Annotated in this window: 59 protein-coding genes (2 of these 59 cut by a window edge); 33 read left to right on the top strand and 26 right to left on the bottom strand. The window is 31.4% G+C overall.

Annotation, left to right across the window (positions count from 1 at the left end):
• The 7 genes in view from WNY60_RS00520 to WNY60_RS00490 are tightly spaced (at most 23 nt apart) and all read left to right on the top strand, a layout consistent with a single transcriptional unit that may run on beyond the window.
• A protein-coding gene (locus WNY60_RS00520) for a DUF1015 domain-containing protein (protein ID WP_342861134.1) crosses the window boundary here: on the top strand, nucleotides 1–908 show its 3' portion. Its footprint begins 331 nt before the window's first position; the window shows 908 of its 1,239 coding nt (coding positions 332–1,239); its start codon lies off the left edge, out of view; it ends in the stop codon at nucleotides 906–908.
• A 17-nt stretch (nucleotides 909–925) separates the two neighbouring features.
• Nucleotides 926–1,585 (top strand): YggS family pyridoxal phosphate-dependent enzyme, encoded by a 660-nt coding sequence (locus WNY60_RS00515; RefSeq protein WP_342861132.1) that lies wholly within the window; start codon nucleotides 926–928, stop codon nucleotides 1,583–1,585.
• Nucleotides 1,586–1,597: 12 nt separating this feature from the next.
• The gene (locus WNY60_RS00510) at nucleotides 1,598–2,959 is read left to right on the top strand and encodes an exonuclease domain-containing protein (protein WP_342861488.1); all 1,362 of its coding nucleotides are present in this window, start codon (nucleotides 1,598–1,600) and stop codon (nucleotides 2,957–2,959) included.
• Nucleotides 2,959–4,917 (top strand): DUF3857 domain-containing protein, encoded by a 1,959-nt coding sequence (locus tag WNY60_RS00505; protein WP_145001988.1) that lies wholly within the window; start codon nucleotides 2,959–2,961, stop codon nucleotides 4,915–4,917. The genes WNY60_RS00510 and WNY60_RS00505 overlap by 1 nt, the downstream gene beginning before the upstream one ends.
• A gap of 23 nt (nucleotides 4,918–4,940) precedes the next feature.
• Complete coding sequence (locus WNY60_RS00500) at nucleotides 4,941–5,801, top strand: ion transporter (protein ID WP_342861131.1); 861 nt, start codon at nucleotides 4,941–4,943, stop codon at nucleotides 5,799–5,801.
• Nucleotides 5,802–5,824: 23 nt separating this feature from the next.
• A complete protein-coding gene (gene miaA, locus WNY60_RS00495) occupies nucleotides 5,825–6,739 on the top strand; it encodes a tRNA (adenosine(37)-N6)-dimethylallyltransferase MiaA (RefSeq protein ID WP_342861130.1) in 915 nt (304 codons plus the stop codon).
• Nucleotides 6,736–7,731, top strand: a complete 996-nt coding sequence (locus tag WNY60_RS00490; protein WP_342861128.1) for a hypothetical protein — start codon at nucleotides 6,736–6,738, stop codon at nucleotides 7,729–7,731. The genes miaA and WNY60_RS00490 overlap by 4 nt, the downstream gene beginning before the upstream one ends.
• Nucleotides 7,732–7,780: 49 nt before the next feature.
• Here the strand turns inward: WNY60_RS00490 and WNY60_RS00485 are convergent, their stop codons facing one another.
• The 14 genes from WNY60_RS00485 to WNY60_RS00420 all read right to left on the bottom strand — a co-directional run bounded on the left by WNY60_RS00485 (nucleotide 7,781) and on the right by WNY60_RS00420 (nucleotide 23,012).
• Nucleotides 7,781–8,491: a response regulator transcription factor gene (locus WNY60_RS00485; RefSeq protein WP_028281877.1), complete on the bottom strand. Its 711-nt coding sequence runs from the start codon at nucleotides 8,489–8,491 to the stop codon at nucleotides 7,781–7,783.
• Nucleotides 8,492–8,495: 4 nt separating this feature from the next.
• Complete coding sequence (locus WNY60_RS00480) at nucleotides 8,496–10,067, bottom strand: HAMP domain-containing sensor histidine kinase (RefSeq protein ID WP_145006661.1); 1,572 nt, start codon at nucleotides 10,065–10,067, stop codon at nucleotides 8,496–8,498.
• A gap of 70 nt (nucleotides 10,068–10,137) precedes the next feature.
• Nucleotides 10,138–10,737: a dephospho-CoA kinase gene (coaE, locus tag WNY60_RS00475; RefSeq protein WP_292948577.1), complete on the bottom strand. Its 600-nt coding sequence runs from the start codon at nucleotides 10,735–10,737 to the stop codon at nucleotides 10,138–10,140.
• Complete coding sequence (locus WNY60_RS00470) at nucleotides 10,734–11,693, bottom strand: YbbR-like domain-containing protein (RefSeq protein WP_145001993.1); 960 nt, start codon at nucleotides 11,691–11,693, stop codon at nucleotides 10,734–10,736. The genes coaE and WNY60_RS00470 overlap by 4 nt, the downstream gene beginning before the upstream one ends.
• Nucleotides 11,694–11,696: 3 nt before the next feature.
• Complete coding sequence (locus WNY60_RS00465) at nucleotides 11,697–12,701, bottom strand: glycosyltransferase (protein WP_342861120.1); 1,005 nt, start codon at nucleotides 12,699–12,701, stop codon at nucleotides 11,697–11,699.
• A 73-nt stretch (nucleotides 12,702–12,774) separates the two neighbouring features.
• Nucleotides 12,775–15,366: a T9SS type A sorting domain-containing protein gene (locus tag WNY60_RS00460; protein WP_342861118.1), complete on the bottom strand. Its 2,592-nt coding sequence runs from the start codon at nucleotides 15,364–15,366 to the stop codon at nucleotides 12,775–12,777.
• Nucleotides 15,367–15,611: 245 nt separating this feature from the next.
• Nucleotides 15,612–16,436: an SDR family oxidoreductase gene (locus tag WNY60_RS00455; protein ID WP_145001996.1), complete on the bottom strand. Its 825-nt coding sequence runs from the start codon at nucleotides 16,434–16,436 to the stop codon at nucleotides 15,612–15,614.
• 97 nt (nucleotides 16,437–16,533) lie between these two features.
• Nucleotides 16,534–18,186 carry a DNA repair protein RecN gene (gene recN, locus WNY60_RS00450; RefSeq protein ID WP_342861115.1) on the bottom strand — a complete coding sequence of 551 codons (1,653 nt, stop codon included), beginning with the start codon at nucleotides 18,184–18,186 and terminating at the stop codon, nucleotides 16,534–16,536.
• 77 nt (nucleotides 18,187–18,263) lie between these two features.
• A complete protein-coding gene (locus tag WNY60_RS00445; RefSeq protein WP_292948566.1) occupies nucleotides 18,264–19,151 on the bottom strand; it encodes a DUF4835 family protein in 888 nt (295 codons plus the stop codon).
• Nucleotides 19,144–20,355 carry a bifunctional phosphopantothenoylcysteine decarboxylase/phosphopantothenate--cysteine ligase CoaBC gene (coaBC, locus tag WNY60_RS00440; RefSeq protein ID WP_342861113.1) on the bottom strand — a complete coding sequence of 404 codons (1,212 nt, stop codon included), beginning with the start codon at nucleotides 20,353–20,355 and terminating at the stop codon, nucleotides 19,144–19,146. The genes WNY60_RS00445 and coaBC overlap by 8 nt, the downstream gene beginning before the upstream one ends.
• Nucleotides 20,356–20,359: 4 nt before the next feature.
• Nucleotides 20,360–20,689, bottom strand: a complete 330-nt coding sequence (locus WNY60_RS00435) for a DNA-directed RNA polymerase subunit omega (RefSeq protein WP_145002000.1) — start codon at nucleotides 20,687–20,689, stop codon at nucleotides 20,360–20,362.
• 6 nt (nucleotides 20,690–20,695) lie between these two features.
• On the bottom strand, nucleotides 20,696–21,496 hold the full coding sequence (gene bamD / locus WNY60_RS00430) for an outer membrane protein assembly factor BamD (RefSeq protein WP_145002001.1): 801 nt from the start codon (nucleotides 21,494–21,496) through the stop codon (nucleotides 20,696–20,698).
• A gap of 108 nt (nucleotides 21,497–21,604) precedes the next feature.
• Nucleotides 21,605–22,492 carry a 4-hydroxy-tetrahydrodipicolinate synthase gene (gene dapA / locus WNY60_RS00425; protein WP_145002002.1) on the bottom strand — a complete coding sequence of 296 codons (888 nt, stop codon included), beginning with the start codon at nucleotides 22,490–22,492 and terminating at the stop codon, nucleotides 21,605–21,607.
• Nucleotides 22,485–23,012 carry a hypothetical protein gene (locus WNY60_RS00420; protein ID WP_145002003.1) on the bottom strand — a complete coding sequence of 176 codons (528 nt, stop codon included), beginning with the start codon at nucleotides 23,010–23,012 and terminating at the stop codon, nucleotides 22,485–22,487. Before WNY60_RS00420 ends, dapA begins: the two co-directional genes overlap by 8 nt.
• A gap of 70 nt (nucleotides 23,013–23,082) precedes the next feature.
• On the opposite strand from WNY60_RS00420, the gene WNY60_RS00415 reads away from it, so the two are divergent.
• Together WNY60_RS00415 and WNY60_RS00410 are read left to right on the top strand one after the other, a co-directional pair.
• A complete protein-coding gene (locus tag WNY60_RS00415; protein WP_342861111.1) occupies nucleotides 23,083–23,841 on the top strand; it encodes a 5'-nucleotidase in 759 nt (252 codons plus the stop codon).
• 7 nt (nucleotides 23,842–23,848) lie between these two features.
• Nucleotides 23,849–24,766: a metallophosphatase gene (locus WNY60_RS00410; RefSeq protein WP_292948553.1), complete on the top strand. Its 918-nt coding sequence runs from the start codon at nucleotides 23,849–23,851 to the stop codon at nucleotides 24,764–24,766.
• A 2-nt stretch (nucleotides 24,767–24,768) separates the two neighbouring features.
• Here WNY60_RS00410 and WNY60_RS00405 read toward each other — a convergent pair whose 3' ends face one another.
• The 5 genes from WNY60_RS00405 to WNY60_RS00385 all read right to left on the bottom strand — a co-directional run bounded on the left by WNY60_RS00405 (nucleotide 24,769) and on the right by WNY60_RS00385 (nucleotide 30,543).
• On the bottom strand, nucleotides 24,769–25,491 hold the full coding sequence (locus WNY60_RS00405; RefSeq protein ID WP_145002006.1) for a hypothetical protein: 723 nt from the start codon (nucleotides 25,489–25,491) through the stop codon (nucleotides 24,769–24,771).
• 81 nt (nucleotides 25,492–25,572) lie between these two features.
• Nucleotides 25,573–27,567: an NAD-dependent DNA ligase LigA gene (ligA, locus tag WNY60_RS00400; protein WP_339809080.1), complete on the bottom strand. Its 1,995-nt coding sequence runs from the start codon at nucleotides 27,565–27,567 to the stop codon at nucleotides 25,573–25,575.
• A gap of 1 nt (nucleotide 27,568) precedes the next feature.
• A complete protein-coding gene (locus tag WNY60_RS00395; RefSeq protein WP_342861108.1) occupies nucleotides 27,569–29,170 on the bottom strand; it encodes a hypothetical protein in 1,602 nt (533 codons plus the stop codon).
• Nucleotides 29,170–30,042 (bottom strand): peptide chain release factor N(5)-glutamine methyltransferase, encoded by an 873-nt coding sequence (gene prmC / locus WNY60_RS00390; RefSeq protein WP_342861106.1) that lies wholly within the window; start codon nucleotides 30,040–30,042, stop codon nucleotides 29,170–29,172. Before prmC ends, WNY60_RS00395 begins: the two co-directional genes overlap by 1 nt.
• A gap of 9 nt (nucleotides 30,043–30,051) precedes the next feature.
• Nucleotides 30,052–30,543, bottom strand: a complete 492-nt coding sequence (locus tag WNY60_RS00385) for a GNAT family N-acetyltransferase (protein ID WP_145002010.1) — start codon at nucleotides 30,541–30,543, stop codon at nucleotides 30,052–30,054.
• Between the two features lie 65 nt (nucleotides 30,544–30,608).
• On the opposite strand from WNY60_RS00385, the gene WNY60_RS00380 reads away from it, so the two are divergent.
• Genes WNY60_RS00380 through WNY60_RS00360 form a run of 5 tightly spaced genes read left to right on the top strand, consistent with a single transcriptional unit; the run spans nucleotide 30,609 to nucleotide 34,281 of the window.
• Nucleotides 30,609–31,064, top strand: coding sequence for a hypothetical protein (locus WNY60_RS00380; RefSeq protein ID WP_292948541.1), 456 nt, complete (start codon nucleotides 30,609–30,611; stop codon nucleotides 31,062–31,064).
• Nucleotides 31,064–32,161 carry a bifunctional diaminohydroxyphosphoribosylaminopyrimidine deaminase/5-amino-6-(5-phosphoribosylamino)uracil reductase RibD gene (ribD, locus tag WNY60_RS00375; protein ID WP_342861487.1) on the top strand — a complete coding sequence of 366 codons (1,098 nt, stop codon included), beginning with the start codon at nucleotides 31,064–31,066 and terminating at the stop codon, nucleotides 32,159–32,161. The genes WNY60_RS00380 and ribD overlap by 1 nt, the downstream gene beginning before the upstream one ends.
• A gap of 30 nt (nucleotides 32,162–32,191) precedes the next feature.
• Entirely contained in the window at nucleotides 32,192–32,803 is a 612-nt protein-coding gene (locus WNY60_RS00370; RefSeq protein ID WP_342861103.1) for an HAD-IA family hydrolase, read from the top strand.
• Nucleotides 32,803–33,666 carry a DMT family transporter gene (locus tag WNY60_RS00365; protein ID WP_342861101.1) on the top strand — a complete coding sequence of 288 codons (864 nt, stop codon included), beginning with the start codon at nucleotides 32,803–32,805 and terminating at the stop codon, nucleotides 33,664–33,666. Before WNY60_RS00370 ends, WNY60_RS00365 begins: the two co-directional genes overlap by 1 nt.
• A gap of 3 nt (nucleotides 33,667–33,669) precedes the next feature.
• Nucleotides 33,670–34,281: a YigZ family protein gene (locus WNY60_RS00360; RefSeq protein WP_342861099.1), complete on the top strand. Its 612-nt coding sequence runs from the start codon at nucleotides 33,670–33,672 to the stop codon at nucleotides 34,279–34,281.
• On the opposite strand, the gene WNY60_RS00355 is transcribed toward WNY60_RS00360, so the two are convergent.
• Nucleotides 34,270–34,674, bottom strand: coding sequence for a thioesterase family protein (locus WNY60_RS00355; protein ID WP_342861097.1), 405 nt, complete (start codon nucleotides 34,672–34,674; stop codon nucleotides 34,270–34,272). The two genes, WNY60_RS00360 and WNY60_RS00355, sit on opposite strands and share 12 nt — an antisense overlap.
• 185 nt (nucleotides 34,675–34,859) lie before the next feature.
• On the opposite strand from WNY60_RS00355, the gene dnaA reads away from it, so the two are divergent.
• The 3 genes from dnaA to WNY60_RS00340 are packed head-to-tail and all read left to right on the top strand — an operon-like array spanning nucleotide 34,860 to nucleotide 37,494.
• Nucleotides 34,860–36,287, top strand: coding sequence for a chromosomal replication initiator protein DnaA (dnaA, locus tag WNY60_RS00350; RefSeq protein ID WP_028281850.1), 1,428 nt, complete (start codon nucleotides 34,860–34,862; stop codon nucleotides 36,285–36,287).
• Between the two features lie 11 nt (nucleotides 36,288–36,298).
• Nucleotides 36,299–36,760, top strand: a complete 462-nt coding sequence (locus WNY60_RS00345; RefSeq protein ID WP_342861095.1) for a low molecular weight protein-tyrosine-phosphatase — start codon at nucleotides 36,299–36,301, stop codon at nucleotides 36,758–36,760.
• A 20-nt stretch (nucleotides 36,761–36,780) separates the two neighbouring features.
• Nucleotides 36,781–37,494, top strand: a complete 714-nt coding sequence (locus WNY60_RS00340; protein WP_342861093.1) for an SAM-dependent methyltransferase — start codon at nucleotides 36,781–36,783, stop codon at nucleotides 37,492–37,494.
• Here the strand turns inward: WNY60_RS00340 and WNY60_RS00335 are convergent.
• From WNY60_RS00335 to dapF, 5 genes are all read right to left on the bottom strand, one after another.
• Nucleotides 37,491–38,129, bottom strand: coding sequence for a peptidoglycan-binding protein LysM (locus WNY60_RS00335; protein WP_292948527.1), 639 nt, complete (start codon nucleotides 38,127–38,129; stop codon nucleotides 37,491–37,493). The two genes, WNY60_RS00340 and WNY60_RS00335, sit on opposite strands and share 4 nt — an antisense overlap.
• A gap of 106 nt (nucleotides 38,130–38,235) precedes the next feature.
• Complete coding sequence (locus WNY60_RS00330) at nucleotides 38,236–39,141, bottom strand: DUF2279 domain-containing protein (protein ID WP_342861091.1); 906 nt, start codon at nucleotides 39,139–39,141, stop codon at nucleotides 38,236–38,238.
• 5 nt (nucleotides 39,142–39,146) lie between these two features.
• Nucleotides 39,147–40,190, bottom strand: a complete 1,044-nt coding sequence (gene mltG, locus WNY60_RS00325) for an endolytic transglycosylase MltG (RefSeq protein ID WP_342861090.1) — start codon at nucleotides 40,188–40,190, stop codon at nucleotides 39,147–39,149.
• Nucleotides 40,180–40,713 (bottom strand): GNAT family protein, encoded by a 534-nt coding sequence (locus tag WNY60_RS00320; protein ID WP_342861088.1) that lies wholly within the window; start codon nucleotides 40,711–40,713, stop codon nucleotides 40,180–40,182. The genes mltG and WNY60_RS00320 overlap by 11 nt, the downstream gene beginning before the upstream one ends.
• Nucleotides 40,707–41,486: a diaminopimelate epimerase gene (gene dapF / locus WNY60_RS00315; RefSeq protein ID WP_342861086.1), complete on the bottom strand. Its 780-nt coding sequence runs from the start codon at nucleotides 41,484–41,486 to the stop codon at nucleotides 40,707–40,709. The genes WNY60_RS00320 and dapF overlap by 7 nt, the downstream gene beginning before the upstream one ends.
• Before the next feature lie 125 nt (nucleotides 41,487–41,611).
• Here dapF and WNY60_RS00310 point away from each other — a divergent pair, with 125 nt between their 5' ends.
• From WNY60_RS00310 to WNY60_RS00290, 5 genes are all read left to right on the top strand, one after another.
• Nucleotides 41,612–43,024: a trypsin-like peptidase domain-containing protein gene (locus tag WNY60_RS00310; RefSeq protein WP_339809093.1), complete on the top strand. Its 1,413-nt coding sequence runs from the start codon at nucleotides 41,612–41,614 to the stop codon at nucleotides 43,022–43,024.
• A 150-nt stretch (nucleotides 43,025–43,174) separates the two neighbouring features.
• The gene (locus WNY60_RS00305) at nucleotides 43,175–44,623 is read left to right on the top strand and encodes a glyceraldehyde-3-phosphate dehydrogenase (RefSeq protein ID WP_342861085.1); all 1,449 of its coding nucleotides are present in this window, start codon (nucleotides 43,175–43,177) and stop codon (nucleotides 44,621–44,623) included.
• 129 nt (nucleotides 44,624–44,752) lie between these two features.
• Nucleotides 44,753–45,382 (top strand): tRNA (guanine-N1)-methyltransferase, encoded by a 630-nt coding sequence (locus tag WNY60_RS00300; RefSeq protein WP_145002025.1) that lies wholly within the window; start codon nucleotides 44,753–44,755, stop codon nucleotides 45,380–45,382.
• A gap of 162 nt (nucleotides 45,383–45,544) precedes the next feature.
• Nucleotides 45,545–46,018: a hypothetical protein gene (locus WNY60_RS00295; RefSeq protein WP_342861084.1), complete on the top strand. Its 474-nt coding sequence runs from the start codon at nucleotides 45,545–45,547 to the stop codon at nucleotides 46,016–46,018.
• Entirely contained in the window at nucleotides 46,005–46,208 is a 204-nt protein-coding gene (locus WNY60_RS00290) for a helix-turn-helix transcriptional regulator (RefSeq protein WP_198017326.1), read from the top strand. The genes WNY60_RS00295 and WNY60_RS00290 overlap by 14 nt, the downstream gene beginning before the upstream one ends.
• Before the next feature lie 54 nt (nucleotides 46,209–46,262).
• On the opposite strand, the gene WNY60_RS00285 is transcribed toward WNY60_RS00290, so the two are convergent.
• Entirely contained in the window at nucleotides 46,263–47,111 is an 849-nt protein-coding gene (locus WNY60_RS00285; RefSeq protein ID WP_339809095.1) for a DUF2911 domain-containing protein, read from the bottom strand.
• 142 nt (nucleotides 47,112–47,253) lie between these two features.
• On the opposite strand from WNY60_RS00285, the gene WNY60_RS00280 reads away from it, so the two are divergent.
• From WNY60_RS00280 to WNY60_RS00230, 11 genes are all read left to right on the top strand, one after another.
• Nucleotides 47,254–47,583 (top strand): metalloregulator ArsR/SmtB family transcription factor, encoded by a 330-nt coding sequence (locus tag WNY60_RS00280; protein WP_342861083.1) that lies wholly within the window; start codon nucleotides 47,254–47,256, stop codon nucleotides 47,581–47,583.
• 34 nt (nucleotides 47,584–47,617) lie between these two features.
• A complete protein-coding gene (locus WNY60_RS00275) occupies nucleotides 47,618–48,088 on the top strand; it encodes a DUF6428 family protein (protein WP_342861082.1) in 471 nt (156 codons plus the stop codon).
• A 1-nt stretch (nucleotide 48,089) separates the two neighbouring features.
• Nucleotides 48,090–48,578, top strand: a complete 489-nt coding sequence (locus WNY60_RS00270) for an N-acetyltransferase family protein (protein WP_342861081.1) — start codon at nucleotides 48,090–48,092, stop codon at nucleotides 48,576–48,578.
• Nucleotides 48,579–48,679: 101 nt separating this feature from the next.
• Nucleotides 48,680–49,339, top strand: a complete 660-nt coding sequence (locus WNY60_RS00265) for a TetR family transcriptional regulator C-terminal domain-containing protein (RefSeq protein ID WP_342861079.1) — start codon at nucleotides 48,680–48,682, stop codon at nucleotides 49,337–49,339.
• Between the two features lie 109 nt (nucleotides 49,340–49,448).
• On the top strand, nucleotides 49,449–50,759 hold the full coding sequence (locus WNY60_RS00260; protein WP_342861077.1) for an AarF/UbiB family protein: 1,311 nt from the start codon (nucleotides 49,449–49,451) through the stop codon (nucleotides 50,757–50,759).
• The gene (locus WNY60_RS00255; protein WP_342861075.1) at nucleotides 50,760–51,377 is read left to right on the top strand and encodes a flavin reductase family protein; all 618 of its coding nucleotides are present in this window, start codon (nucleotides 50,760–50,762) and stop codon (nucleotides 51,375–51,377) included.
• Nucleotides 51,378–51,477: 100 nt separating this feature from the next.
• The gene (locus tag WNY60_RS00250; protein ID WP_342861074.1) at nucleotides 51,478–52,902 is read left to right on the top strand and encodes an SDR family oxidoreductase; all 1,425 of its coding nucleotides are present in this window, start codon (nucleotides 51,478–51,480) and stop codon (nucleotides 52,900–52,902) included.
• The gene (locus tag WNY60_RS00245) at nucleotides 52,895–53,047 is read left to right on the top strand and encodes a DUF2256 domain-containing protein (protein ID WP_342861073.1); all 153 of its coding nucleotides are present in this window, start codon (nucleotides 52,895–52,897) and stop codon (nucleotides 53,045–53,047) included. Before WNY60_RS00250 ends, WNY60_RS00245 begins: the two co-directional genes overlap by 8 nt.
• A complete protein-coding gene (locus WNY60_RS00240) occupies nucleotides 53,017–54,330 on the top strand; it encodes a DASH family cryptochrome (protein WP_342861072.1) in 1,314 nt (437 codons plus the stop codon). Before WNY60_RS00245 ends, WNY60_RS00240 begins: the two co-directional genes overlap by 31 nt.
• Before the next feature lie 184 nt (nucleotides 54,331–54,514).
• Nucleotides 54,515–56,047, top strand: a complete 1,533-nt coding sequence (locus WNY60_RS00235) for a cryptochrome/photolyase family protein (RefSeq protein WP_342861071.1) — start codon at nucleotides 54,515–54,517, stop codon at nucleotides 56,045–56,047.
• 176 nt (nucleotides 56,048–56,223) lie between these two features.
• On the top strand, nucleotides 56,224–57,671 hold the 5' portion of the coding sequence (locus WNY60_RS00230) for an FAD-binding domain-containing protein (protein ID WP_342861070.1). It continues 37 nt past the right edge of the window; 1,448 of the gene's 1,485 nt are visible here — the first part of the coding sequence; the start codon lies at nucleotides 56,224–56,226; its stop codon lies beyond the right edge, outside the window.

Below are 57,671 nucleotides of genomic sequence, written 5' to 3'. Positions count from 1 at the left end.
AAGATTACAATAATAATATTATTAAAAAGCACGAGGACACGATTGCTTCTCGCGAAACCGTGTTTAAAGACTACCTAAAAACTGTAGGTTTTAACGCAGAACCTGTACTACTAACCTATCCTGATAATGATACTATCTCTAAAATTATAACCGAAAAACAAAAAGAGCGTGCCGAGTTTGAGTTTACAACAACATACAGAGACACGCACTATTTATGGTTAATTGAAGACGACACAGACATCCAAGCTATTACAACTAATTTTAGCAAAATGCCAACGTTGTACATTGCAGATGGACATCATAGGTCTGCCTCTTCTCAATTACTTTGTGAGGATTTAAAAAACGAAAACAAAAATCATTCTGGTCAAGAAAGCTATAACTTTTTTATGAGTTATTTAATTTCGGAATCCGAATTACGCATACACGAGTTTAACCGTTTAGTAAAAGATTTAAATGGCTTAACTAAGGAAGAATTTTTAATTCAACTAGATACCGTTTATCGTATTGAAAACAGAGGATTAACACCTTACCAACCCTCAAAATCACATCACTTTAGTATGTATTTAGATGGCGAATTTTACTCGTTATACTTAAGAAAAACAGAATATACATTTGATACGTCTTTGGACGAATTGGATGCACAAGTACTTTTTAAAACTATATTACAACCTATTTTAGGAATCACAGATTTACGCAACGATAATCGCATACATTACCTTAGTGGTAAAAAAGATATTGTAAATTTAAAAAGTAAAGTGGATAGTAAAGAATTTACTGTTGGTTTTGGTATGATTCCTGCAACAATTTCTCAGATGAAGCAAATTGCAGACGATGGATTAACAATGCCACCAAAAAGTACTTATATCGAGCCTAAAATTAGAAGTGGTGTTACTATTTACGAGTTTTAAGTAAAAAAATAAAGCAAATGTCAATTAAACAAAACCTAAATCAAATACAAGCTACACTTCCTAAACATGTAACTTTAGTTGCGGTTTCTAAAACAAAACCTGTTAGTGATTTAATGGAAGCCTACAACGCTGGTCAACGCATTTTTGGAGAAAATAAAATCCAAGAAATGGCAGACAAATATCAAGAAATGCCAAAGGACATTAAATGGCATATGATTGGTCACGTACAAACTAATAAAGTAAAGTATATGGCTGAGTTTGTAGATTTAATACATGGTGTGGAGAGCTTTAAATTACTTAAAGAAATTAATAAACAAGCTAAAAAGCACGAAAGAAGAATCGATTGTTTGCTTCAAATTAAAATAGCATCGGAAGATTCTAAATTTGGAATGTCTATACCAGACGCAACTAGCTTACTTAAATCTGAAGAATTTTCAGCTTTAACTAATATTAATGTTATTGGCGTGATGGGAATGGCTACATTTACTGAAGACCAAAATCAGATTAAACAAGAATTTGATTTACTTAAAACTACCTTTGATTCGCTTCAAAAATTGCATACTAATTTAAAGACAATTAGTATGGGAATGAGTGGTGATTATCAATTAGCAATAGATTGTGGTAGCACAATGGTTAGAGTGGGAAGTAGTATATTTGGTGCTAGAAATTATAATTAAAAAACAAACTTTATTTACACAATAGTCGACATAGAAACCACTGGTGGTAAGTTTAATGAAGAAGGAATAACCGAAATTGCTATCTATAAATTTGATGGTCATGAGGTTGTAGACCAGTTTATAAGTTTAGTAAATCCAGAACGAGAGATTCAACCCTTTGTGGTTAATCTTACAGGTATAAATAGCAAGATGCTTAAAAATGCGCCTAAATTTTACGAGATAGCTAAGCGAATCGTTGAAATTACAGAAGACACTATTTTGGTGGCTCACAATGCGCAATTTGATTATCGTATCTTAAAAACCGAGTTTAAACGTCTTGGATTTCCTTTTAAAAGACAAACCCTTTGTACGGTTGAGTTGTCTAAAGATTTAATTCCTGATCAAAAATCTTACAGTTTAGGTAAACTAGTTAGATCATTGGGTATACCTGTAACAGATAGGCATCGTGCATCTGGAGATGCTTTAGCAACCGTTAAACTTTTTAAATTACTTCTTGCCAAGGACACCAACAAAACAATTATTAAGGAGTCTATTAAAAAAGAACCAAAATTCCAGATGGAGCCTAGGTTAATAGATATTATTGATAATTTAACCTCTGTTACTGGAGTTTACTACATGTATAAAGCAGATGGTGAGTTAATCTATATTGGAAAAAGTAAGAACATAAAAAATCGCGTTAATCAACATTTTACTGGTACTACACCAAAGTCCAAGAAAATGCAAACTCAAGTAGCAGCTGTAAAATATGAAGCTACAGGAAGTGAATTAGTGGCGCTTTTAAAAGAAAGCGAAGAGATTAAGCGTAATAAACCTATATTAAATAGAGCTTTGCGCAGAAGTATTTTTACACATGCACTATACAGTTTTATAGACGATAACGGTTATATTAATCTTACTATTGATAAAGCAGATGGTAGAAAACCTTGCATAACAACCTTTAGCACTAGACAAAGTGGACGTCATTTTTTAGAAAAAATGGTCGAACAATTTAATTTGTGTCAAAAACTATCAGGTATTTATAAAACCAAAACCAGTTGCTTCCATTACGAAGTAAAAACATGTGCAGGTGCATGCATACAAGAGGAATCTCCAGAGGATTATAATAAACGTGTACAAGAATTATTAGATAAATACAGCTACAAAAACAAAAACATGGTTATTATTGATCGTGGTCGAGAGGTGGATGAGCGTAGTGCCATTTTAATTCAGAATGGAATATTTAAAGGTTTTGGCTTTTATAATTTAAATTACCAAATTAATAATTTAGACATTCTAGAGTCTATCATTACTCCAATGGAGAATAATAGAGATCAACAACACATTATACAAAGTTACCTAAGAAAAAATAAACGTATAAAAATTATAGATTTATAATGAAAAAAATATTTCTTATTACGCTACTCTTTTCAAAATTTTTAGTAGCTCAAAGCCAATTTAATACTGAAAATTTAACGACGACAAGAGCTGATTTGGAATTAAATGAATTTAAGCAAGACACCACTGCAAATGCCATAGTACTTTATGAATATGGAGATGCCGAAATTCATAAAAAAACGTTCAACTTAGTTTTAGACTATAAGAAAAAAGTTAAAATTTTAAACCGTAACGGATTTGACCAAGCCAATATTGAGGTTTATTTATATAATTCTGATAGAAAATCAGAAAAAATCACAAACTTAGTTGCTACAACAACCAATATTGAAGATGGTAAAGTTACCCGAATTAACTTAGATCCTTCTCAAGTATTTGAAGAAAAGGTTAACGATAATTACACCATATTTAAGTTTGTTTTACCTAATATAAAAGAAGGATCTGTTATTACATATAGCTACACCTTTGAAAGCCCATTTTTATTCAATTTTAACTCATGGAAATTTCAAGAAGACATACCAAAGCTATACAGCGAGTACAATACTAGCATACCAGGAAACTACGATTATAATATAAAGCTTGTAGGAGAGCTTAAGTTAAGCGTCAATCAAAGTGATATAAAAAAATACTGTATCCAATTAGACAATGGTGCAAGTGCGGACTGTACCATAGGTAAGTATGTAATGAAAGACATACCTGCTTTTATAGAAGAGGATTACACGACTGCTTCTAAAAATTATATTTCTAGAATGGAATATGAATTAAAAGTAATTAAAGGCTTTGATGGCTCTGTACAAAACATTACCAAAACATGGGAAACTGCGGATGATGAACTTAAACAAAATGAAGATTTTGGAAAACAACTAAAAAAAGAAAGTCTAGTAAAAAAACTAATAGACCAAACCTTATTGGATCAAAAAAGTGATTTAGATAAAGCTAAATACATTTTTAATTATGTTAAAAATAATTATACTTGGAATGGCTATTATCGAATTTTTAAAGATGTCTCCATTAAAGATATTATTGAGCAAAAAACAGGTAATGTAGCTGAAATCAACCTACTTCTGTATAACCTTTTGAAAAGACATGATATAGTAACCTATCCTGTTTTAATTTCTACAAGAGAAAACGGATTTATCACTACACTTTATCCTGTAATTTCAGAATTTAATTATGTGATTTTAAGAGCCGAAATTGATGGAAAATCTTATTTTTTAGATGCAACAGACCCTTTATTAGTCTTTGGACAAATTCCATTTAAATGTTTAAATGAGTATGGTCGCGAAATGGATTTTGACAATGATAGTCGTTGGATAGACCTAAACACTAATATTAATTCTACAACACAACATAAAGTTAATATCACAATTAATGATGATAATACCTTTACTGGAACATTAACAACAACAAAATTAGGATATGATGCTTTGGATGCGCGTCAATTGTACAAAAAAAACAATCTTAATAATTTAAAGTACTTCAGAGAAAAATATCCTGATTTAACTTTTGAAAATAGTCAAGTAGACACAAATAAAAACGATAAAGCAATATATACCGAGACCATATCAATATCAGGTCCATTAACTGTAATTGGTGATAAAATATACTTGGACCCTTTTATATTTAAATTTTTTACAAAAAACCCTTTACAGCTTAATACAAGGACATATCCTATTGATTTTGGATATAAAAACAACCTTATTTATTACATTCAAATTGACACAAATGATAAGTATAAAATTGTTGATAAGCCTCTAGATAAAACTATTGAATTATCTAATAACTCTGGCTTACTTAATTTTTTAACTCAACCAAAAAATGGTAACATTGATTTATCTTTTAGGATTAATTTTTACAATACAATTTACCCAACTAATTACTATACTGAACTAAAATCTTTTTTTAGCAACATTGTAAATATTCAAAATAACTCGGTTATAGTTTTAGAAAAAAATATCTAATGTTTATTTAGTATTTTTACCACATGAGCCCAACAAAAGATAAAACTTATTGGAAAGATAAACTTCATGAAATTATTTATGAAGCAGACACGCCTGCTGGTAAGTTTTTTGACGTCGTTTTACTTATTTTAATTTTAGCTAGTATACTACTAGTTATGTTAGAAAGTGTAAATCACATTGATAAAAAGTACCACAACGCGTTATATGTTGGAGAGTGGATTATAACTATCTTTTTTAGTATCGAATATATTTTACGCATAATTACAGTAAAAAAGCCATTTAAATACATCTTTAGCTTTTACGGTATTTTAGATTTACTATCCACAATACCAATGTACATCTCGTTTATTTTTGCAGGATCACACGCCTTAGTTACGCTTAGAGCGTTACGCTTACTACGTGTTTTTAGAATACTTAAATTAGCACGATATCTTGGAGCTTCAAACCAATTAAGAGACTCTATTATTGCTAGTCGTGTAAAGATATTTGTGTTTTTATTTGCTGTATTAATATCGTCCGTAATTTTTGGAACCATTATGTATTTGGTCGAAGGTGAAGATAACGGATTTACAAACATCCCAAAAAGCGTCTATTGGTGTATTGTAACATTAACTACAGTTGGTTTTGGGGATATTGCACCACAAACTGCACTTGGACAATTTATTACCACTATTATCATGATTTTAGGTTATGGTATTATAGCAGTACCTACAGGAATTGTGTCTGCAGAATACTCTAAAAACTTAAAGAAATCTGAGGACCAACCCTCTAATCCAACAAGTAAAAAACTAAATTTAAATACACAAAGATGCTCTAATTGTCATGAAGACAATCATGACGATGATGCCAACTTTTGCAGAGTTTGTGGTAACAACCTACACTAAACAATTACTTAATTACAATAAATTTGAAACACGCTAACAAATATTTAATCTCAATTGTTGGACCAACTGCTATTGGTAAAACTGCACTTAGTATTAAGTTGGCTAATCATTTTAATACCCAAATAGTATCTGCAGATTCAAGACAGTTTTTTACAGAAATGAGTATTGGTACTGCTGCTCCTACATCAGAAGAATTAGCAGCTGCTAAACATCATTTTATACATAATAAATCTATAACAGAAGACTATAATGTAGGTGCTTTTGAAAAAGAAGCAATCGACTGCATAACAAACCTACACAAAACTAATGACGTTGTTATAATGGTTGGTGGTTCTGGATTATATGTTGATGCTGTCACTAACGGTTTAGATTATTTTCCTGAGGTCGATAAAAAGATAAGAGAGCAACTAAATAAACAATTAGACACGGAAGGTTTGGAAACACTTCAGCTTAAGCTGAAAACTTTAGATGAGCAATCTTATAACACCATAAAAATTGATAATCCACAACGTGTCATTCGTGCTTTAGAAATTTGTATTGGCAGTGGACAACCCTATTCTTCCTTTTTAAATAAAGCTAAAAACCAAAGACCCTTTAAAACAATTACCATAGGACTTGAGGCTGATCGTGATGTTATTTACGACAGAATTAACAAGCGAGTAGATATAATGGTTGCTAATGGGTTGATTAGAGAAGTAGAGTCCTTACTTCCCTTTAAAAATCTAAACAGCCTTAACACTGTTGGCTACAAAGAAATTTTTAATTACTTAGATAAGACTTGGACATTAGATTTTGCTATTTCTGAAATTAAGAAAAACTCTAGACGTTTTGCAAAACGCCAATTAACTTGGTTTAGAAGAAAACCTGAAACCCTTTGGTTTGACTATCAAACACCATTGAGCGCTATAATTACTAAAATAGAATCTGAGATAGAATGAAGATTTTTTTAAAAAAATTAGCATTCTTTTTTATTCCTATTATACTTTATGTGATAATAGTTTTATCCTTAGATATTTTTAAAATTTTTAAAGATTATAATAATTATTATAATCAAGATATCACTACTTTAAATAGAACTTACGTATCAACAAAGATTTTTCAAAAAAATAAAGACAGTGTAAATTATGATAGCTTTATTTTTGGTAGCTCAAGATCTCAAGCCTTTAAAACTCCAATCTGGAAGCACTATTTACCAGAAAAATCGGTTCCGTTTCATTATGATGCACATAGCGAAGATTTATATGGTATTTATAAAAAATTAGAATTTTTAGACGATGTAAATTCACCCGTAAACCATGCTTTAATTATTATTGATAGAGCCGTATTGTCTGGCACCATAAAAAGACTAAATCACCTATACATTAACCCAGTGGAGTTTAATGATGTTTCTAAATACGAATTTTATAGCAGTTTTATTTTAGCAAATCTTAATCCACGATTTATGATGGCATACGCCGATTTTTACTGTTTTAAAACGTATAGAAATTATATGAAAAATTATGTACGTATGGACAAATATCCAGATACGTTTACACCAATTTATAATGACTCTTATTACGGATTAGCTAAAGAGATTAAAGAAGACAGTTTAGGCTATTATAATAAATTGAAACAACAAGGTGTATTTTATCAAAGACCACAAGAATCAAATATTACATTAGAAAAAACTAAAAGAGAAATAGATTTACTTAATAAAATAAAATCTATATTTAATAAACATGATACTAATTACAAAATCGTTGTTTCACCTTTGTATGATCAAATCCCTATGGAAGAAGAACAATTAGTACTACTCTATTCTATTTTTGATAAAGATAAAGTCTTTGACTTTTCAGGGAAAAATAATTTAACAGAGCCTATTAGTAATTATTTTGAAAGTAGCCATTATAAACCTAATGTTGCTAAAATTATTTTAGACTCGATTTATTAAACAAAAAAAGCCAGCATAAATGCTAGCTTTTTTAATATATATTTGATAATTAATCGTTCTGATTAACTACTAATCTAAATCCTTCTCCATGAATATTTAAAATTTCCACATTTGGATCTAACTTTAAATACTTTCTAAGTTTAGCTATATACACGTCCATACTTCTAGATGTAAAGTAATTATCATCTCTCCATATCTTAGTTAATGCTAACTCACGTGGCATTAAATCGTTTTCATGCAATGCTAACATACGTAGTAATTCGTTTTCTTTAGGAGATAACTTAACTTGTTCTCCTCCATTGTATGTTAAAAATCTAAGCTTAGAGTTTAAATCAAATCCTCCAATTTTAAATTCAAATTGTTTACTGTCCGCAACGGTATCGTTTGCTTTACGTTGCATGATAGCTTTTATCTTCATTAATAAGACTTCGCTATCAAAAGGTTTATTTAAATAGTCATCTGCACCAACTTTATAACCTTTAAGCACGTCCTCTTTCATGGCTTTAGCAGTTAAAAATACGATAGGCACTTCTGCATTTTTCTCTCTAATTTCTTTAGCTAAAGTAAATCCATCTTTATATGGCATCATGACATCTAAAATACATAAATCAAAATCACCACGTTTAAATTTTTCAAAGCCTTCCATACCATTTTTTGCATGGGTAACTTCGTAATCATTCATTGATAAATAATCTTTTAAGACTGTTCCAAAATTTGGGTCATCTTCTACTAATAATATTCTTTTTAATTGTTCATCCATAATACTACGAGATTAACGGAAGCTTTATTGTAAAAGTACTTCCTTTTTCTTTTTCACTTTCTACTGATATATGACCATGATGGTCTTCAACTATTCGTTTTACATATGCTAAGCCCAATCCATGACCTTTAACATTATGTATGTTACCTGTATGCTCTCTATAAAATTTTTCGAACACACGTTTTTGAGCTACTTTACTCATACCACTTCCGTGATCTTTTATATGCACTAATATATTATTTCCTGCCAGCTCTGTAGTGACAATAATTTTTGGTGCATCTGGAGAATACTTAATTGCATTATCCAATACGTTTACTAATACATTTGTAAAGTGTGTTTCGTTTGCTAAAACCGAAGATTTTTCGGCATCAAGATGTGTTTCAATATGTCCACCTCTATCTTCAATAATCAACTCTACGTGTGATATAGCATCTTCTACTAAGTCGTTAAGTTCCACACGTTCCTTACTAATGTTTAGTTCGTTTTTTTCAAGTTTAGATATTCTTAGTACATTTTCCACTTGCGCATGCATACGCTTATTTTCTTCTTTTATCATGCCTAAATAACGTAGGACTTTTTCTTTGTCGTCAATTATTTTAGGGTTTCTAATAGAATCTAATGCTAAATTAATAGTCGCAATTGGCGTCTTAAACTCATGCGTCATATTATTAATAAAATCTGTTTTAATTTCAGAAATTTGACGTTGTTTTATTAATTGATACAATGCACTAGAATAAGCTATGACTATAATTAAAGTAAAAACTATAGATAATATTAGCATCGTTAAAATTGATGATAAAATAAACTTTTTACGTTCTGGAAAATTAACTAATAGTCTGTAATTACTTTTATCATTTTCGTTATAAAAAAATGGTACACTAAACGTAGATGCTGGATTTAACTGAAAATCTTGAGTTTTAATTTTTGTTGCTAAATCGTTGCTATATATTGCAAATTCATAACCTATATCAATATCATTTTCTAACAATTTTAATGCTAGTAACCTATTGATTTTGTCCACGTCTACACGTTTGTGTATTGGTTTTAAATAGGCTTTATCTTTATAAACAGTCTCTAAAGCAATACGTGTACTTTCATTAAGTTTACTTAATCTTGCAAGCATTGAAGATAGGTTTTTACTACCATCTATAGAGTTGTTTTCAATAATTTCGGTTTCTCTTTTTTGTAAAATACGTTTTACGTTTAAACTATCTAAACCTATGTCAAAGAGCGCTGATGATACTTTATAATTTTCTTCTAAAATACCGTTACGATAAATTACTGTTTCGTTTGTATCAGGATTATCCTCTTTAATGTAAATGTTTATAATTGCAGTTGTATCATTTACATTAATTGATCCATTGCTTAATAAATCATTAAACTTTCTTAAATAATCCTCTTTTTCTTCATTTTCTACAATGTTAGACACATAACTTAGTGCTTTTCTTACATTGAAGTTAAACTGCTTTTCAGTATTTTGAAGTGAATTATTTATATAATACGCCTGAACTAGTATGATTCCTATTAGGGAACAACTCATTAAAACGACTAACACAAAAAAAATCCTTTTGTTCATCATCCAAAATTAAGATTTTAACATTTAGCAATGTTACCATTTAACCTTACATTAACAAAAACGTTAAAATTTAATTCTTTGTTATAGATTTTAAGAGTTTACTATGAATATTTTGAACCTGAAGTTTTGTGTCTTTTAAATCGGTATTATTAATTACAAAATCTGAACATTCTGTCTTTTGTTGGTCAGTCCATTGGTTATTCATTATTGCCTTAACCTTAGCTTCAGACGAGTTATCACGTTTAATTACTCGATTTAGTCTAGTCTGTTCTGGTGCTACGACAGTAATTATATAATCGTATTTGCCTTGACTTCCGTTTTCAAAAATTATAGCGACTTCGCTAATAACGTATGGTGCGTTTTGTTTTTTTACCCAATTAGAAAAATGTTTTGCAACTTTTGGGTGCACAATTGCATTCATTTTTTTTAGTAAAGCTTGATTACTAAATATCTGACTAGCAATAAAAGGTTTATTTAATGTATCCTCAACGTAAGCACTATCTCCAAAAAGCTTAATTAATTTACGTTTAATAACTTTAGAACGATCCATTAATGCTTTGGCTTCATTATCAGCAATATAAACTGGCACATCTAATGCTTTAAAATAATTAGCAACTGTAGTTTTCCCGCTACCTATACCTCCTGTTAAGCCTACTATTGTTGGTGTCATTCTGTAATTATAAATTCAATTTTTTGTTGCAATAACCTAATGTTTTTAACATTATTTGGCTGTTTGATTAATTTTGGTGCTAAAGTTGTATTTCCAGAAGCATCGTTGTAATCGCAAACGATATTAAAATCTTCTGACTTTATTGTATTAAATTTTTCCAAGCTTGTGGTAAAACTTAATGACACTTGCTTTGGAAAATAGTTAACTTTTACTCCTTCCGGAATATTAATTATTTGGATTGGAATGTCTAAAACGCCTTCAGAGAATTTAGAAACATTAACCATCAACTTAGCTTGTGTTATATTGGTTTTAATATTTTTATTTAAACTATCCAATTGCAATAACAACGTTTTATTTACATCGGATTTCACCTCTTTTAATTCTAAATACTGAGTCTTTACTTTACTAATTGTTTTTAAAACAGAACTTGGCCCAATTAACTTAACACTATCTGGTACAGTTTTTAAAGTATCTAAAGTGTTATACCCTTTAGCATATTGAATTTTTGAGTCTAAGATTATTGGTACATATTTTACATCATTGACATCAAATCTAAAAAGTAGTGTGTCCGGATTAATACTGATAATCTTTTCTTCTTTATCAAACTGTTTATTAATATTTGAGAACCCTTTGGAAACACTCCAAATTAAAGTTGAATCTTTTTTTGAAATGTCTGTTTTAAAATTAATATCTAATTCTGGTCTTTTAATAGCATACCTAAGCCAATTAAAACCTGTAGTTTGTATTGTAATATCAAGCTCTGGATTGTTTGAATTTACTATTACATGCGTATCACTAATATCCTTAGGTTTTACTTTAAAGGCTAATGTGGCTGTATATACTTTAGATAATTTTGTTAAAACTAAAATTGAAAAAGCTAAAACAAAAAACAGTAAAAATATATTGATCTTTTTACTTTTAAACAATCCTAATATTTTCAATTTAAGTTTTTGCATGCCTTAATTTTTAAAAAATAAATGAGGAAAAATTACTTCGGGTTTTTCTGACTTAAAATGTAATAATATTGTTGACTTTAAAAATCCGTAACCATATCCAAAAAACTGAATGGATACTGCTAATAAAGCCTGAAAAGCAATAATAATATTTTTAGTTTTTAATACTGCTACAACAAAGATTAGACAATAATAAAATAACACTAAGTATAATGGTAAAAATAGATTAAACAGTGTTAAAAACAAAGCTATAATAACTCCAATAAAAAACATTGTTGGAAACCAATAGGTGATTTTTTTAGTTTGTGGATGCCACTTATTTAAAATAGGTCTTACGGAACCAAATTTATTAACTTGTTTATAAAATTTACTCCAAGATATACGTCTTTTATGGTATACATAAGCTTCCGGAAATAAAGTTGTTTTAAATCCTAAGTCCCATAGTCTAATAGACAAATCAGGATCTTCTCCAGGATGGATATTACCAAATCCTTTAGTAGCTTTAAATGCTAATTTTGATAATCCCATGTTAAAACTTCTAGGTTGAAACTTATCTAAACTAGATTTATTACCTCTAATGCCTCCTGTTGTAATTACAGACGTCATACTAAAATCTATAGCTTTTTGAAGATTTGAAAACGAATGATGTGCTTTATCTGGTCCGCCAAAACAGTCTACATAATTAAGTTTTAAACTAGCTTCTACCTCCTGTAAGTAGTGACTAGGCAATAAACAATCGCTATCTAAAATAATAAAGTAATTACCTTTAGCGTGTTGCATTCCAAAATTTCTGGAATCTCCTGGTCCTGAATTTGACTTAAAATAATAGGATATATCAAGCTTATCTATGTATTTATCTACGATAGCTTTAGACGTAATTGTAGATCCATCTTCTACAATTACAATTTCGTAGCTATGGTTACCTTTTAAGGTTAAAAAGCTTTCTAATAGCTCTTCAATCTCAATAGGACGATTATAAACAGGTATAATAAACGAAAAACTTAATTCCATATAACAAATGTAAGTTAAACGTATAAAAAAAGCCACCTAAAAAGGTGGCTTTTAATTGTATTAAAGTTTAAGATTATTTCTTAATAACTTTTATTGTTTCCGTAACATCTCCAATAGTAACTTTAACAAAGTATGCTCCTGACTGTAAGTCAGACATGTTTACTAGGTTATCTACACTATTAGGTGCGTTTCTGTACACTTCTTGTCCTAACATGTTATAAACTGATACATTAGAAATCTCTTTTTGAGCTTTTAATGTTAAGTTGTCATTAACTGGGTTTGGATAGTAAGAGAATAAAGCCTCTGTATTAAACTCAACTGTGCTTAAAGAAGACTCAGAAAGTAATAAAGTAAACGATCCTGGAGCTTGTGCTCTTGCAGTACCATCATCACTAACTCTTACATAGTAAGTAGTACCATCTGTTAATCCACCAACTACTGATGTATTACAAGCACCAACTGCTGTACCAGCACAATCTGTATAAACACCATATTGAGCAGCAGTTGTAGTCACTGTAACTTCTCCTGAAGGAGGTGCTACAAATGAGTACCATAAATCAGCAACTGCACCTGTAAAACAATCTGCAGTTACACCAGAATCTGTTGCTCCTGTATTATCTCCTGTAATTTCAACTCCTAGTGTTAATGCTTCAGCAGCTGTACATTCGTCGTTAGCAGGAGGTAAAGGTGTAGTATTTAAATTTAATGTGTAAGCACCAACGCCAGTAGCAGCATTACCATCTATGTAAATATAATAAGTTGTAGCTGTTGCTTCAGAATCAAAACAAACAAAACCACCACTTCCTGCAGTTGAACTATCGTCATCTCCTGCAACACAAACTAATGAGCCACAAGCTCCAGACCATACTTGAATCTCTGAATCAAAAGCATCAGCAGAATCCTCAATAGAAATAGATTCATTACCAGGAGAATTGTAAACATACCATACTCCAGTACCAAAAACAAGTGTTCCAGCGTTAGGTGAAGAATCTCCACCTGGATCACATGTTGTACCTACTGTTCCACCAGAACATACTGTTAAATTCTCTACATTAGTAGAGTAAGAAGTATCACCAGAGATTGAATCTCCAGCATTAATAGTAATTGCATTCTCACAAGCATCGTTTACTGGTGGTGGTGGAGCAAGGAAAACACATAAATCAAAATCAACATATGCAGTACCTGAAGTACTTCTTACATTCACAAAATAAGTTGTACCACTAGTTAAAGTAAAAGTTTGGGCTGCAGTAGTAAAACAAGTTGTACCTACTTGAGTAGTAGTCTCGCAGTCTCCCGAATATAATGAAAGATAAGTTGTTGAAAATCCTGAATCAAAAGTTTCAGTAGCACTAAATACGTAGTTATTATCCTCAGTTGGTGTAAAAGTGTACCATACATCTTTATTAGTTGAAGAACAAGTTCCTGAAGCAGATGGTAAAGCACTGTTAGTTGTCCCAGAAACACTATTATCACATGAATCATCTGACGATAAAGTCAACTCAATAGCACCTTCGCAAGTATCATTTGCTGGTGGTGGTGGTGGTGTTCCTATACAAATATCAAAATTAGAAGTTTGTCCTGCAGTACCTGTCCAAGAATAAACTTGTACAAAGTAAGTAGTTCCAACAGTCAAACCTGACGTTGTACTAGTATTAGGGTCCGAACAAGTTAAAGCTGTTCCTAAAGCTTCACAACCAGAAGTTGCATCATAAACTGCGTGATATAAATCCGTTGTTCCTCCTGTAATATTCTGTAAAGCGATTACGTGACTGGTAGATGTAGCCATAAAACTATACCAAACATCATCATCTTCTGTTCCTCCACAAGCTGTTGCTATTCCAGAAGCTGTAGCTGCTGCTATAGTCCCAGAAGTTACATTCATACAATCTAAGTCTCCGTTTACAGTCAATGGTATTGCACCAGTACACTCATCATTAGATGGTGGACAAGCGTATGATAAAGTAGCTAACTCTAAGTTACATAAGCTATCTTGATCATGCTCAATAGTAATGTTTACATCGGTTCCTGGTGTGAAAGGTCCCACACTAACCATTCCTGTTGCTGTTGCTGGTGTACTTGAAACTCCTGCATCATTAGTAATAGTTACAGATGTCGCATCACCTAAACTAGTAACATCTACATCAATCATGTATGTTCCTGCTGCGCAATCTGTGGTTCCTACCACAGCAGTAGCTACAGGTGAAGTACAGGTTAAAGCTGGAACAATAGTTACCGTTATATTTGACCAATCTGCAGCTGAACCTGAATAAGTTTGATCTAAAACAATATCAAAAGTTCCATCCGCATCTGGATCGTAATCTGCAGTAAAGCTTCCATCAAATGTAATTGTTGTTGCAACACCACTATTCGCACTACCAGTAGATGGTGAATTAAAGTTTACAGTTCCAGCTGCTGTTGTTAAATCCAAATCACACTCAGAAGCCCAAGCATTATCTGTGCTTACCCAATCAATAGAAATACTAAAAGTAGCATAATTTCCAGATGGAACAGCAGCACTATTAGCAGCATCGTTAATATTTAAAGTCACAGGTGAACCCTCAGTTACACTTGTAGGTCCTGTAATTACAGGGAAGGTATGTTGAGCCATAGCCGAAAAACAGCTAATAAGAGCAACACACAATAATAAAGTAATTTTTTTCATCATAAAATTAGTATAAGTTAGTAATTAATTAATCATCTTCTAAAAATATTGATTTATTCTTAACCTAGCACTACCATACCCATCAAATCGACAAGAAGTCTTAAAAAAGGGTTAAAATACCATTAACCTTGTGTTAAATGTAATTAATAGAATTGTAAGTTTTTACACACAACTGATTGCCAGTAGTTTAATCACATAAAAAAAGCCTTACATTTCTGTAAGGCTTTTTAAAATTATTTTAGTAGTGTCTATTTATCAATACCATCTACAAATGCGCTCATTACTGCATCGCTAACTCCCATGTTACTAAAACCACCATCATGAAACAGGTTTTGTAAAGTCACACGCTTAGTTAAATCACTAAATAACGATACTGTGTAGTTTGCACAATCTAAAGCTGTAGCATTACCTAAAGGCGACATTTTTTCCGCGTAAGCGATAAATCCATCAAATCCTTTTACTCCGCTTCCTGCTGTAGTTGGTGTTGGTGACTGTGATATTGTGTTAACTCTAACTTTTTTATCTCTTCCAAAAAAGTAACCAAAACTACGTGCAATACTTTCTAAATAGGCTTTATTATCTGCCATGTCATTATAATCAGGAAAAACACGTTGTGCTGCCATATAAGTTAAAGCCACGATACTTCCCCATTCATTCATTGCATCTTGCTTGTATAACGTTTGCATTGTTTTATGAAAAGACATTGCAGAAACATCTGTTCCTTTTTGTGTCCAAGCATAGTTTTGATCTGTATAATGTTTTCCTTTTCTAACATTAATTGACATACCAATAGAGTGTAATACAAAGTCTATTTTACCTCCTAAGATTTCCATTGCTTGCGTAACAAGATTTTGTAAATCTTCCTCGCTTGTTGCATCTGCAGGAATTATTTGAGAGCCCGTTTTTTCTGCTAAAACATTAATTTGACCCATACGCATTGCAACTGGTGCATTTGTAAGTACAAAAGTACCACCTTCTTCATGGACACGTTCTGCTGTTTTCCATGCTATAGAGTTTTCGTCTAATGCTCCAAATATGATTCCTCTTTTTCCTTTTAATAAATTGTATGACATAACTTATAGTTTATCAGTTGATATGTTAGTTTATTATATTATCTGTCAAAGATAGTATTTAAAATTTTTTTAATTCGCTTTCGCGGAAATTTAGCCACTAATTTAATAGTTGTTTAGCATGTGCTATTGCCGAATCTGACAATTGAGTCCCTCCCAACATCTGAGCCAATTCTACAACACGCTCATCATAGTCCAATTTAACTAAATTAGTTGTGGTCACTTCATTAACGTCTTCTTTATAAACTTTGTAATGCGTGTTTCCTTTAGCTGCAATTTGTGGTAAATGGGTAATGCTAAAGACTTGCATTTTAGTACTCATTTGCGACATAATATCTGCCATTTTATTTGAAATTTCTCCTGAAACACCAGTATCAATCTCGTCAAACATAATACTTGGAAGCTTGACGTATTTTGATAAGATAGACTTAATAGCTAGCATTATTCTTGATAATTCTCCACCAGATGCTGCTTTTTTTAACACGTTAAATTGACCACCTTTATTGGCAGAAAATAAGAAGTTTAAATTATCCTTTCCGTTATATAAAAATGTTTTGGATGCTTCTAAGCTTATATTAAACTGTGCATTTGGCATACCTAATTGCGTTAACAACGCTTCTAATTGTTTTTTTAATTCTGGTATGGCTTTATTACGCTTATCTGTTATGTTTTTAGCTTCAGTATTTAATAATTTTTCTAAAGCTTTAATTTCTTCTTGCTTATCTATAATATCTTGGTCAGCATTTTCAGTTGCCTCTACTTTTTGAGATAATGCTTCTCTAATATCTATTAACTCAGCAATAGACTTGACTAGATGCTTTTGCATTAAGTTATTTATGGTCATAAGTTGAGCATTAACAACCTCTAGCCTATTTGGATCAGCGTCTAATTTGTCTTCAAAACGTTCGATATCAACCAAAACGTCATCTAAATCAATTAAACTACTAGTAACCCTATCCAATAAATCTTGATAAGTATTTGATATTAAAGCCAGTTTTTGAAAGGCTGCTTTAACTTCTCTAAGTGATGTTAAAACACCTGCTTGCTCTTCACTTAAAAGTGCATTAGCTTCTTCTAGTTTAAGTTTTATAGCTTCTACATTATTTAAAAGTTCATACTCTTCTTCTAGAGTTTCTAACTCGCCTTCTTTTAAATTTGCAGCAACTAATTCATTTAATAAAAACGAATTATAGTCATGTTCCTTAATAGCTTCTGCCTGAAATTGCTGTAACTGTTTTAATTGCTTTTGTAATACTTTATGCTCTTTTAGATGCAGATTATATGCTTCTAAATTAGCTTCTGTATTTGCCAATGCGTCAATAACCTGAAATTGAAATGCGTCATCCACCAACTGTAATGTTTCGTTTTGCGAATGAATATCAATAAGATGTTCTCCTAACGCTTGCAAATTAGACAAGTTAACAGGCGAGTCGTTTACAAACGCTCTAGATTTACCTGATGGTAAAATCTCTCGTCTAATAATCGTTTGTGTGTCGTAGTCTAAATCTTGATCCTTAAACAAGTTTTTAAGTTTGTATTTAGAAATATCAAAAGAGGCTTCTATTATGCATTTTTTTTCAGGATTACGTAAACTAGATAAGTCTGCACGTTTACCTAAAATTAATGATAAGCCTCCTAAAAGTATAGATTTACCAGCTCCAGTTTCTCCTGTAATAATGGTAAACCCATCATTAAAATTAACTTGAAGTTGATCAATTAGTGCGTAATTTTTTATGGTTAATCCGGTAAGCATTCTTAAAGTGAAAGGTTAAAATTTAAAAAGTGAAAAGTTTTGGTTTTACGCTTTTTAAGAATGAAAATAATTAGTGTCTAAAATTTTATATTTCTCCATTTAGAAGAGTGCATTGGCGCAACTTTATTTAAAGTATCGACCAGATTAGCAATATCTACACTTGGACCTTCGCTAAAAATCTGTTCTATCTCCTCTGCTTTTGCATCAAAAAATACACGGAGTAAATACGAATTTGGACGTCTTCTGTTCATGTCATTAAATAAGCTTAAAGCTATAGCTATTTCGTTTTTTGCATCCTTTTGATTATCACTCATAGTGTCTAAACCACGTCTATGATAATTATATAATACGGTTCTAAACTCTTTAAATGTTGGTGATAACAAATTATCTATTAAAGCAAAACGACTTTGTAAACCATCTTCTAGCTTCCAACCAGAATAATTTTCTTGTTGAGAAAAATTTACAATATTTTGTGCTTGTCTAAAGTACTCATCTCCACCTTCTTGTTTGAAAGACTCGGCATCCATACCTAAAATCATATGAATATGAAATGCTAAAACAGAGATTAAATTAGAAGCGTATTGTGTTGGATTATAAATTAGATTTTGAAACTCGACATACTCAAAAGTAAAATCTTTATCATTTATGTTATAGATAGGTGTTGTGTAACTTGAACCAAAAACAGGTCTTGACGATTGGACTTGTAAAGTTGCTTTGTAGCTATTACCAGAATATTCTCCAATATTAATTACAAAATTACAATCAATACGCTCTTGAGGTTCAACTTTTTTGTTTGTCCATTTTGTGCCAGAAATAAACTCTTTTAATTGTTTTTCTAGTGTTTTAAATTGCTGTAAATTTTCGTCTCCTGTTAATTGTGCATTTACAACTACTGTTGCATTAAGCTCTTGAGCCTGTAATGAAACACTAAAACAAATTAAAAATAGAAATAAAAGTTTACGCATTTAATGTATTTATTATAGTATTAAAAAGGTCCTTAGCAACTTCTGTTTTAGATTTTAATTGATACACAGTAGCTTTTTCTTCCTTGTTAATCAAAGTTACTTTATTAGTGTCTGACTTAAAACCTGCACCTTTGTCGTTTAACGAATTTAAAACAATTAAATCTAAATTCTTCTTTTTTAGCTTCAATTTTGCATGTTCTAATTCGTTATTAGTTTCTAAAGCAAAACCAACTAAAAATTGAGTTGTTTTTATTTGTCCTAAGGAGGCTAAAATATCTTTAGTCTTTTCTAGTTCTAAGGTTAACGTAGATTCTTTCTTTTTTATTTTTTGAGTTGCAACATTTTTTGGTTTATAGTCTGCAACAGCTGCAGATAAAATAGCAATGTCGGCACTGTTAAAATGTAAATGGGCTGCATCATACATCTCTTGTGCGCTAATTACAGGTATGACTGTTATTAAACTATGTTTTACTGTTTGATGTGTTGGACCAGAAATTAAAACAACTTTTGCTCCCAAATTTGCTGCTGCTTTAGCAATTTCAAATCCCATTTTACCAGAGGAATGATTACCTATAAAACGTACAGGATCTATAGCCTCGTAGGTTGGTCCTGCTGTAATTAAAACCGTTTTGTCTTTTAGTGGCAAACCACTGATAATATCATTTTCTATAAAAGAGACAATATCTTCTGGCTCTGCCATACGACCTTGACCAACTAAACCACTTGCTAATTCTCCTGATGTTGCAGGAATCATGACATTACCAAAGCTTTGAAGTGTCTTAAATGAGTTAACTGAAGAGGGATGAACATACATATCCAAATCCATTGCTGGTGCAAAATAGACTTTACATTTAGCAGAAAGATATGTTGCTAATAATAAATTATCGCACGTACCATTTGCCATTTTAGATAGTGTATTGGCTGTTGCTGGCGCAATAACCATATAGTCTGCCCATAGCCCTAACTCTACGTGGTTATTCCACATAGCGTTATCGTCTTGATCGTTGGTAAATGTTGAGTGTACTGGATTTTTGGAAAGCGTAGACAGTGTGAGTGGTGTCACAAAGTCTTTAGAAGCAGGTGTCATAACGACTTGTACGTTTGCACCTGCTTTTATAAATGCTCTGACTAATGAGGCTGTCTTATAAGCAGCAATACCAGCACTGATGCCTAATAGTATGTTTTTGCCACTTAATATAGACATAGGTTTAGTCTTGGTTATCTTGCTCTGTATTTCTGTGGTATATTTTATTGTCTAACCACTCTTGTACTGCTAAAGCATGAGGTTTAGGTAATTTTTCGTAAAACTTAGACACTTCAATTTGTTCTTTGTTTTCAAAAATTTCTTCTAAGCTATCATTATATGTAGCAAACTCTTCAAGCTTTTCTATTAATTCTTTTTTAATTTCAGAATTAATTTGCTCTGCTCTTCTTGCAATTACAGAAATAGCTTCATAGATGTTATTTGTTGGTGCATCTATCTCGTTTCTATTGTAAGTCGTTGTTGTTAACGGAGCGTCGATTTTTTTTAAATCCATAATATATTAGCTTTTAGTACTATATTTTTCTAATTGTTCTTTTAAATCCTCTACCTGTTTATCTGCATCTTTAATAAACTCTGATTCTGCATTTGTTTTTTTAAAGTTGTTATAATATGCGATAGCTGTATTTAATCTTTCTTCTTTTTTATACTCTACACTTTTCATTGCTAATTGGTAAGCAGAATCAAAACGGTAATACAACGCTTTTTCACGTAAGGTTGTACCAGGAAAATCTGCAATAAAATTATCAAATGAACTAATAGAAGCTTTAAAATCTGAAATATGATTGTATTGCTTAGCAATACTGTATGCTTTTAATTCTAATTTATATTGTAACTCTTTAACCAACTCGTTAATTTTTGGCATGTATTGCGAGTCTGGATATAAGTTAGCAAACAATTGTAATTGCTCTAGTGCATGATCTGTATCGTGTTGATCTTTAGAATACACTGGAGATAATTGCGCATAACTTAATGCACTTTTATAGTATGCTTCTTCTACTTTTTCACTTCTAGGATACGCAGATGCAAAACGCTCAAATCTATAACCTGCTAAATAATGGTCTTCTAAATGAAAATAACTATCAGCATCTAAAAACATCAATTTTTCTGCTTGAGGCTTCCCTCTGTATGCAGGAACAATTTGAGTAAATAAACGACTTGCCTTGTTATACTTACCTTCATTATAAAGTTTTTCACCCATTGAAAACTTAACAGCAACATCTTCAGACTTTAATGCCTTTTGATACTCGCTACAAGAAGTGAAAACTAAAAATGTAATTAAGATGTAAAGTAAATTCTTCATAAAATTTTAACGAAGCGCAAAAATACGCTATTTAAATGGATTTTAAAAATATAATTTGATTGCTAAATTAATTGAAGAAATCAAGTTGGACTTAGGTTTAAGTATAATTTAACTTTTACTAAAATTAGTCATAAAAGTATTTATACGACTTTGTAATTGTGTTGTAGCAGTAACTAAAGGTAATCTAACGGTTGTATTACATAACTCAAGGCTATTTAATACTGCCTTAATACCTGCTGGATTATTTTCTTCAAAAATCATGTTAACGATATCCATCATTTTAAAATGAAGTTGATACGCTTCCTTGTTTTTACCTTCTAAACCTAGATTTATCATTGTAGAAAAAGCTTTAGGTAACCCTTGTCCTATTACGGATATTACTCCTGCTCCACCTGCTAAAACAATACCTAAAGCTAAGTCGTCGTCTCCTGATATAACAGAAAAATTGTCTGGTTTATCTCTTAGTAATTCTAAATATTGAGCCACATTATTACCAGCTTCTTTAACCGCAACAATATTATCAAAATCTTTTGCTAAACGCAACGTTGTTTCTGGTGTCATATTTTTTGAAGTTCTGCCAGGAACGTTATATAAAATTATATCAATTGGACAGACTTGTGCAATCGCTTTAAAGTGCTGATACATACCTTCCTGAGTTGGCTTACTATAATAAGGCGATACAGATAGTATTCCAGCAATACCTGTAAAGTCAGTAGCTTTAATTTCTTCTACAACCTGTGCAGTGTTACTACCTCCAATACCTAAAACTAATGGCACACGTCCTTTGTTATACTTTATAATAGCAGCAACTATATCCTGTTTTTCTTGCTTTGTAATTGTAACGCTTTCTCCAGTTGTACCATTTATAACTATATAATTGATACCATTGGTAATGTTATATTCTACAATATTTTCTAGCGCTTTGTAATCTACTGATAAATCATCATTAAATGGCGTTACAATTGCTATTCCTGTGCCTAAAAAAGGGTTATTCATTACTTAATTTATTTAAAATGTTTAGGTATTTTATAATTTCGGTTTTAAAGATGTTTTTATCTTTTATTGTAATATCTATAATTAAATCATTTACGTCAGGATTAGCATTATGCAAACCTACCTTTAAGTCGGCATTGGCTGATGCACTAACAACTTGCAAAGCTAAGGAATCGGTTTCATAAAAGTTAATCAACAAATCAAATTTATTGTCTAAAAAATCTTTAATTGTTTGTGATTTAAATTGTCCTTTCCAAGCAAGTTCTTTTTCAGAAAAAATATGGTTATAAACAGACGTTTCGTTTTTTTTGCCATTAAAAAGAGATAAGATTTTTAAGTCCTTAGCGTTAATTTTTAATTGCTCTGACAAACTATTAATCCATTCTGGATCAGAAAACTCATGACTATTTACTAAGACTCCAACATGTTTGATCCTGTTTGCGTTTGGTGCAATTACACGACTTTGCGCACATTTAATAATGTACTTTTTATTAGATTTTTCTTTAAAACCTTTTAAAATCATTTATCTTTATTCCTTTATTACAAATGTAGTAATTGTAACTATATTAGCTTTAAATTATTCAACATTAAATATGAAATACAAACATCTTTTCATCTTGCTTTTAATTATTGTTTTAAACTCTTGTAAGCAAGACACTTACTCGTTGAGTAAAATAGAAGGTAAACAGATTACAATTACAGACACTGTAGCAACAGATAAAGCTATCGATGACTTTGTAAAACCTTTTCGCGAAAGCATAAATAAGGACATGGACGCTGTTTTGTCTTACGCTCCAGAAACTTATAGCAAAAGTGATGGTGATTTAAATACAGCAATTGGTAATCTTATGGCTGATGCTGTTATGCAAGAAAGTAATCCTATTTTTAACAAACGCACTGGAAAAAATATAGATGCTGTTATCCTAAATCATGGTGGTATAAGATCTATAATTTCTAAAGGAAATATTACCACTAGAACTGCTTTTGAAATTATGCCTTTTGAAAACAGCATTGTAGTAGTCGCACTAAAAGGACAACAAATAGATAGCATGATACATTATTTAAGTCAGGCTAAGCGTGCACATCCTGTAAGCGGAATACAATTAACACTGGATAAAACGTATAATATTACACAGGCTTTAATAAACAACAATCCAATTGAAAAGGATAAAACCTATTACGTTGCGACTAATGATTACCTATATAATGGAGGAGACAGAATGCGATTTTTTCAGGTAAATGATAGCCTATATACTCTTGATTATAAAATAAGAAATGCGATGATAGACTACTTTAAAAAGACTGACACTATCAAACCTGTAATTGACAATAGATTTATCCAAACTAAATAACCACATAATGAAACGTAGAGATTTTATACAACAAGCAACAGCAGCTACAGCTTTAATTACAGTTGGTGGTTATGGATTACAATCGTTTGCAACATCTTCAAAATCTAAAAAAATAACGATTTTACATACTAATGATGTGCACAGTCACATTGATGCTTTTGGACCAGAGGATGGTAGAAATGCAAATAAAGGTGGTGTGGCTAGACGTGCAACTTTAATTGAAAACATTAGACAAGACAATCCTAATACATTACTATTAGACGCTGGAGATATTTTTCAAGGCACACCATATTTTAATTACTATGGTGGCGAATTAGAATTTAAGTTAATGAGTAAACTTAAATACGATCTAGCTACAATAGGGAATCATGATTTTGATAATGGTATAGATGGATTATATGCCCAATTACCTCATGCTAGCTTTGGATTTGTATCTGCTAACTATGACTTTAAAAATACAGTCATGGATACTCATGTAAAACCATATCAAATATTTAAAAAAGAAGGTATTAAAATTGGTGTTTTTGGATTAGGAATTCAATTAGATGGTTTAGTTGACAAAAAAATGTACAAAGAAACTGAGTATTTAGATCCAATTGAAGCTGCACAAGAAATGACACGTATTTTAAAAACCGACGAGAAATGCGATCTTATTATTTGCTTGTCACATTTGGGATACAATTACAGCAAAACGCCTGATAAAATAAGCGATTTAAGCTTAGCTAAAGCGACTAAAGATATTGACTTGATTATTGGTGGACACACACACACTTTTTTACCTAAGCCAACCGTTGCTCAAAATCTAGAAGGTAAAAACGTATTAGTTAACCAAGTAGGTTGTTATGGTATAAATTTAGGTAAAATAGACTTTTACTTTGATGCAGATAGTACTAAAAAAGCAGAAGGAACTTCTATTATTGTATAAAACTAAGCGATTTCAGTTTTTTTTTGAGTGGATTTATATTTAATTTTAATGTAAACGTATAGAAAGTAAAAGCCTACACCTATTAAAGCAGTGTACACCATTTGTAGTAAATACGCTGAAGATATAAACAAATAAGCGACTTGTACCATTTCGGAAAAAACGATGCAAACACTGGCCAAAAACAATAGCAATCCTTGTTTAGTTTCGTGATATAAATAATGTATTAATGATAGTGATAGCACTAACAATATCAATACATTATATGTTACTTCTATGATAAAATCCAACGAGTATACTGCTAACTTTGCATCTTGCATTATCATCTGATTTAACACATAAATTATATATGCATTAAATATTAACAAGACAATTATATGCAACTTAAATTCCTTTAATAACAACTTGATATTAAAATCTTTAACTAGAAAAATAATTAAGGAAGTGTAAGTAGCTATTACTAGATAATTAGCAAGATAATAAGCCATAGTATCATTTCCGTAAAAGACAATTTTAAGAATTTCTACTAAAGAAAATCCAATAAGAAAAAAACCAAAATAATGGTTGGTTTGCTTAGTCTGACTATAGTATAAATAGGCAAAAAACGGAAACACTAAAATCCAGGAATAATCAGACAATGTTGGCGCATCAAATATGCGTCCAGCCATAGTAAGTATTACGAGAATCACTAAAATTATCGATACTAAATTAAACTTTGTTAACTTCATTATTATTTATTTGGGATGACAAATATACAAATAATTTGTTATTAAACGATAAAATAAGCTTTTAATCGGCTATTAACACATTTATTCTAAGCTGTTTAAGAAATCATCTTCTGAAATCATGTCTATATTTAACTTATCGGCTTTGTCTTTTTTACTTGGTCCCATATTGTCTCCAGCAATTATATAACTTGTTTTTGAAGAGATAGAACTACTTACTTTTCCGCCATTATCTTCAATAAGCTTTTTCAACTCAGTACGTGATACTTTATAAAATACGCCTGAAACTACAATATTATGTCCTTTTAACTTATCTGTTTGGTTGGCTAACTTCTCTGCAGAGATTTCTAATTGTAAACCATATTGCTTAAGTCTATCAATGACTTTTTGATTTTCTGGATTTGAGAAAAAGTCGACTACACTTTCAGCAATTCGGACACCTATTTCATTAACCTGCTCTAAATCAATTACAGATGCAAAAGCAAGTGCATCAATACTTTTATAATGTTTAGCTAGCGTTTTTGCAACCGTCTCTCCAACAAACCTGATACCTAACGCGAATAAAACACGTTCAAACGGTATTTGTTTTGACGCTTCAATACCTGCAATTAAATTATCCGCACTTTTATCTGCCATACGCTCTAACGGTAAGATTTGGTCTTTAGTTAGATCGTACAAATCTGCATAATTATGGATTAATCCTGCATGAACTAAAAGCGCGACAGTCTCGCCTCCCAAACCTTCAATATCCATTGCTTTTCTAGAGATGTAATGCTGAATACGTCCTATGATTTGTGGATTACAACCATTGTAATTAGGACAAAAATGTTTAGCCTCACCTGCTTCTCTTTGTAATAATGTATTACATTCTGGACAATGTGTTATATACTTTGTAGGCACAGAGTTATCTGGTCTTTCAGAAAAATTTACTGCTATAATTTTAGGTATAATTTCGCCACCTTTTTCAACAAAAACAGTATCACCTTCTCTTATATCCAGTTTTTCAATTTGATCTGCATTATGTAAAGATGCACGTTTTACAATTGTACCAGCCAATTCTACTGGTTCTAAATTTGCAACAGGAGTTATAGCTCCTGTTCGACCAACCTGATAAGTAATAGTATTTAAAATAGTACTAACCTGTTCTGCTTTAAACTTGTATGCCATAGCCCAACGTGGCGCTTTGGATGTAAAACCAAGCTCGTCTTGATGATGCAAATTATTAACTTTTACTACAACACCATCAGTCTCATAAGGTAATTCATGTCTAGCAGTATCCCAATGATTTATAAAAGCAAATACGTCATCAATGGTTTTACACAATTTAATTTCATTTGGGACTTTAAATCCCATTTGTCTTGCTTTTTCTAAGCTTTCAAGGTGCGTTTTATAATCAAAATCGCCACCTACTAAACCATACAACAAACAATCTAAAGGTCGTTTTGCAACCTCTGCACTATCTTGTAACTTTAAACTTCCAGAGGCTGTGTTACGTGGGTTTTTATAAGGCTCTTCTCCATTAGCAAGTCGCTCCTCATTCATTTTATTAAAACCATCAAAGGGTAAAATAATTTCACCTCTAATTTCAAACTCTTCAGGAAAACTACCTTTTAATTGTAAAGGGACAGAATTAATTGTTTTTACATTAGCAGTAACCTCGTCTCCTTGCATACCATCACCTCGTGTAACCGCTTTTAATAAACTTCCATTTTGATATGTTAGATTTATGGAGGCACCATCGTATTTTAATTCACACACATAGTCTATCTCACCATCTACCATCTTCTTAACTCGTGCTTCCCAATCTTTTAAATCTTCAAGAGAATAGGAATTATCTAAACTATACATCCTATGCTTATGCACAAGTGTATTAAAATTTTTAGTCACTTGACCTCCTACACGTAAGGTTGGCGAAGTTGCATCAAAAAATTCAGGATGCGCTTCTTCTAAAGCTTGTAATTCTTTTAATTGTATATCAAAATCATAATCGCTAATTGTCGGACTGTCTAAAACATAATAATTATAATTATGTTCTCTTAACTGTTCTCTTAATGCGTTTATTTTTAATTGTATGTTCATATTATATGCCTTCTAGCAATTCTAAAAATTGCTGTTTAATCTTGTATTTATAATAAAAATAATTTTCTGAATCCGAATAGCACTCTGATGCTCCCCAAAATTTCACAATAAATTCTTTATTGCTTAACCAATAGACTTCCATGTCATCAGAGATTTTTTTAAAAGTTATATGATCATAGTTTTCCTCCAAATTATAATATAACTCAAAAGCCTTTATGATTTTACCATCCACTATTTTGTCTATAAATAATGTACGCTGGCTAGGACACTCGGTATCATAATCTATAGAAACTACTATATCTTTTTTAGGCGATACATGAGGATAACCTCCTGCGTATTGGTCTAATAATTCTCCTGTCTCTTGACTAATAAAATCAAAACGTTGATAATCAAAAACCATGTGATAATGCACCAAAAACACATCTTTAAAACCTGAATTTTTAAAGACATTATATGTTTTTGTTGGACTAAACTCCGAGTTGTAAGTCGTGTCTTTATACATTACTTTTTTACCATTTTTTGCCAATAAGGTTAACACGTTATCCTTCTTGTAAAGTTTAGTAACATCTATACTATTGGGTTGATATAAAATTCGGTTTTTATACTCATTAATATCAACTTGCTTTACATCAAATAACTCACTAAGCGCAATTGGTTGTAAATTTTCTCCTTTAACAATTAAGCCATCATAATTGTAATGATTACCATCATCGCTATAGGGTTTAAAAAAATAAGCTTCAGGCACGTAGCCTATATTTGCGTTATCAATATAAAAATTCTGGTCTTTTTTTAAAGCTTTAGGATTAATAATCACTTTAGCTTTGCGACTATAGACAACTTGACCATTATCTATAATTTTTGTTTTATTATCCGTATAATCAATAACAGAAACGGTTTTTAAATACTCAAACTCACCTACTTTATTACCCAAACTATCCCTAATGATTAAACCGTTTTTAGACTTTACAATCCGTTGATCAAAGTTTACTTTAAAATAATCTAAAGTTTGATAATCTGTTAGCGGTAAATAATTAAATTTTATACTATCACTTTGCTTTTCAAATGTTCCGTTAGGGTTTAAATAGTAATGGATAGCCTTATTAAGCTGTTTGTCATGAACAAATAACTTATTATTATAAACATAAGTTTCGGTTTGATTAATTTTATGTGTCAAATTATAATAAGACACGTCAATAGCATCTATAAATTGGTAGTTATTAGTGTAGGTCACTAATTTATAATCCATGACTTGGTCTTCAATAAACTTGTAAATTACAAACGCTTTAAATGCTTTACTAAAATTTAAATTTAAAGCCATTCCAAATTTAGTAATCGTATCCTGAGTATTAAATAACTTTTGTGTTTCAAGTACCTTATTATCTTCTTTAGATAAAATACTAAACGTATTAAATAGTCGTGAAGTAATTAAATGTGGTTTTTTTAGATCAACATATCCTACACTACCTAAAAATTCATCCTCAAAACGGTCAATAAAAACACTATTATCTACTGCTTTTTTAACAGCAGGCGTTACCATTTGTTTATCGGTTTTTTTACAACCTAAAACTAACACAAATAGTAGTATGTAATATATTACTTTCATTATTGTTTAACACCACTAATCATTCGGTCTTTACCAAAAAAATCTTGTTTTAATTGTACATTTTTAAACCCATTATCGATCAATAAAGCTATCATTTCTTTACCTAAATATTCATTTATTTCAAAAAATAATTCGCCATTAGTTTTTAAGTATTGCGAAGCAAATTTTGTAATCGCTTTGTAAAAAATTAACGGATTATCATCAGACACAAACAAGGCTAAATGTGGCTCGTTATCCAGCACGTTAGACGTCATTGCTTGCTTTTCCAACTGTCTCACGTAAGGAGGATTAGACACAATAGTATCAAATTTTAAATCCTTAAAAATATTTTTACAAGCAGTATCTTCTAAAATACTGGCTTCAATAAAATCCACGTTTACTTTATTTAATAAGGCATTTTGTGTGGCTATTTTTATCGCTTTCGCGGAAACATCAAGCCCAAAAATAGTTGCTTCAGCTAAATTTTTGGCCAGACTAATGGCAATGCAACCACTACCAGTTCCTATATCTAAAACCGAAGCATTATGTCCTTGTTCTTTATTGTCATAACTATCTAAAACCAATTGCACTAACTCCTCTGTTTCTGGACGTGGTATTAAAGTGTTTGGGTTAACCTTAAAAGGCATTCCAAAAAACTCAGTTTCACCTAATATATATTGTATGGGCTGTTGTTGCTCTAGGCTTTCTAAAGCTTTAAATATCTGAATTTTCTCATCCGTTGTCACACTTAAATTAGTATTTAAAGCCACATCCAATCTAGAAATATTACAATAATGCTCTGTCAACATAAAAAAAAAGGTAAAGACTTCGTCTGGACCATAAATATCATCTAGTTCCTTGTGGAATAATGCTTTTAAATCTTTAATTAACATAGGCTGATATTATAGTTGTTTTTCCATCCAAATACCACAATTAAAATGTCCTGTACTACCTAATGGACCATTTAAATGCTTAAAACCGTTAGATTCGTAAATATGTATGGCTTCTTTTAAAATAGGAATAGTTTCTAAATAAGCCTTTTTAAACCCTTGATTTTTACCTTTTTCCAGACATTTTAGAAATAGTTTTTTACCAAAACCTTTTCCGCGTAAGCGATTAGAAAAATACATTTTCTGAATTTCAAATACCTCCTCTTCCATTCCATGCAAAGGTTTTAAACCACCTCCTCCTTCAACTTTTCCATCAACGACTACTACGTAATACGTCGATTTTGGCTCTGCATAGGCTTCAAACATTTTTGGTGTCTCAGGATCAGCATATGCTGTCCCAACTAAAGGCAAATTATATTCTATAAAAACCTCGCGAATGACAGCCTCTATTTGAGGATTATCATGTGGCTGGATTTCTCTTATTTCAATAATAGTATTACTCACTTTTATATAGTATTTTTGTGCCTTATTTTAGAGGATGAAGATACATTAAATCCAAAAAAAGACCCATGAAGAAAGTACTTATTTTATTAACAATATTAACCTGTTTTTTTAACTGTAAAGTGACTGAAAAACCAGAATTTATTAGAGTTGAAAACATAAAAGTATTGGAGTCTTCTTCAAAATTTATCACCATCACAGCAGATGCTCTTTTTTTAAATCCTAATAGTATTGGTGGTAAAATTAAAACTGATGGCATCAAAGTATTGGTAAACAACAATCATATTGGTGCTGTTTCAAGCGTTAGTTTTGACGTACCTTCACGACAAGAATTCACAATACCACTTCAAGCTAAAATACCAACAGACAGCTTACTAAGCAATAAAAACTTAAGCAGTTTATTAGGTAGTTTTTTTAGCAAAAAAATAAAAATTCAATATCTTGGAGATATTAAATACAAGATTTTAGGTTTTTCTCATTCTTACCAAGTCGATCGTACAGAGGACATTAAAATAAAGTTATAATTTTGAATGATCAATTTTACATAAAACGCGCGTTGCAAATAGCCAAAAGTGGATTGGGACAAACACGTCCAAATCCAATGGTTGGTTGCGTTATTGTCGTAAACAATCGTATAATTGGCGAAGGATACACTAGTAAATATGGTGGCAATCATGCAGAAGTAAATGCTATAAATAGTGTAAAAAACCAGTCCCTTTTAAAAGATGCTACTATTTACGTAACACTAGAACCATGTAGTCATTATGGTAAAACACCACCTTGTAGCGACTTAATTATCCACCATCAAATACCAAATATAGTTATTGGATGTATTGATGATAATCCTGACGTTGCTGGTAAGGGTATCAAAAAATTATTAGAAGCTGGTCGTAATGTAAAAGTTGGCGTTTTGGAAGCCGAATGCAAAGCACACCACAAACGCTTTTTTACTTTTCATAATAAAAAACGACCATATATTATATTAAAATGGGCAGAATCTAACGATGGATTTATTGCACCAAAATCTAAAAATGAACAAAAACCTGTTTGGATTACCAACACTTATTCTAGACAATTAGTCCATAAATGGAGAGCTGAAGAGCAAGCTATATTAGTAGGTACTAATACGGTTTTACAAGACAATCCAACTCTAGATGTTAGGGATTGGACTGGCAATAATCCTTTACGCGTCGTACTTGATAAAAATAAAATCTTAAAAGCAGACTGCCATGTTTTTAACGCTAAAGCGGAAAGCTTATTAATTTACAATAACGACAACACAACTCAAGAGGCTTTACAAAACACAACTTGGTCTATCCATCCGCCAAACAATACAATCGTTGGAGATTTTAATTCAGGAATAGATTTTAGTCAAAAAGAATCTCAAGCACAACAAATTTGTGATACTTTATTTAAACACAACATCAACTCTGTAATTATTGAAGGTGGCTCTAAAACATTACAACTTTTTATAGATGCTGGACTTTGGGACGAAGCTAGAGTTTTTAAGGGTAAAACAATTTTTACCGAAGGTGTAAAAGCACCTAGGTTGCAAGGAGAATTAATTAATCAGTCATCCATTTTAGACGACTTACTATATATTTACAAAAACACTAATTAAGTTTTGCTTTAGCAAAATGATACTAACCCTATGATTAAAACCCTAATATTTGATTTTGGAGATGTCTTTATTAATTTAGATAAAGAAGGTGCAATGACCAACGCTTTAGAGCTGTTTGACGTTGATGAGTTATCCGAAGAAATCGTCGCTTTTAATAGTTTTTACGAACAAGGTCTGATAGACACTAACGAGTTTATAGATTTTTACATGGGTAATTTTCCAAAATTATCCAAACAACAAATCGTTGAAGCTTGGAACTACATTATTTGTGATTTTCCCGTTAAACGATTAGAGTTTATACAACAATTAGCAAAAGACAAAAAGTACAATCTAATATTACTAAGTAATACTAATGAGTTACATATTGATTGTATTAAAAATCAGGTATCGTTTTATGACGAATTTAAAAATGCGTTTGATAAATTTTACCTTTCTCACGAAATACAATTGCGTAAACCAAACAAAGATATTTTTCAGTTTGTACTAAATGAAAACAACCTAAAACCAGAGGAATGCCTGTTTATAGATGATACTTCTGAAAACACAGATACTGCTAGTAATTTAGGTATTAACGTATGGAATAACAATCCAAAAACAGAAGATATTATAGATTTATTTACCATTAAAAAAGACTTGTTTTAATGTATTTACTACTTAGTATTTGTGCGTCTACATTAATTTTTGTCATCTTTAAAGTTGTTGGAAAACGCAATATAAATACACTACAAACTATAGTTTTTAATTATTTTACTGCTTTTACCTATGGTATTTTAAGCTACGATTCTCCAATAATAGTTAGTGACATTGTAAAATCCAAATGGTTTTTAGGCGCAATAGGTTTAGGATTTTTATTTATAGCCATTTTTAATGTAATGGCGTTAACAGCTCAACGTAATGGATTATCTGTAGCTTCTGTTGCTAGTAAAATGAGCGTTGTTATTCCTATTATATTTGGTTTGTTTTTTTATAACGAAAGTTTGGGTTGGCAAAAAGCATTAGGTATTATATTGGCTTTAATAGCAGTTTACTTAGCATCCTATAAAACAAAAACTGATCAACGTTTTTCAATAAAAACACTATGGTTGCCTATTGTACTATTTTTAGGATCAGGTACTATTGATACGTCTATTAAATATATCGAAACGACTTATTTAGCAGACAATGGAATCCCCATTTTTTCAGCTACCATATTTTTTATAGCTGGAGTGATTGGGATTGGCTTGCTTTCCGCGAAAGCGATACAAAAACAATTTACTTTTGACCCTAAAAGCATCGTGTCTGGTATTATTTTGGGTGTGGTTAATTACTATTCAATTTACTTGTTATTAAAGGCTTTAAATGCCGAAAATTTTGAAAGCTCGACCATTTTTACGGTTAATAACGTAGCCATAGTCATGCTAACCACCTTAATAGGCTTGTTGATGTTTAAAGAGCGTTTATTAACTAAAAACTGGATTGGTATTGGAATTGCCATACTGTCTATAATATTAGTGACACTATCATAATTTATGGAAAAAGACACTTATAAAACAATTACTAAACCATCTGAAGAAGTCTTATTTAAAGATAAAAACTCCAAGTTTTTTGGGTATGCATTTCCTGTAAAAACAGAAGAAGATGTTAAGCAACATATTGAAGAATTAAAAAAACAACACCATCAAGCAAGACACTGGTGTTACGCCTATCAGCTAGGTACAGAAACCATTGCCTACAGAGCAAATGATGATGGCGAACCAAATAATAGTGCTGGCATGCCTATTTATGGGCAAATACAGTCTTTTGATGTCACTAATATACTGATTGTTGTTGTTAGATATTTTGGAGGTGTTAAACTTGGTGTTGGAGGCTTAATTAATGCCTACAAAACTGGAGCTCAAATGGCTTTGGAAGCTTCAAAAATTGTAACACGAACCATAAATATTAAATACCTTATTAGTTTTGACTACAAAAACATGAATAAGGTCATGCGTGTTATTAAAGAGAAAAACTTAAAAGTTATCAACCAAAAATTAGAACTAGACTGCCAAATCACGATCTCTGTTAGAAAAAAAGAGGCGCAAACTATTTTTGAAATTTTTGATACAATTTACGAGGTTAAAATCAAAGATTTAGCTATTTAAAGCTTCTAAAAAATATTTAGGAGGTCTAGTAGGTTTTCTAGTTTTCATGTCTAAAAAAGCTAAAACTACTGTTGCTGTACATAAAATTTGTTGCAAATCATTCAGTATAATATATTCAAACTCAACCAGAGCAGTTGGCGCTTTTTTTAACGTAGTTTTTACTGTAATTACGTCGTCATAATATGCTGATTTTTTGAAATTTACAGACAACGATACAACTGGTAAACCAAGTCCTTCGTCCTCCATTTTTTTGTAAGAAATTCCAAGTTTACGCAACCACTCAATTCTAGCCATTTCTAGATATATTGCGTAATTACCATGGTGTACAATTCCCATTTGATCTGTTTCTGCATATCGTACTCTTATTTCAATTTCATCTTGCATTATGTCCATAGTCTTGATTTTTTTTTGTAGTTTCGAATGGTTGGTTAACATGCACAAAAAAAACTATAAATTCAATAGTAAATGATTTTTTTTTTACGTTTTTTGTTCACATATTTGCCAAGCTAACAATCAGAGTTGTCTTATTGCTATTATAGGGACAAATTAACTAATAAAAAATACTTTTTAAAATTAACATGAGTGTAACTGCGCAAACGGTCTGGAATAATTGTCTCCTTTTTATAAAGGATAATATCCAACCACAAGCATACAAAACTTGGTTTGAACCAATCGTCGCGGTTAAACTAACAGACAATGCATTAAGTATTCAAGTCCCTAGTAAATTTTTTTACGAATGGTTAGAAGAGCATTACGTTAAATTATTAAAAGTCTCTTTAACTAAAGAGTTAGGTGAAACTGCCAAACTAGTTTACATTATAAAAATGGAAAACACGTATGGTAATAAACAACCCTTTACAGAAAAAATTCCGAGTTCAAATAGAAGTGCTGTCAAGTCGCAAAACGTTGACGTACCTTTAAATAATAAAAATCCGGAATTAAGAAATCCATTTATAATTCCTGGAATTAGAAATGTAAAAATTGAATCTCAACTTAATCCAAACTATAATTTTGATAACTTTTTAGAAGGTGATTCAAACCGTTTAGCGCGTAGTGCAGGTTTAGCAGTCTCTGCAAAACCAGGAGGAACATCTTTTAATCCATTATTAATTTTTGGTGGTGTTGGTTTAGGAAAAACACATTTGGCTCACGCTATTGGTGTTGATATAAAAGATAAATACCCAGAAAAGACTGTTTTATATATTTCTGCTGAAAAATTTACGCAACAATATATTGACTCGGTTAAAAAGAACAACCGTAATGACTTTATACACTTTTATCAATTAATAGATGTATTGGTTATTGATGATGTACAGTTTTTATCTGGTAAGTCTGGTACACAAGATGTCTTTTTCCACATTTTTAATCATTTGCATCAAAACGGAAAACAAGTTATTTTAACAAGTGACAAGGCTCCTGTAGATATGCAAGATATTGAGCAACGTTTATTATCAAGATTTAAATGGGGATTATCTGCCGAGTTACAAACTCCAGATTTTGAAACACGTGTATCCATATTAAAAAACAAATTATATAGAGATGGTGTAGAAATGCCTGAAGATATAATTGAATATGTTGCTAAAAACATAAAATCTAATATTAGAGAGCTTGAAGGTGCCATTATTTCATTAATAGCTCAATCTTCTTTTAACAAAAAAGAAATTAATATAGAGTTAGCTAGACAGGTTGTCGAGAAGTTTGTTAAAAACACAAAACGTGAAGTTTCAATAGATTATATACAAAAAATAGTATCAGATTATTTCCAAATGGATGTGGATACTTTACAATCTAAAACTAGAAAACGTCACATTGTACAAGCTAGACAGTTAGCCATGTTTTTTGCTAAAAAGTTTACTAAAGCCTCTTTAGCTAGTATTGGTTCTCAGATAGGAAAACGTGATCACGCTACAGTATTACATGCTTGTAAAACGGTTGATAATTTATCAACTACAGACAAGCAGTTTAGAAAATACGTGGAAGATTTAACGAAAAAACTTTCGGTTTAATTTTATTTTAAATGACTAAAATTTTAATGGTCTGCCTAGGAAACATTTGTCGTTCTCCTTTGGCTGAAGGCATCCTACAATCTAAATTAGATAACCATTTATATTTTGTAGATTCTGCAGGAACAAGCAGTTACCATATAGGTAACAAACCAGACCCTAGATCCATTGCTATTGCAAAACAAAAAGGGATCGATATTACCCAACAACAAGCTAGACAATTTGTAAAACAAGATTTTTTAGATTTTGATATTATTTATGCTATGGACAATTCTAACTATAATAATATTATAGCTTTAGCAGAAAATGATATTCAAAAATCAAAAGTAAATCTAATATTAAACGAAAGTCAACCAAATCTAAATTTAGACGTACCAGATCCATATTATGGTGGTGACAAAGGGTTTGAAACTGTATTTAATATGCTTGATGATGCCTGTAATAAGATTAAAATTAGATTAAGTAAACTAACATAAGTTTTATATATTTATAAACTATGACTAAAGGCAAATTATATTTAATTCCGTGTACACTTGGCGAGTGCAATCCATTTCATGTTTTACCTGCTCAGGTAAAAACGATTATTGATAGTTTGGATACTTTTGTTGTTGAAAACTCCAAAGCAGCTAGAAAATTTATAAAATCTATAGCTCCTGAAAAACCACAATCTAGCTTAACCCTATTTGAATTAAATAAATTTACTGAAGCTGCAGATTTACCTAATTTTATACAGCCTTGTTTAGAAGGTAAAACTATTGGTTTAATATCTGATGCTGGTTGTCCTGGAATTGCAGATCCTGGAGCTGACGTTGTTAGTTTAGCTCATAAAAATGACATCCAAGTTGTTCCATTAGTTGGACCATCCTCTATCCTACTTGCTATGATGGCTTCTGGTATGAATGGTCAAAGTTTTGCTTTTAATGGTTATTTACCTATAGATAAAGGAGAGCGTAAAGCAGAATTAAAACGCTTAGAACGTTTAAGTTTTGAACATAACCAGACACAGTCTTTTATTGAAACACCTTACCGAAACAATAAATTATTAGAAAATTTATGTAACACATTAAGTGAAAACACAGAAATTTGCGTGGCGTGTGATATAACATTACCTACTGAGTTTATTAAAACAAAAACAGTAAATCAATGGAAAAAAAATAGTGTTGACCTACATAAAAGACCAACACTATTTATAATACACAAAAGCTTTTAAGCGCTTTCATATTTTACTCTAACCTTTTTAACAGGTTTAATTAACGAGGTATCATAACCCGAAAACTTTTTCATGTAATACTTAATAGTTGCACCATTTGCATCTGCAAAACCGGTTTCGCCATAACTTCTAAGAAATTTTTTAACACTACCTGGACCAGCTAAATGTGCAGCTGCAAGTATACCAGACTCGGTTACCTTCACACCTTTAATAAGTTTTCCTTTAAAACGTTTAATATCCTTACGCAAAACCCATTTATTACGCTGCGTATTTGCTATAAATGCTTTTTCTTGTAATTCTGGATTGTTTAAAAAGAATTGTGGATGATGGATACCTAATACTTTTAAGGTACTTTTCCCAAATTGATATTTACCTAAGTAACCAAATTGGTTAACTCTAAAATAATCATTTTGAGACTCCTTAAAACCTAAAGCTTCTTTAAAACCCGTAAATGATTTTCCTAGATGTGGCGAAAATATTTTTTGTTGATTTATTGCTAAATCCTGATTCTCTAAATCATTAATATCGTATCGCTCAATTAGTTTTGCATTACCTTCTGTTTGGTCAAAGACAACTAATACTAATATTGATATTGTAAGTACTATTGATATAAACTTTCCAATATTTTTTTTCATTTGTATTGATTTAAAAGTCTATAAATTAATAAGGGATAGACTTAAATTTCAGCGTGCAAATATACGAAAAAAAATCAAATACTGATAATCAATATGTTAACTTATGTTAAAAGTACAAAAGGTGTCCTTTTACCTTTCCATTGTCATTTAATTGAATTGTAGGAAAAGGAATTTTTATAACGTTTACAACGTTAAAAACTTGTTTTAAAAATGTAGAATTAGTTTTAATTTTGGTTAAGTCCATATCTAAACTTAAATAAAATTGTCTGCTTCGTTTTTGGTTAGTAAAATCTAAATTTTGAAGACTAGCATTACCATACAATAAGCCATCAACACCATAACCTACTGCTACATTTAACCATTTAGGTAATTTTGTGTCTTTAAAAAACGACTGTATGTTGCCACTTAACCAATAGGTTTGTCCATTATAATCTTTAATAATCTCTTCAAGTAAACCTTTACCCAATTTTTCAGGATTTTGATTAGCGTAAGGACTTTGACTAAAAGAGTATTTTAATTGAATGCGTTGTTCATCCCAAAGTAATTCTTGTCCAATATATAAACCTGCTCCAGCTGCATTTGCTGTAAAATCTCCCCAAGAAAAACCCCATTCTTCTGAAAAACCATCTAAAACTTCGACTGCTGTTAAAAATGAAAAACCTATTGTTGCGCCATATAACAACTGATTTTTTTTGCTAACACCACTCCAATTTAAAGTTTGAGCTCCAAATTTACCAAGTTGATAGGCAGAAAAACTGTGACCTAATTTATCCATTTTAAACCACTCAGAATTATCGTTTGTGGTATGAAATTTTGAACGTTCATAATCTGAATACCATAACGTATTTAAACCAACAATTGACAAAGTGGCCAAACTGGTTTGAGTAATTATTACACCTTGTTTACGTTTTGTATTAAGGGTATCACTAGGTTTAAAAAACGAGTCGTCATCAATTTGCCCTAAAGCTAAAATTGAAGTCAAAAAAAGTAATAAAGTGATTATTTTATTCAAAAAAATTATCTGTTAACACCTTGACTATTAATCCAACGTACATATTCGTTTTTATTGGCATTATGTTGACTTAAGGTTTTAGCAAATTTATGATATCCAAAGTTTTGCACATTAGCGACAAAGTAATAGTAATCATGAGATTCTGGATTTAGTACAGCATCAATTGCTGACACATCAGGCATTGTTATTGGACCAGGAGGAATACCAGCATATTTATACGTGTTGTATGGCGAATCAATTTCAAGGTCTTTATATAACACACGTTTTATAATTTGATCAAAATCGTTTTCTTTTAACTTTTTAGAAAATATCACAGTAGGATCTGCTTGTAATGGCATTCCTTTTTTTATTCTATTTAAATATACTCCAGCTACTCGTGGTCTTTCGTCAACTTTAGCAGTTTCTTTTTGTACGATGGATGCCATGGTCATAACCTCGTTAACGGATAGGTTTAAAGCTTTACGCTTTGTTTGTCTTGTAGTATTCCAAAAACGATAATATTCTTTTAACATACGTTCTCTAAAACCTTCGGCTGACGTATTCCAAAAAAACTCATAACTATTAGGTACATACATATTTAAAACTGTTGCATCAGTAAACTTATGCTCTTTTAAAAAAGTATTATCCGTCATTACAGATAAAAGCTGTAAACTATCCGGTTCAATTTGTTGTGCTATACGACCTGCAAGATTTTGTATACGCTCTTGATTGTTAAAACTTAATTTAATTGGAATGTTTTTACTTCTAATTGAGTTTATAATATCATTATTACTCATGTTTTTAGTAATAGCAAAACGTCCCGCTTTTATATTAGTTGTGTATTTTTTTTGCTTTGCTAAAGCATCAAAACTGTCAATATCTTTTAATAAAGGGATCAATTGCGCTCTTACTTGATCGTAATTTGCATTGGTTGGAACATATATATAAGCTTTGTCGTTATTAAAAGCTGTATTTTTTTCAAACATGGCTCCATAAATAAAATAGGCAAAATAAGCTGCTACGACTAAACCAATTAAGGCAATAGCTAATAAAATTTTTTTAATGTACATCTGTATTAATCAATTGAAATAAATATTCGTTTTTAAAGTGACCGTTTAAATAATTCCAGTCTTTTTTTAATCCTATTTCCTTAAAGCCTTGACTTTTAAAAAGTGCTAAACTTGCAGTATTATCTTCACTTATATTACAATATAACTGATGTAAATCTAAATGTTTAAAACAATAATTAGTCAATAATTGCAAAGCTTCTTTACCATGCCCTTTTTGTCTATTAGCAGTATCTTTTACTAAAATACCAATACCTGCTCTTCTGTTTTTATAATCAAAATCAAAAACATCAATCATTCCTATTGCATCTTCATTTTTATTACAAATGACCAATCGTAATTGTTTGACTTCGTAAATATCCTTGTGTGCGTGGTCTAAATACTGTTTGATAAGGTATTTGGAATATGGTGTTATCGTGTTGCTAATTTCCCAAATGGATTCGTCATTTTCTATTTGGTGTATAAATGACAAATCTTCAGGCTCTAAGGCTCTTAAATTTATATGTTTACCTTGTAATGTTAGCATGTAATTTCGCCTTTAAAAACCTGTTTTGCAGGTCCTATTAGCATGGCGTTTTTATAAACATTTTCTGTTTTTGTAAAAGACACTTTTAACTGTCCACCTTGAACATTAAGATTTACTGTGGACGCTGTACTTTGACCTGTCTCATGCATGGCTATAGCGACTGCTGTTGCACCTGTACCACAAGATAAGGTTTCATCTTCTACTCCTCTTTCATAGGTTCTTAACGCAAAAGTATCTTCGTTAATTTTTTCAACAAAATTTACGTTGCTTCCTGCTTTATTATAAGGTTGTCCATATCTAATTTTTGAACCTTCCGTTTTAACATCAAAATTAACTAAGTCCTCAACAAACTGAACGTGATGTGGCGATCCTGTGTCTAAAAATTGGTGTTGTTTAAAGACTTCAATGGTATCAACATCTTTCATTTGTAGATGTATTAAACCATCTGTCATTTTTGCATAATGCAAACCGTCTATCGCTTCAAAAGTGGTCTCATGTTTTACAATCTGCAAAAATTCCGCGAAAGCGACAATACAACGTCCACCATTGCCACACATTGTACTTTGGTTTCCGTCTGCATTGTAATACACCATTTTAAAATCTACAGATGGGTGATTTTCTAATAAAATTAGTCCATCTGCTCCTATTCCAAATCTACGATCACATAAAAATGCAACAAGTTTGGTATTATTTTTGTCGAATAAGTTTTGCCTATTATCAATCATGACAAAGTCATTACCTGTTCCTTGATATTTGTAAAAAGTCAATGTCATTGGGCTGAAAAATTGAATGACAAATATAAGTTTTTTCAGTTGTTAAAACGTCGTTAAAGTTGAAATAGACATTCAATATTTAATTAATTTTAATCGTTATCTAATAAATCTAAACTAAGTATTTTATGAAGAAGATGTTAACTTTGGTTTTAGTTTCGGTATTAGGAGGTGCAATTACCCTAGGAACATACAAAACCTTTCTTGAAAAAGACAACGCACAAATTGCAACAAACACAATACAGGATAACCCTGTTTTTTTGCCTACCAATTATAAAACAACCACAACTGCTTTAGCTGCTAATGATGGTATTAGCTTTACCAATGCTGCAGACAAAACAGTACATGCTGTGGTACACGTTAAAAATGTGGCATTAAATACAGCACAACCTACATTACAAGACTTATTTTATGGTCGTGTACCTCAAAAAAGGCAACTTGGTACTGGTAGTGGTGTAATTATTTCACCTGATGGTTACATTATTACTAATAATCATGTTATTGAGGACTCACAACAATTAAGTGTTACCTTAAATGACAATCGTACCTTAACAGCTAAAATTATTGGTACTGATCCAAAAACAGACATTGCATTATTAAAAGTTGAAAGTGACGAGCAATTACCTTATACAACGTTTGGTGATAGTGATACTGCTAAAATTGGCGAATGGGTTTTAGCTGTTGGTAATCCGTTTAACTTAACATCCACAGTTACTGCAGGTATTATTAGTGCTAAATCTAGAGATTTAAGTGGACAAAGCACACAGTCTTTTATCCAAACAGATGCTGCTGTTAATCCAGGAAACTCCGGAGGAGCCTTAGTTAATACTGCTGGAGAATTGATTGGTATTAATACAGCAATTACTTCTCAAACAGGTTCTTATATTGGTTACTCTTTTGCTGTACCTAGTAATATTGCTAAAAAAGTAGTACAAGATATTATGGAGTTTGGTAATGTCCAAAATGGTATTTTGGGTGTTATTGGAGGTTCATTAAATAGTACGTATGCAGAAAAATTAGGTGTGGCAGAAACCGAAGGGTTTTACGTGGATGATGTTGAGGAAGATACTGGAGCTGCTGAAGCTGGTATTAAAAGTGGTGATATTATTAAAATGATTGATAATATTAAAATTAAAAAATTCTCGGATTTAAGAGGCTTTTTGGATGCCAAACGTCCTAATGATGTTGTTAACGTAACTTTATTACGTGATGGACAAACTAAGGAGGTTGCTGTTACTTTACTAAAAAACAACACCTATATTTTACCTGTTATTGGTGTTATTAAAAATGCAAAACCAGAAGACTTAAAGAAATACAAAACTAAAAATGGTGTAAAAATTACTAAAGTAAATGGTACCTATGGTCAATATTTACAAAGGGAAGGTATTGAAGCTGGTAACATAATTACTGCCATTAATAACGTAAAAGTAAATACTATTGAAGATGTTGATAACGTTTTAAAAAACAGAGACACGTATCAACCATTAAGCATCGAGCTAATAAACTCCAAAGGAGAGAAAAACAGATATGGTTTAAGATAATTAATTATCCAACCTAAATAGAAAGCACTTAATTAGTAAAATTAAGTGCTTTTATTTTTTTATACTTTTTCCTTTACGAAATCGTTTGAAATCAATACTTTTGCCGAAAATTTACATAATAAATTAACAACACACACTAAATAATTTAAAATGTCCATTAACGAAACTTACGAAAACGAATTAGCGTTTCAAGCAGACAGAAGACGAGCTACCGTAGAATTTATTAAAATTGTTAGCGATTTATGGTATGACAAATCTATCGAATTGGTGATTTTTAGAAACCAATTAATTGACAGAAATGTATCCGAAATTTTAAACCTGCATGAATATGCTGGCGAGTTTGTACAAAAACCAATCTCAATTTTTGATTCTGTAGAGATTGCACAAGCTATCAAAACTTTAGATGTACCTCCTGCTAAATTAGATATTGGTAAATTAACGTATGAGTATCATTTAGAAGAAAAAAAATACAGCAATGCTTTAGCTTTTGTATCCAAAAAGCTTAAAGGTGCTAGTAAAACTAAAGATATCACACCTAAAGATGTGGTACTTTATGGATTTGGTCGTATTGGTCGTTTAGTAGCTAGAGAGCTTATGACACGTACTGGTAAAGGAAGTCAATTACGTTTACGTGCTATAGTAACACGTGGTAAATTAGATGCTACTGTTTTAGAAAAACGTGCAGCTTTATTACGTAACGACTCTGTACATGGTGATTTTTCTGGTACTGTAACTACAGATATCAAAAACGAAGCTTTAATTATTAATGGGACAACTGTAAAGATAATTAATGCTAACCAACCAGAAGACATCGATTATACCAAATATGGGATTAACAATGCACTAATCATTGACAATACAGGTGTATTTAGAGATAAAGAAGCATTAACAAGATTAAAAAATTCTCCAGGTGCTGATAAAGTATTATTAACTGCTCCAGGAAAAGGGATTCCAAATATTGTTTATGGTGTTAACCATCTAGAAAATGATCCTGATAAAATAGACATCTTCTCTGCTGCCTCTTGTACAACAAATGCGATTACTCCTGTTTTAAAAGCAATGGAAGACACCTATGGTGTAAAAAGCGGACACTTAGAAACGATACATGCTTACACAAACGATCAAAACTTAGTAGACAACTTCCACAGTAAATACCGTCGTGGTCGTGCTGCTGGTTTAAACATGGTAATAACAGAAACTGGAGCTGGTCAAGCGGTTTCAAAAGCATTACCAAGCTTTGAAGGTAAGTTAACCTCTAACGCCATTCGCGTACCTGTACCAAATGGGTCTTTAGCCATTTTAAATTTAGAACTAATCTCTAAAGCTAGTATTGATAGTATTAATGCAACATTAAAAAAATATGCATTAGAAGGTGACTTAGTTGAACAAATTAAATACGAAATGAGTGACGAGCTAGTGTCTACAGACATAATAGGTAGCTCTGCACCTTCTATTTACGACAGCAAAGCAACCATTGTTAGAAAAGATGGAAAAAATGCAATACTATATGTATGGTATGATAATGAGTATGGTTACAGCCACCAAGTAATTAGATTAGCTAAGCATATTGCTAAAGTAAGACGTTTTACCTACTACTAACATCCAAATTTTAATTACAAACGTATATATAAAAGCCTCGCAATTGTGAGGCTTTTTGTTATATTTAAGCCTTATAGCAAACCTTTTTTTTATATTTTCGCAAAGACGAAAGACAACAAACACAATACAATGCGTAAAACAAATTTTCTATTAGCAGCTTTTTTCCTATTACTTTTTACTTTTACTGCTACTGCACAAACTGAAACCGAAGAAGAAGATGACAAGCTATCATTAGATTCGGGAACTTTAGAAAACCAATTTGAATATCTAACAAAAAGATCAAACAACTGGAGAGATGCACGTGGACAGTCTTATGAAGTTGTTAGAAACGAATGGATTGAAAAAATTAAATCGCACACTTTAGATTCGCTAAAAGCACTAAAAAAAGAATTATTAGACACTCAAAACAAAGTAGCTTCTCAAAGTCAAGAAGTAACGCAATTAAAAAGTAGCTTAAGCAATACAAAAACCAACTTAGAAGAAACAAACCAAGAAAAAGACAGCATGTCTCTATTTGGATTACAAATGAGTAAAGTTGGATACAACACATTATTATGGTCAATCATTGCAGGATTACTAGCCTTTCTATTTTTCTTTATCTATAAATTTAAAAACAGTAATGCTGTAACTAAAGAAGCTAAATTAAGATTAGAAGAAACCGAAGAAGAGTTTGAAGAACATAGACGTAATGCCTTAGAGCGTGAACAAAAAGTAAGACGCCAACTTCAAGACGAACTTAATAAAAACAGGAATAGTTAATTAGCTATTAAGTACGATAATTTAAAACTGTAAATTAATTTTTACAGTTTTTTTATGCTCAAAATTGAAATTAACAAATTGCTAAAAACACAAAAAAGACACATAAACTTGTCTAAATGTAAAATAAACTTTACATTTATTGAAACATAAAACAATTTAGACATGAAAACACATTATCTCTTATCAAACAACTTTAAAATTATAGGATGGGTAATTTTAATATTGGGCTTACTAACAGGAATAATATTTTATAAAACTATTTTAGATGGTGAATTATTACAAACTAATGTACTGGTCTTGTATAATTCTGATCGTTTTTTTGACAATAATAATGGTTTCTTTAAAATAATCGAAAATGGTATTTTAGATGAAATTGTTGCTATATTAATTATTGTTGGTGGTTTAATTGTAGGATTTAGTAAAGAGAAAATAGAAGATGAATTTATTTTTCAGTTAAGAAAAACATCATTAGTTTGGGCAATTATATTTAATTATATAGTTTTAATATTTGCAATTGTATTTGTTTACAATATGACCTTTTTTGAAGTTTTAATCTTTAACATGTTTACACCTTTATTATTTTTTATAATACGTTTTAATTTTCTTAAATATAAATCTAGAAATTATGACGAATAAAATTAAAGTACATCGTGCTATTCATAATTTAACACAAGCAGATTTAGCGAATAAAATAGGTGTTAGTAGACAAACCATAAATGCAATGGAAAAAAATAAATACGTACCGTCTACAGTTTTAGCTCTAAAATTATCTAAAGTTTTTAACGTTTCTGTACATGATATTTTTGAACTTGAAGAAATAGACTAAAAAAAAAGTGCAATCTATTAGATTGCACTTTATTATAATTTAAAAATCTTTAGATTATAATCCTCCCCATTCTTTTAAAGAGTCTTTATTCATCTTAATATAATCAGCATTACCTGCTTTTTCAGCAAGTGCCAAAGACGCTTTAGCAGCTTTAATAGCTCCTTTTTTATCTCCTGCTTTTGCATTAATTAAAGACTGTTGACGTAACACCCAAAACTTAGGAGCATCTTTATACATATCTACTGCAGTATTCATCCAAGTTACAGCTTGATTGATGTCCTTACCTGACTCAAAATAGTAACGTGCTGCAGCATAATAATCATCTGCACTAGGACCATTCATTGTTTTAGCAATAGCGTCAGTAACTACTTTATCTGTTGCAACCTCAAATTTTACAGCTACATAAGCTTTTTCCCACATAATTCCTAAAACTGCAGAATCGTTTGTTAAGTCATCAAATGACATAGTAAACGTTTCGATATCCATAGGTAAAGTATATACTTCTGCAGATACTTTAGCTGCTACTTTTGATTCATCTAAAGTTTTTGGTGCTCCCCAATTATTAGTATCGTTGTAAAATATAACGTCCCAACTAGCTGCATTTGGTGTTGTAAATACTGCATAAGACCCAGCTTTTAAAGCTTGTCCACCAACAGTTACATCTCCACTAAAAGTTATAATAGTATTTTTATTTGCTCCTGTTCTCCATAATTGTCCAAAAGGTACTAAGTTTCCAAAAACTTCACGACCTCTCATTGATGGTCTAGAATATTCTAATGTAACATCTGTAAGACCAACTTTTTGTTCAATCTTTTGAAACGGACTAGGTTGAGGCGTCTCAATTTGTGCATTAACAGCAAATGATACTGTTAGCAACATAATTAATGTAAATAATTTTTTCATGGTTATATTTTTTGATTTTAATTAACGTAAAATTAAGCATAAGTATAACCTTGTTTGTTAATAAAACCTTAAAAAAAGAGTAATTTATTTCTAAAATCAAACAATTAATCGTAATATTGCGATGTACAAATATGTAAACATTATGGGATTAATTAAAACCGAAAAATTTTCAGAGTCACAAAACCAAATTGCACTTTTTGCTAAAGCATTTGGACATCCTGCTAGAGTAGCCATTATACAACATTTGTTTAAAATTAATGCGTGTGTATGTGGTGATTTGGTTGAAGAGATTGGATTGGCACAACCTACAATCTCGCAACATTTAAAAGAATTAAAAAACCTAGGTTTAATCCAAGGTACTATTGAAGGCACAAGCGTTTGCTATTGCATAAACAAGGACAATTGGACAGCCATGAAAACACTTTTAACTGGCTTTTTTGACAACAATTTAGACAGCAACACATGTTGCTAACATCAAAATATTAATCATAATAACACATTAAATTATGACACTTTCAGACATTAAAAAACACTTATCACAATTAGAGACTATTTCATTTACACTACCTGATGGTAGTTTAGTTCCAAACCACTTTCATGTTACTGAAGTCGGTCAAGTTGCTAAACACTTTATTGATTGTGGTGGAACTGTTAGACAAGAAAAAAAAGTAAGTTTCCAATTATGGAATGCAGATGATTATGATCACAGATTACATCCTGAAAAATTAGTTAAAATCATAGAGTTGTCTGAAGAAATATTTAACCTAGAAGGTTTAGATATTGAAGTTGAATTTCAAGGAGAACAAACCATTCAAAAATTTGGTTTAGAATTTAAAAACAATACTTTTCAACTAACATCATTAGTTACCGATTGTTTAGCAAAGGATAAATGCGGAATCCCAGAACCAAAACAAAAACTACAATTTTCAGACATACAAGCAGGAGACTCTTGCGCACCAGGTTCTGGATGTTGCTAATATGCAAATCATTACCATAAATAAAGCCAATTTCTCAGAAGTGCAATCTATTTATCAAGAGGGTATTGCTACAGGAGTTGCAACGTTTGAAACAGTTGCACCTGATTGGGAGTATTGGAATAACAACCACTTACCTATTGGTCGTATTTTAGCAATAAAAGACGACCAATTTTTAGGTTGGGCGTCTTTAAGTGCTGTTTCAAAAAGAAAAGTATATTCTGGCGTTGCTGAAGTTAGTGTTTATGTGTCAAAACATTTTAGAGGGCAAAAGGTTGGAGATTTCCTGCTAAAAAAGTTAATTAAGATTAGCGAACAAAATAATATTTGGACGCTACAAGCTGGAATAATGAGAGCTAATACTGCTAGTCTAAAATTACACACCAATAATCAATTTAGAGTTATTGGTTATAAAGAAAACATTGGACAATTACATGGTCTGTGGATGGACAATATAATGCTTGAAAGACGTAGTAAAACAGTAGGTATTTAATCGTTTTAGAGCAACATGCACAAAGTCATGTTAAATTTTGTTTAACAATAACCATACATCGTTAAACATTTTGTATCTTTATGCTATCAAATTTTCATAGGATGGCAAAAAAGAAAAATATAAGCAGTAACGACATTATTTCATTTTATATGGATTATGTCTTAGAACATAACGAACAACCTAAATCGGTTTACGCATTTGCGAAGCATAATAATTTTGAGGAATCTAAATTTTATGAGCACTTCGGAACATTTGATGCTATAGAAAAAGGCATCTTCAAAGCCTTTTTTGATAACACACATAATGCCTTAGAAGCTAGTGAGGATTATGCACACTTTGAGCCTAGAAATAAATTACTAAGCTTTTACTTTACCTTTTTTGAAAACCTTACCGCTAACAGAAGTTATGTGGTGTATGCTTTACATAAACACAAAAACAGTCTAAAAGGTTTTGCTACTTTATCAGAACTTAAAGCAAGTTTTACACATTATATAAAAGATTTAGGTATCGAGCTTATTGATATTAAACAAGAACAGCTAAACAAAATTCAAGATAGAGGTCTTACAGAAACTGCATGGTTACAATTATTATTAACCTTGAAATTTTGGATGGATGATACTTCTGCTTCATTTGAAAAAACAGACATTTTTATAGAAAAATCTGTAAACACAAGTTTTGATGTATTAAATGTCATGCCTTTAAAAAGTATTATTGACTTTGGAAAATTCATCTTTAAAGAAAAAATTAAGATGAGTAATTAAAATTATCCTAAGCGCAATACTTAAAAAACAACGACTTCCAATTGTCATTCAGAGCAAAAAGAAGTTTCTAAAACTTCTGGATACCTATTATTACTAAAATCCACAACTATTGAAAACGATAGACAAAATACCAACATCAAAAATATCCAGAGCGACTAAATTAGTCACTACTGGAGCAAAAGTTGGTGTAAATTATTTAAAATATTACGGTGACAAAATCACCAAAACTGAAGCCGAAGCTAAAGCGAGACTTAACGAAAACAATGCTGAAGACATCTATGATGGTTTAAAGCAATTAAAAGGAAGTGCGCTTAAAGTAGCACAAATGTTAAGCATGGAAAAAAGTATTTTACCACAAGCTTATGTAGAGAAGTTTTCGTTGGCACAATTTTCTGTACCACCACTTTCTGCGCCTTTAGTTAGTAAAACTTTTAAAAAATATTTCGGGAAATTACCAAGCCAAATTTACGACACTTTTAATCTAAATTCTGTAAATGCAGCCAGTATTGGACAAGTGCATTTAGCCGAAAAGGATGGAAAAAAACTTGCTGTGAAAATTCAATATCCAGGTGTTGCAGATAGCATTGCTAGCGATTTGGCTATGGTAAAACCTATTGCCATAAAAATGTTTAATATTAAAGGAAAGGACTCTGATAAGTACTTTCAAGAGGTAGAAAACAAATTAGTAGAAGAAACTAATTATATTTTAGAAGTTGAGCAAAGCAAAGCTATTGTAGCAGCTTGTAAGCACATCCCTAATTTAAAGTTTCCAAACTATTACGAAGCATTATCTTCCGAGCGTATTATAACTATGGACTGGATGGAAGGCGAACACCTTTCTGAATTTACTGCATACAACACAGATCAAAACAAAGCAAACCAATTAGGTCAAGCGCTTTGGGATTTTTATATGTACCAAATGCATGTTATCAAAAAAGTACATGCAGATCCACATCCAGGAAACTTTTTAGTATCTAAATCTGGCGATTTAATTGCTTTAGATTTTGGATGTATGAAAGAAGTACCTCAAGATTTTTACGTGCCTTATTTTGAATTAGCAAAACCAGAGGTAATCAACAATAAAGAAGCGTTTACCGCTAAAATGTACGAATTAGAGATTTTAAGAGAAGAAGACACTCAAGAAGAATTAGATTTTTTCTCGGCAATGTTTCATGAGTTATTAAGCTTATTTACAAAACCTTTTCACGAGGATACTTTTGATTTCTCAGACCCTAAATTTTTTAACGCTATTTCAGAAATGGGACAACGTTACAGTAAAAGTACAGAATTAAGAAAAATGAATGGAAACCGAGGTTCTAAGCACTTTATTTACATAAACAGAACCTTCTTTGGTTTGTATAATTTAATGTTTGATTTAAAAGCAAAAGACGTTCAAATTAACAATTACAAAACGTTATAAATGGCTTATTTTAATTTAAAACAGATTCAGGAATTAGAGCATTTATATAAAATTAATTTAATTAATAGTTGCTCTGGTTTTAAAAGTGCTAATTTAATTGGTACAAAATCTACCAAGGGACAAGAAAATGTAGCTGTATTTAGTTCGGTAACACACATTGGTAGCAATCCGCCTTTATTGGGCTTTTTTTGCAGACCAACAACGGTAACACGTCACACGTATGACAACATAAAAAAGACAGGCGTTTATACTATAAATCACATTGATTTAAACAATTTTGAAGACGCACATCATACCTCTGCTAAATACGACCAGTCGATTTCAGAATTTGATATGACTGGTTTAGAATCAGAATACAAAGATAATTGTAAAGCGCCATTTGTAAAAGGCGCACCAATTCAATTAGAAATGAAATTTATTGAAGAATATCTAATCGAAGCAAATAACACCATATTAGTAATCGGAGAAATTCAAGGCTTGTATATTAATGGTGATTTATTAGAAGATGATGGATTTATAAATCTATCCAAAGCAAATATTGCTGCCATTAATGGTTTAGATGGATATACAATCCCTAAATTAGAAAAACGCTTAGAATACCAAAGACCTAAAAAATAAATAAATTAAAAATATTGATAAACACAACGTCAGTTCGAGTGATTTTTTGAAGAATGAAAAAAATTGTATCGAGAACAACATAACACTTAAAACCAAACCCATGAGAATATTAGTAACAGGAGCAACAGGTTACATTGGTAAGCGCATTATCCCGTTACTATTAGAGCAAGGACACACAGTAGTTTGTGCAGTTAGAGGTAAATTACGTACAGAACGTAAATACTCTCAAGAAGAAAATTTACACGTTATTGAGGCTGACTTTCTAAAGCCTGAAACTTTAAGTAATATTCCAAAAGATATTGATGCTGCCTATTATTTGATTCATTCTATGTCAAATTCGGTAGATCAATTTCATCAAATGGAAGAAGACTGCGCAGTTAATTTCAAAAACTATATTGAAACAACTAACGCCAAGCAAGTCATTTATTTAAGTGGTATTACAAACGACACCAAATTATCCAAGCATTTATTATCTAGAAAAAATGTCGAAACAACCTTACAATCCCAGCACTACGCCTTAACTGTTTTTAAGGCAGGTATAATTGTAGGTTCTGGAAGTGCTAGTTTTGAAATTATAAGAGATTTAGTAGAAAAACTTCCTGTAATGGTAGCACCAAAATGGTTAAATACAAAAACTCAACCTATTGGCGTTAGAGATGTCTTAACATTTTTAATTCGTGGTCTAGGAAATACAGAATTATACAATACTTCACACGATATTTTTGGACCAGAAGTCATGACATATAAGCAAATGTTATTAAAATTTGCTGAAGCCAGAAAATTAAAGCGCTACATATTAACTGTACCTGTAATGACCCCAAAACTATCCAGCTATTGGCTATATTTTGTAACGTCAACGTCTTATAAATTGGCTTCATCATTAGTAAATAGCATGGGAATTGAAATTATAGGCGAAAAAAGTAACATCAACCAATTATTAGACGTCACTCCTATGTCCTACAAACAAGCTGTAGAATTAGCTTTTGTAAAGATTGAAGGTAACGATATTATTTCAAGTTGGAAAGATGCACTTATTAATAGCCGATTTAAAAAACGAGCCTCCACACAATATTTAAAAGTACCAAAACATGGTTGTTTTACAGACATAAAAGAGCGCGAAGTAAAAGACGAGCAGCGTACACTTGAAAAAATCTGGGCTATTGGTGGCGAAAACGGTTGGTATTACGGTACGTTTTTATGGAAAATCAGAGGTTTTTTAGATAAACTAGTTGGTGGTATTGGTTTACGTCGTGGACGTACTAATAAAACTAAAATTAAAACTGGAGATGCTTTAGACTTTTGGCGTGTCCTTTTAGCAGATAAAGAACAACAACGTCTAATACTCTTTGCGGAAATGAAACTTCCCGGAGAAGCCTGGTTAGAATTTAGAGTGGCCAAAGGTAAAGTTTACCAACGTGCTACTTTTAGACCTAGAGGATTGGCTGGTCGTTTGTATTGGTATAGCGTACTCCCTTTTCATGGTTTTATTTTTAAAGGGATGATTAACAAATTAGCCAATGCCTAAAAATATAAAAAAACAAAACCTTCCAACCAAAACATGCCCAACCTGCCAATTACCTTTTACTTGGCGTAAAAAATGGGAAAAGAGTTGGAATGACGTAAAATATTGTAGTGAAAAATGCAAACGAAACAAAACAAAAACAGCTTAGTTTGGTTTAAAAACGACTTAAGAACTCAAGATAATATTGCACTTAAAAATGCAATAGAAAACAGCACATCTACTATTGCTGTTTATTGTTTTGACCCAAGACAGTTTAAATTATCTCCCTTTGGGTTTAAAAAGACAGAAAACTTTAGAGGGCAGTTTTTAATTGAGACTATAACGGATTTAAAGCAACAGTTAAAGCAGCTTAATATTCCGTTGTTCGTTTACACGGAAACTCCAGAACATGCCATCCATGACTTAGTTAAACTACATAATATTTCGACTGTATATCTTCAAAAAGAATGGACAGACGAAGAGGTTTCTGTTATCAATCAAGTAAAAGCTAATCTTACAGATGACATAGAATATATTGAAACTTACGACCAGTTTTTATACCATCCGGAAGATATTCCGTTTAAAACGGAAGCATTACCTCACGTATTCACACAATTCAGGAAACAATGCGAAAAACTAAGTACAATCAGACCTTTAAACGTCACTAATTCAGCTACAGCTGAAAACTTCAACATAACAAACAACACAACTATTCCGACTTTAAAAGATCTAGGATTGGATGCTATTACTCCGCATCCTAATAATGCGTTTCCTTTTAAAGGAGGAGAAGCCGAAGCTTTAAAACGGTTAAATAATTATTTTTTCGAAACCAAAAAACTAGGCTTTTATAAAAAAACTAGAAATGGATTAATAGGTACAGACTTTAGCTCTAAGTTTTCGCCATGGTTAGCAAACGGAAGTTTGTCTGCAAAACAAATTTATTACCAAGTCAAACGTTTTGAAAATGAGCATGTAAAAAATGAATCTACGTATTGGCTAATTTTTGAATTGATTTGGCGCGATTATTTTAAATACGTGTCCTTAAAACACGGTAACCAACTATTTAAAATAGGTGGTATTTTAAACAAGAAATACAACTGGTCTACAAATCAAACAAAAATTAAACAATGGATTGATGGTAACACGACAGAACCTTTTGTTAATGCTAACATGCTTGAGCTTAAAAAAACAGGTTGGATGAGTAATCGTGGACGACAAAATGTTGCCAGCTATTTTGCAAAATCTTTAGAATTAGATTGGCGTATTGGAGCAAGTTATTTTGAAAGTATGCTTATAGATTATGATGTGCACAGTAACTACGGAAACTGGATGTATGTTGCAGGCGTTGGAAACGATCCAAGAGACCGAAAATTTAACGTAAAACTCCAAGCAGAACGCTATGATACTAACGGGAAATATCAACGCTTATGGCTGCAAGATATCCTTTTTTAAAACACATTAGCTTCAGTGATTTAATAGTCACGAGCGTAGCGTGTCAAGACAATTATAACACAAAACTTATACAGTTGTAAACTCCTTCCTTTAGCTAAAGTAAGGTGGGTTTTCTTAAAAAAACTCGGAAGGTTTGACCTAAAAGGCGAAGCACTTTTAAAATAAATAAAAAAACTAATTACCATTGAAAACATTAAGACTAATACTTGGCGACCAACTAAACAGTAAACACAGCTGGTACAAAAACACTCCGGAAAATACAGTGTATTGTTTGTTCGAAATGCGTCAAGAAACCGACTACGTTACTCATCACATCCAAAAAGTTATTGGTTTTTTTGCTGCCATGCGTGATTTTGGTCAACATTTAAAAGACCAAGGTTTTACTGTACAATATTTAAAATTAGACGACAGTAAAAACACGCAAAGCTTAACAGACAACCTTAAGTTACTAATTGAAGAACATAACATTACTAAATTTGAATATCAATTACCTGACGAATATAGATTAGACGAGCAATTGTCAACTTTTTGTAAATCGTTAGATATAGATACAGAAGCATTTTTAACAGAACATTTTTACACAAAACGTCAAGATTTAAAACAGTTTTTTAAAGGTAAAAAACAATACCTAATGGAAAATTTTTATCGTGATATGCGTAAAAAACACGATATACTAATGGTTGCAGAACAACCTGAAGGCGGTAAATGGAATTACGATAAAAGTAACCGCAATAAATGGAAAGCAGAACATCCTATTCCGCCTTACAAATATTTCAAAAACGATATTGAAGCTATTGTAACGCTAATAGAAAAAGAGGATATTAAAACCATAGGTAATTTAGACACCAAAACCTTTAGTTATCCTATAAATAGGCAACAAGCACTAGAGCAACTTAAATATTTTTGCGAAGTATTGCTGATTCATTTTGGAGATTACCAAGATGCCATGCACACAGACCAAGTTTATTTATTTCATTCTAGGTTATCTTTTGCAATGAATCTAAAATTAATTTCGCCTAAAAACGTAGTCGATACTGTACTTAATTATTGGCGCAAACATGGCGACGATATAAATATTAGTCAAGTAGAAGGTTTTATTAGGCAAATTTTAGGTTGGAGAGAATATATGCGTGGCATGTATTGGGCTTTAATGCCAGAATATAAAACGCTTAACTATCTTGAAAACAACAATAATTTACCAGATTTTTATTGGACAGGAAACACAAAAATGAATTGCCTTAAACAATCCATTAACAATAGTTTGGACAATGGTTATGCACACCATATCCAACGCCTAATGGTTACTGGTAATTTTGCATTATTAGCACAAATAGATCCTGATCAAGTGGACGCCTGGTATTTGGGTATTTATGTGGATGCTGTGGAGTGGGTTCAGCTTCCTAATACCAGAGGGATGAGTCAATTTGCAGATGGCGGAAAAATAGCAACAAAACCATACGTGTCTAGCGGAAGTTACATACATAAAATGGGAAATTACTGCGATAGTTGCCACTATAATAAAAAAGAAAAATTGGGCGACAAAGCCTGTCCATTTAACAGTTTGTATTGGAATTTTTTGGATGACAAGCGCAAACAATTAGGTGACAATTTCAGAATGAAAATGATGTACAGCCTATTAGATAAAATGGAAGCCAAACAATTAAGTAGCTTAAAGGAAAGAGCACAACAAATTATTGAAAATCCTGATAGTTTTTAAAAAATATCTCGATACAATTTTTAGAGAAAAACTAAAAACCACTCGATGTGACGATTACGTAAAAGAATAGATAATAACAAAATTAAAAACGTAAAACAATCACACAACGTCACTTCGAGTGATTTGTGAGGCACGAACAAATTGTATCGAGAAGTAATAAAGAGAAATCAATAAAAATGAAACAAAACCTAAGCATAGTATGGCTAAAACGCGACCTTCGACTACAAGATAACGAAGCCATTACTAATGCTTTAAACTCAGGTCAGCACACGCTCCTACTCTACACTTTTGAAGATTTTTTATTACAAGACAAACATTATAGCCAGCGTCATTGGGACTTTGTAAAACAATCTTTAGAAGATTTAAGCGCACAATTAAAACCATACAATTCCAAAATAATGGTTGTCCAAAATGACATCCAAAAGGTTATAAAAACCATCAACACAACTTTTAACGTCACAAACGTATTTTCTCATAAAGAGACAGGTATTTTATCTACGTTTAAACGAGATATCGCTTTCGCGGAATTTTCGGCCAAAAACACTATTGTTTGGTCAGAAAATGACAATAATGGTGTGCAACGTGGACTAAGCAACAGAAATACATGGTATCAGAATTGGGACAATTATATGATGCAAGCAGAGTTTCTGTTTCAACCGAAACCAAATCAACTACTAAATATAAATCAAATTGAATCGCTTGAATCGAAACTAAACACAATTTCCGTGTCAACGGGCATTTCAAAAACATTTCAAAAAGGAGGCACAACAACAGGATTAAAATACATGCAATCGTTTTACAACGGTAGGTATCACAATTACATGTACCACATTTCAAAACCATTAGATGCTAGAACGGGCTGCAGCAGGTTATCCCCTTACATTGCTTGGGGAAATCTATCTATAAAACAGGTTATTAATGGCGCATCAGACGTTGTAAAACACAAAACACACAAAAGACACTTAAACGCATTTGTATCCAGACTACGTTGGCAAGCACACTTTATACAAAAGTTTGAAATGGAACATCTAATGGAGTTTAAAAGTGTAAACAAAGGCTACCATCAACTTAACAAACCCGTTAATTTAAAATATCAAGACGCTTGGAAGAATGGGCAAACAGGCTTTCCTTTAGTAGATGCATGCATGCGCTGTTTAAAAGAAACTGGATATCTAAATTTTAGAATGCGTGCTTTAGTCGTTTCCTTTTTTACGCATAACTTATGGCAACCTTGGCAAGATATGAGCGCGCATCTAGCAAGCTTATTTTTAGACTTCGAGCCTGGTATACATTACCCACAAATACAAATGCAAGCTGGCGAAACAGGTATTAATACGTTACGTATTTACAACCCTTTAAAAAATAGCATAGAACATGATCCTAAAGGTCAATTTATCAAAAAATGGGTTCCAGAATTGGCATGTCTAGAAGCACCATTTATTCATAATCCAAGCGATATGTCCTATTTTGACCAGCAACTGACAGGATTTCAGCTTGGAACTGATTATCCTTACCCAATAATTAACGAAAAGCGAACCAGAACATTTGCAAGTGACACACTATGGAACATGAAAGACAATGTTTTGGTAAAAAAAGAAAGTTATCGTATTTTAAAACGACATAC

The sequence above is a fragment of the Olleya sp. AS48 genome (assembly GCF_038900355.1).
In the GTDB taxonomy this organism is placed as follows: domain Bacteria; phylum Bacteroidota; class Bacteroidia; order Flavobacteriales; family Flavobacteriaceae; genus Olleya.
This window is presented reverse-complemented; position numbering and strand designations above follow the sequence as displayed.

Coding starts and splice junctions, on each gene's coding strand:
- WNY60_RS00515 (WP_342861132.1), top strand. CDS start 926: ATGTCAATTAAACAAAACCTAAATCAAATACAAGCTACACTTCCTAAA.
- WNY60_RS00500 (WP_342861131.1), top strand. CDS start 4,941: ATGAGCCCAACAAAAGATAAAACTTATTGGAAAGATAAACTTCATGAA.
- WNY60_RS00320 (WP_342861088.1), bottom strand. CDS start 40,713: ATGCTAACATTACAAGGTAAACATATAAATTTAAGAGCCTTAGAGCCT.
- WNY60_RS00270 (WP_342861081.1), top strand. CDS start 48,090: ATGCAAATCATTACCATAAATAAAGCCAATTTCTCAGAAGTGCAATCT.
- ligA (WP_339809080.1), bottom strand. CDS start 27,567: ATGAACATACAATTAAAAATAAACGCATTAAGAGAACAGTTAAGAGAA.
- WNY60_RS00275 (WP_342861082.1), top strand. CDS start 47,618: ATGACACTTTCAGACATTAAAAAACACTTATCACAATTAGAGACTATT.
- WNY60_RS00380 (WP_292948541.1), top strand. CDS start 30,609: ATGAAGAAAGTACTTATTTTATTAACAATATTAACCTGTTTTTTTAAC.
- WNY60_RS00410 (WP_292948553.1), top strand. CDS start 23,849: ATGAAACGTAGAGATTTTATACAACAAGCAACAGCAGCTACAGCTTTA.
- dapA (WP_145002002.1), bottom strand. CDS start 22,492: ATGAATAACCCTTTTTTAGGCACAGGAATAGCAATTGTAACGCCATTT.
- WNY60_RS00485 (WP_028281877.1), bottom strand. CDS start 8,491: ATGGATGAACAATTAAAAAGAATATTATTAGTAGAAGATGACCCAAAT.
- WNY60_RS00360 (WP_342861099.1), top strand. CDS start 33,670: ATGGAAAAAGACACTTATAAAACAATTACTAAACCATCTGAAGAAGTC.
- WNY60_RS00340 (WP_342861093.1), top strand. CDS start 36,781: ATGACTAAAGGCAAATTATATTTAATTCCGTGTACACTTGGCGAGTGC.
- WNY60_RS00280 (WP_342861083.1), top strand. CDS start 47,254: ATGGGATTAATTAAAACCGAAAAATTTTCAGAGTCACAAAACCAAATT.
- WNY60_RS00395 (WP_342861108.1), bottom strand. CDS start 29,170: ATGAAAGTAATATATTACATACTACTATTTGTGTTAGTTTTAGGTTGT.
- dapF (WP_342861086.1), bottom strand. CDS start 41,486: ATGACATTGACTTTTTACAAATATCAAGGAACAGGTAATGACTTTGTC.
- prmC (WP_342861106.1), bottom strand. CDS start 30,042: ATGTTAATTAAAGATTTAAAAGCATTATTCCACAAGGAACTAGATGAT.
- WNY60_RS00285 (WP_339809095.1), bottom strand. CDS start 47,111: ATGAAAAAATTATTTACATTAATTATGTTGCTAACAGTATCATTTGCT.
- WNY60_RS00435 (WP_145002000.1), bottom strand. CDS start 20,689: ATGGATTTAAAAAAAATCGACGCTCCGTTAACAACAACGACTTACAAT.
- WNY60_RS00445 (WP_292948566.1), bottom strand. CDS start 19,151: ATGCGTAAACTTTTATTTCTATTTTTAATTTGTTTTAGTGTTTCATTA.
- WNY60_RS00250 (WP_342861074.1), top strand. CDS start 51,478: ATGAGAATATTAGTAACAGGAGCAACAGGTTACATTGGTAAGCGCATT.
- WNY60_RS00365 (WP_342861101.1), top strand. CDS start 32,803: ATGTATTTACTACTTAGTATTTGTGCGTCTACATTAATTTTTGTCATC.
- WNY60_RS00460 (WP_342861118.1), bottom strand. CDS start 15,366: ATGATGAAAAAAATTACTTTATTATTGTGTGTTGCTCTTATTAGCTGT.
- coaBC (WP_342861113.1), bottom strand. CDS start 20,355: ATGTCTATATTAAGTGGCAAAAACATACTATTAGGCATCAGTGCTGGT.
- WNY60_RS00420 (WP_145002003.1), bottom strand. CDS start 23,012: ATGATTTTAAAAGGTTTTAAAGAAAAATCTAATAAAAAGTACATTATT.
- coaE (WP_292948577.1), bottom strand. CDS start 10,737: ATGACACCAACAATAGTAGGCTTAACAGGAGGTATAGGTAGCGGGAAA.
- WNY60_RS00405 (WP_145002006.1), bottom strand. CDS start 25,491: ATGAAGTTAACAAAGTTTAATTTAGTATCGATAATTTTAGTGATTCTC.
- WNY60_RS00305 (WP_342861085.1), top strand. CDS start 43,175: ATGTCCATTAACGAAACTTACGAAAACGAATTAGCGTTTCAAGCAGAC.
- WNY60_RS00300 (WP_145002025.1), top strand. CDS start 44,753: ATGCGTAAAACAAATTTTCTATTAGCAGCTTTTTTCCTATTACTTTTT.
- WNY60_RS00335 (WP_292948527.1), bottom strand. CDS start 38,129: ATGAAAAAAAATATTGGAAAGTTTATATCAATAGTACTTACAATATCA.
- bamD (WP_145002001.1), bottom strand. CDS start 21,496: ATGAAGAATTTACTTTACATCTTAATTACATTTTTAGTTTTCACTTCT.
- WNY60_RS00265 (WP_342861079.1), top strand. CDS start 48,680: ATGGCAAAAAAGAAAAATATAAGCAGTAACGACATTATTTCATTTTAT.
- dnaA (WP_028281850.1), top strand. CDS start 34,860: ATGAGTGTAACTGCGCAAACGGTCTGGAATAATTGTCTCCTTTTTATA.
- WNY60_RS00345 (WP_342861095.1), top strand. CDS start 36,299: ATGACTAAAATTTTAATGGTCTGCCTAGGAAACATTTGTCGTTCTCCT.
- WNY60_RS00245 (WP_342861073.1), top strand. CDS start 52,895: ATGCCTAAAAATATAAAAAAACAAAACCTTCCAACCAAAACATGCCCA.
- WNY60_RS00490 (WP_342861128.1), top strand. CDS start 6,736: ATGAAGATTTTTTTAAAAAAATTAGCATTCTTTTTTATTCCTATTATA.
- WNY60_RS00455 (WP_145001996.1), bottom strand. CDS start 16,436: ATGTCATACAATTTATTAAAAGGAAAAAGAGGAATCATATTTGGAGCA.
- WNY60_RS00370 (WP_342861103.1), top strand. CDS start 32,192: ATGATTAAAACCCTAATATTTGATTTTGGAGATGTCTTTATTAATTTA.
- WNY60_RS00310 (WP_339809093.1), top strand. CDS start 41,612: ATGAAGAAGATGTTAACTTTGGTTTTAGTTTCGGTATTAGGAGGTGCA.
- WNY60_RS00295 (WP_342861084.1), top strand. CDS start 45,545: ATGAAAACACATTATCTCTTATCAAACAACTTTAAAATTATAGGATGG.
- recN (WP_342861115.1), bottom strand. CDS start 18,186: ATGCTTACCGGATTAACCATAAAAAATTACGCACTAATTGATCAACTT.
- WNY60_RS00355 (WP_342861097.1), bottom strand. CDS start 34,674: ATGGACATAATGCAAGATGAAATTGAAATAAGAGTACGATATGCAGAA.
- WNY60_RS00480 (WP_145006661.1), bottom strand. CDS start 10,067: ATGAACAAAAGGATTTTTTTTGTGTTAGTCGTTTTAATGAGTTGTTCC.
- WNY60_RS00465 (WP_342861120.1), bottom strand. CDS start 12,701: ATGGAATTAAGTTTTTCGTTTATTATACCTGTTTATAATCGTCCTATT.
- mltG (WP_342861090.1), bottom strand. CDS start 40,190: ATGTACATTAAAAAAATTTTATTAGCTATTGCCTTAATTGGTTTAGTC.
- WNY60_RS00240 (WP_342861072.1), top strand. CDS start 53,017: ATGCAAACGAAACAAAACAAAAACAGCTTAGTTTGGTTTAAAAACGAC.
- WNY60_RS00415 (WP_342861111.1), top strand. CDS start 23,083: ATGAAATACAAACATCTTTTCATCTTGCTTTTAATTATTGTTTTAAAC.
- WNY60_RS00255 (WP_342861075.1), top strand. CDS start 50,760: ATGGCTTATTTTAATTTAAAACAGATTCAGGAATTAGAGCATTTATAT.
- WNY60_RS00470 (WP_145001993.1), bottom strand. CDS start 11,693: ATGCAAAAACTTAAATTGAAAATATTAGGATTGTTTAAAAGTAAAAAG.
- WNY60_RS00505 (WP_145001988.1), top strand. CDS start 2,959: ATGAAAAAAATATTTCTTATTACGCTACTCTTTTCAAAATTTTTAGTA.